Below are 56,033 nucleotides of genomic sequence, written 5' to 3' on the forward strand. Positions count from 1 at the left end.
CCGCCTCGCGCAGCGTCTCGTGCTCCGCCTTGGCGAGGCCGTGGCGGCGGGCCGAGCGGATGAGCCGCTCGGTCTCCCAGACGATGCGCTGCTCGGCTGTGAGCGAGCGGGTCCGATAGCCTCGCCACAGGGCGGCGAGCTGCTCGCGGCGGAGGAAGGCGAACCCCGCCGCAGCGGCCGCCAGCAGGCCGAGCCCCGTCCAGCCGAGCCATCTCGGCAGGAGCGGACCGGCGGCGTCGGTTGGAGCCTCCGTCGGTTGCGGCGCTTCGGAAGGAACCGGCAGGGCGCTCGGCTCCGGAGCTTCCTCGGCCGCGGCCGAGGCGTACGGGAAGGCGAAGCCCGGCGTCGGCTCGAACGGAATCCAGCCATAGCCCTCGAAATAAATCTCCACCCAGGAGTGGGCGTCCGAGTTGCGCACGGTATACGTGTCCTCGCCGCTGGAGTCGACCCTCTCCGCCGCCTCGCGGCCCCCTCGCATCATCGCTTCGGGGTCGATCGTGCCGGAGCCCGGGGCGTAGCCCTTCACCCATCTGGAAGGCAGACCGACGGAACGGGCCAGCACGGCCATCGCGCTCGAGAAGTAGTCGCAGTAGCCTTCCTGGATCTCGAACAGGAACGAATCGACGAAGTCTGCGCTCTTCTTCTTGGTGAGGTCGGGCTCGTTCGTGTACGGATACGTCGTGCTGAGATACGTCTCGATCGCTTTCGCCTTGTCGTAGTCGGACGACGCGCCGGCCGTAATCTCGCGGGCGAGATCGGCGACCCGGCTCGGCGTTTTTGAAGGCACCTGGGTAAAATATGAAGCGATTGAACCTTGCATGGCAGCTGGAGCCAATTTAAGTTCATCCGTCAGCACGACCTGCTCGGAGCGGATCGCATAGCTGGATGGGTAATCGTTTTGAGTTGGATCCGGAATGAGCTTTTCCTGCCCGTAATCATAGAGTATCCGTACGCGAACGCCGTCTTCGCGTTCCGCCAAATGGACCGAAAGCACGGAAGGCGCAGCAAACAGCACCGGGAACTTGTCCTCGCGCAGCATCTTGAACGTCTGGCCAATTTCAACTGTCTCTGCTTTAGTTAGCTCGACCGGATTGCCGATTTCAGTATTCGGCGACAAGTCAATGACCGCATTCAACGACTCGCTGGCCTTCCATCCCTCACCGCTGTAATAATCCTTCGTCTCTCCCCGCCAGTAGCTCTTATGGGTGGACGTCACCTCCATGACCGGCGAGTAGTCGAAGTTGAAGCCGCCGCCGAGCTTGCTGTCGTCCCGGCTGTAGCCGGACTTGGCCGATTTCTTGGAGGAGGCCGGGGCGATGCCCTTGTCGCCGACGAAATTCTGCACCGCCAGCCCTCTCGACTCTTGCCACGCGGTATATGGGTCCTTGAGCAGCGGCGGGATTTCCGGCGCCGCGAGGCCCGCCGCCATGACGAGCGACAGCACGAGCACGATCGGCAGCAGCAGCTGCAGCGGGTAGCGCAGCAGCCGCCGCCAGCTGACCGGATGCCGCTGCTGGAAGCCGGCGTAATGCTCGGCGACCAGCCAGACGAGTCCGGAGAAGACGACGATCGCTACGCTGTCCCACAGATAGATCGGCGTGAACGAGTCGGAGATCGCCAGCACGAGCAGGTTGACCGTCGTGAAGCCGATGATGCGGATCCTCGCCCGGTTCCATGCCGCGAACATCGCATAGACGACCCACACGGCAAGCGCGATCTCCCAAAACGGATGCAGCAGCTCCGCCCCGGCGCGGATCGTCTCGCCGATGCCGGCTTGAGGCGGCTGCGTGCTCCAGTCGACCGGAGCGAGCTGCAGCACGACGACGACGACCGCGAGCAGCTGCGCGGGAAGCCGCAGCAGCCGGCGCACCGGCAGCAGCTCCAGCAGCGCGGAGACAGCCAGCACCACGTACACGATCGTATAGGTTTCTTCCCACCACAGCTCCTCCAGCACCGAGACCGTGCTGCCGATCATGACGGCAGTCAGCAGGCTGGACAGCGCGAGGAACCAGCGCGCCCGCGCCGGCGGCAGCAGCCGCTCCAGACCGCGTGCGCCCTCTTGCCTGCGCATCGGCTCAGCTTCCAGCATCGGCGGCCGCCTCCCTTCCGCTCAGCGCCGCAGGCAGCTCTTCCAGGCTGCGGATCGCGTAGATCGGGCCTGCGGCATAGTCGGCCAAGCCGTCGGCAGGCTGCGCCTGGCCCTCCGCCAGCACCCGGATGCAGCACGGGTTGTGGCCGCGCCGCGCCAGCCAGCCCATCGCCTGCCGGATCTCGTCCAGCGGGGCATCGGTCACGAGCAGCGTCATCGATCCGGCTTCCAGGATCGGGTCCGCCCTCAGCACCGCCTGCGCCAGCCGGTCGGAGCCGTCGCGGCCCGCCTCGGTCAGCAGCTCCATCGCCCGGTGCAGCTGATCGCCGCCGCTGCGCGCCTTGAGCGCGGCCGGGACCGCCGAAGAGCACCACAGCCCCATCGACGTGCCGCGCTTCATGCCGTGCTCGAACAGCGAGGCCGCAGCCGATACGGCCGTCTCGAACCGCTCCGACTCGCCCGCTCCGCCGCGGACGCAGGCGTCAAGCAGCACGATGGTGCGGGGAAGCGCTTCCCGCTCGAATTCCTTGGACTTCCACTGGCCGGTCTTCGCCGTCGCGCCCCAGTGGATGCGCGAGAGGCGATCGCCCGGAATGAACTCGCGGATGCCGTTGATCTGGGTCGTCTCGCGCGAGGAGCGCGGCGCTGCCGAGTGGGAAAAATGCCCCTTGGCTCCCCGGCTGACGCGGTCCCAGCCGGGCACCGCGATCGTACTCGGCCGGACGGAGAATTCTTGCTCCTCGACGAAGCTGCCTTCATGCTCGAGGAATCCGAAGACGTCCTTCGTCGCGCAGAGCGTCGGCAGGAAGCGGTAGACGCCCCGCCGCAGCGGCGGCGTCGCGAAGTCGACCGAGCCGCTGCGGCGCATGCTCGGGACGAAGCTCACCTCGAACGGAATCGTCTCCCCGCCGTTGCGCTCGAGCCTTTCCTGGACGAGCACGTAGGGGACGGGATAATAGCCGGGCAGCCGCAGCTCCATCTCCACGAGCAAGCTGTCGCCCGCCGCCAGCACCCGGCTGTCGGAGCTGCCTGCGGCCGGTCCGGCCGCTGCGGATGCGGAGATCCGGCGCGTGCCGGAGATGCGTCGGATGCCGCTCCAATACCCGAGGATCAAATAGAGGATAAGGCCGTTGAAAATGCAGAACAGCATGACGGCGGTCTTGCCGCCCTGGAACAGCATGTACAGCAGGCTGCTGACGTAGAGCGAGGCCATCAGCCCCCAGCGGCGCCGCGAGCGGACAGGGCGTCGATCCGTGGCTGGCCGTGCCATGCTCATCGCTCCAGCCGGACCGGAGCCTTGGTCCGCTCGACGACATCCTGGACGACCGTCTCGGGACGCACGCCCCTGAGCCTGGCGGACGGCTGCAGCAGCAGCCGGTGGGACAGCACATGCGGCGACAGCTGCTTGACATCGTCGGGGATGACGTATTCGCGCTGCTCGACAAGCGCACGAGCCTTGGCCGCGCGCATGAGCGATACGGCCGCGCGCGGACTGGCGCCGAGCTGCACGCCCTCATGCTCGCGCGTGCCTCGCACGATGCGCACGAGATAATCGGCCACGGCTTCGTCGGCATGAATCCGCTCCGCCTGCTTCTGCAGGTCGATGATATCGGAGATGGACGCGACGCGCTCCAGCGCATCGGCAGGATGGCCGCTCTGACGTCCCAGCACCATCCGCTTCTCGTCCGCCTCGTCCGGATACCCGAGCGACAGCTTCATCATGAAGCGGTCCATCTGCGCCTCGGGCAGCAGATAGGTGCCTTCGAACTCGATCGGGTTCTGGGTGGCGATGAGGATGAACGGGGCCGGAAGCGCATGCGTCTCGCCGTCGACCGTCACGCTGCCTTCCTCCATCGCCTCGAGCAGCGCGGACTGCGTCTTGGTCGTGGCGCGGTTGATCTCGTCGGCCAGCACGAGATGGGACATGATGGGACCAGGACGGAAAATGAACTGTTCTTCGCGGGGATGATAGATGGTGAGGCCGGTAATATCGGTAGGCAGCAGGTCCGGATTGCATTGGATACGCCGGAAATCGCCGCCGATGGAACGGGCAAGAGCTTTGACCAGCTGGGTTTTGCCGGTGCCGGGAACGTCCTCCAGCAGCAGATGGCCGCCGGCCAGAAGCGCGATCAGGACTAGCTCGATCTCCCTCTCCTTGCCGAGGATGACGGATTCCAGGTTGCTGCGGATGGACGAGCATAGCCGCATGTGAGGGGCATAGACTTCCAAGTCGACAACTCCTTCCCGAATTCAACATCGAGTGCGCCAGCGATATGGGACGCTGGTCTTATTAGTTTACAGGAACCGGGATGACTCAACAACAAATCCCAATCCGCGCGAAATGCCAAAAAAAATTGGAGAATCCTCCAATACGGAGGATTCTCCAATCAACGATTCACCGGGCCGAAAGGTTTCATCCTTTCGGACGGACGATCAGCGCCGCGAGGAACGAGAAGATGATGGCGGAGCTGATGCCCGCGCTCGTCACCTTGAAAATGCCGGAAATGACGCCGATCCAGCCGGTGTCATGCAGCTCCGTCAGCGCTCCGTGCACGAGCGCGTTGCCGAAGCTGGTAATCGGCACCGTCACCCCCGCGCCGGCGAACTTGACGAGCGGCTCGTACCAGCCGAACCCGTCGGCGATCGCGCCGAGCACGACGAGCAGCGACATCGTATGCGCCGGAGTCAGCTTGACGATGTCGAACAGCAGCTGCCCGAATACGCAGATCGCTCCGCCTATGACAAACGCCCACAGGTAGATCATGGCTGCACCTCGTTTCTTTCAATGGATACGGCATGAGCGATGCACGGAATGCTCTCTCCCTGCTGGAACGAGAGCGGTGATAGCAGAGCGCCGGTGGCGACGACCAAAATCCGCTTCAGCTCGCCTTTCTCGATCCGCTTGAGCAGATGGCCGTACGTGACGACAGCCGAGCAGGCGCAGCCGCTGCCGCCCGCCTGGACTTTTTGGCGATCGACGTCATACACCATGAGGCCGCAATCGGCGAACACGGTCTGCTCCATCGGCACGCCGCCGCGCTTGAGCAGGTCGGTCGCGATCCGGTGGCCGACCGTCGCCAGGTCGCCGGTGACGATCATGTCGTAATCGCCGGGCGAGCGTCCGGTGTCGGTCAGATGCGCCTGGATCGTATCGACCGCGGCCGGAGCCATCGCCGCCCCCATGTTGAACGGGTCCTTGACCCCGAGATCGACGATGCGGCCGATCGTCGCGCATTCGACGACCGGCCCGCTGCCTGCGGGAGCGACGATCGCCGCGCCGGCTCCCGTAATCGTGTACTGGGCGGTCGGCGGCTTCTGCGAGCCGTATTCCGTCGGATAGCGGAACTGCTTTTCCGCTGTGCAGTTATGGCTGCAGGTTCCCGCGAGCACATGCTTGCCGTTGCCGGAATTGACGATCATCGAGGCGATCGCCAGCGACTCCATCGAGGTGGAGCAGGCGCCGAAGACGCCCAGATACGGCACCCCGAGCGTGCGGGCCGCGAACGTGTTGCTGATGATCTGGTTCATCAGATCGCCGCCGACGTAGAACTCCAGCTCGTCCTTGCCGATGCCCGCTTTTTTGATCGCCAGATCGGAAGCTTGCTCCAGCAGCAGCCGCTCGGCTTTCTCCCAGCTTTTCTGCTGCAGGTCGAGCTCCGGGTGGACCAGGTCGAAGTCGGCCGCAAGCGGCCCGTCTCCCTCGTCCGGTCCGACGACCGTCGCCGTGCCGATGATGACGGGCCGGTTCTCGAACCACCAGGTCTGCTTGCCCTTCTTCATGTCACTGCCCCCCTGTGCCGAGGATCAGATGCGCGATGCCGACGAAAAATGCCGCGACGGTGCCGAAAACGATGACCGATCCCGCCAGCTTGAACATGTTGGCGCCGACGCCGAGGACAAGTCCCTCGCTCCGATGCTCCAGAGCGGCGGAGCACATCGAGTTGGCGAAGCCCGTCACCGGCACGGCCGTTCCTGCTCCCGCCCACTGGGCGATCTTGTCGTAGACGCCGAGGCAAGTCAAAATGACCGACAGCAGAATCATGACCGCAACGGTCGGGTTGGCCGCCTTTTCGGCATCGAAGCCGAACGCGTGCATGAAGAATTCCTGGACGCCTTGGCCGATCAGGCAGATGAACCCGCCGACAAGAAACGCGCGGATGCAGTTGCCGAGCACCGAGCGCGCCGGTTCCCGATTTTTCGCGAACGCCTTGTACTCCTTGGGAGACATCGTCATCTTTTTGTAGTCTCCGCCTTTATCGCTGTTGTCTGGCATGTCGAATCCCCCTGTCTGGCCGCTTGGATCGGCACGCGGTCCGCCGCGGCAATCGGCCCATGGTTTGACGATAGTATGAGCTTAGCCGTCAGGCCTTATCCTTCCGTTCCCGAACGCCTATCCCTCAAAAACCTTCCGCTCGTGAACGAGGACGGCGAAGGGAATCCTACTTCCGCAGGCCGCTACCGGCCCTTCGCCGCTTTACATCTATGCCGAAAAGCCTGCCAACCGTTTACGAAAAGGTCCAGATGCGCTATAGTACGTGTCAGACCGTTTCAAGACCTTACATCTTATGTCACGACAGGCATGTCAGAAAGAAGGGCTTTATCCATGACTACTCTCTCCTCTCCATCCGGACGGCGTCCGGCATGGCTCCTCATCGCGGGCATCCTGCTCATCGCCGCCAACATGCGCGCGGCCATCACCTCGGTCGGTCCGCTGCTCGACCGCATCGCCGCGGACTACCGCCTGAGCAGCGAGATGTCCGGCCTGCTCACCTCGCTGCCGCTGCTCGCCTTCGGCGCGATGTCGCTGCTGGCGCCCCGCCTGGCCGAGAAGCTCGGCTCCGAGCGCTCGCTGCTGTACGGCCTGGCGCTGCTGCTCGCCGGCATGCTGGTGCGGGCGCTGCCCGGAACGGAGGCGCTGTTCGCCGGCACTGCCCTGCTCGGCCTGGCGATCGCCGTCAGCAACGTGCTGCTACCGAGCCTCATCAAGCGCGATTTCCCTGCCCAGATCGGACTGCTGACGGGATCCTACTCCGTGACGATGAGCGTGTTCGCGGCGATCGCCTCCGGCGTGTCGGTGCCGCTCGCGGCGCTTCCCGGCTGGGGCTGGAGCCGCTCGCTGCTGCTTTGGGCACTGCTCGCCGCGCTGGCGTTCGCGGTCTGGCTGCCGATCAGCCTGCGCTCCAAGAGCCATCCTGCCGCCGTGTCTCCGCAATCGCCCGCGCGCATGCTGCGCTCGCCGCTCGCCTGGCGGATCACGCTCTACATGGGCCTGCAGTCGCTCACGTTCTACGCGACGATCACCTGGCTGCCGGTGCTTTTCCATGAGCGCGGCTTCAGCGCCGCCTCGGCGGGCTGGCTACTCATGCTGATGCAGCTCGTCAGCTTGCCAACCTCGTTCTTCGTTCCGGTCTGGGCGAGCCGCATGCGTTCCCAGGTGCCGCTCGTCGCCATCGCGGGCGCTTTGTCGCTGAGCGGCTATGCCGGATTGCTCTGGGGCTCGACATCGCTGTCCCTGCTCTGGATCACGCTGCTGGGACTGAGCCAAGGCGCCACGATTTCGCTGGCGCTGACGTTCTTCGGCCTCCGGACCCGGACGGCGGCAGAGGCCGCCCGGCTGTCGGGCATGGCCCAGTCGATCGGCTATCTGCTCGCCGCGTTCGGTCCGGTGCTGCTCGGCACGCTTCACGACCGGACCGGCTCGTGGAATCCGGTGCTGGCGGTATTGCTGCTCGTATCGCTCGTCGTCGTCGCGCTCGGCCTCGGCGCCGGCCGTCCCGGCACGATCAGCGAGCCGGACGGCGGCAGCGAGCTGCGTTCCCCGGCCGGCAGCGGCAAGCTGACCGGACCGGCACGTTGACGGACCGGCTAGGCATGATGGCGGACCTGTCCGGCAGGAACGGCGCGGCATGTTGACGGATCGGTCCGGCATGAACCGCACGGCATGTTGACGGATCGGTCCGGCATATGGAAAATCCCCGTCCTCGAGGAGGACGGGGATTTTTTGCATGGGGAAGTCTTTGGAGTTGAATTTGACAGCCATCTGCGGATTCACCTAAAAGACGCCTCTGAGTGAATGCTTCCCGCATTAAAAGTGGAGGAGGACCTCTTGGAAATACAGAAGCAGCATGGCGGCTGATTCTAGCGCGATTGAGCGGATTGGCGAGCAGGAGGGACGCAGCGACGGCACATTTTTGCCCTGGATCCGCCTGGGGCGGCCCGATGATTGAGATCCAGGGCACTTTCCTGACTTGGATCCGCCTGGGGCGGCCTGAACCGGTTCAGCCTGGGGCGGGCCGATGGTTGAGATCCAGGGCACTTTTCTGCCCTGGTTCCGCCTGGGGCGGCCCGTTGGTTAAGATCCAGGTCACTTTTCTGACTTGAATTCACGGAGCGGCACGCCAAGGAAGGCAGCCCTCCAAGGTCGGTCGTGGATCCAGGGCACTATTCTGCCTTGGGATTCACGAGAGCGGCGCGACCAGAGGGACAGCTCTCCAGGCTCGCTCATGCAATCTCCGGCGACGACGCTTCCTGACTCCGTTTTGCAAGCTGCGAAGGCGTCCCCCTGCCGCTGGGCCAGCTTGGAGAGCGTGAAGGAACGGATAGCGGCTCGGATTTTTACCGTTCAAAACCAAACCCCTTTCGAAAATCGACCTCAAATCAATCTCAAATCAATTTCAATCCAATCGCACCACGCTCATAAATGTTCGTGTTTTGACCATTAATCTTCGTCATGACCCAAAATACTCTTTAATTTCATTAATATTAACGAATGTTTACAAGAAAACCCGTTGACACATCCGTCTTCATGGGATACCATAACACCTGTCGCCGATAGGCGCGTTCGTATATCCTCGGGGATCGGCCCGAGGGTCTCTACAAGGAACCGTAAATTCCTGGCTACGAACGGGTTGCTCTTTGCCTACCCGTTTGCAGCCGGGAATTTTTGCGTCCAAAAGGAGAATGAAGGTCATGGGAAAATATGATGTCATCGTCGTCGGGGCCGGTCCGGCCGGAATCTTCGCCTGCTACGAGCTCACGCTCAAGGCTCCGCAGCTGAAAGTGCTGCTCGTCGACAAAGGCCACTCGATCGACCGCCGCAGCTGCCCGATTCTCGAAGAGAAGATCCAGCTCTGTCCTCCGCCTGCGGGCAAGAAGGAATTCGCCGGCTGCCTGCCGGCCTGCTCGATTACGGCCGGGTTCGGCGGAGCAGGCGCGTACAGCGACGGCAAGTTCAACATCACGACCGAGTTCGGCGGCTGGCTGACGGACTATCTGCCTCCTTCCCAGGTGCTGGAGCTCATCCGCTACGTGGACGGCATCAATCTCGAGCACGGGGCGACGACCGCGATCACCGATCCGACGACCGATACGATCCGCGACATCGAGCAGCGCGGCTATGCCGCCGGCCTCAAGCTGCTGCGCGCCGAGGTGCGCCATCTGGGCACAGAGCAGAATCTCGCGATCCTGAAGTCGATCTTCGATTATCTGCAGACTCGCGTCGACATGCGCTTCAAGACCGAGGTCGAGGACCTGGTTACCGTCAAGGAGAACGGCGCGCACCGCGTGACCGGCATCGCGATCCGCGAAGGCGAGACGCATGAAGCCGATGTCGTCATGGTCGCCCCCGGCCGCGACGGCTCCGCCTGGCTGACCGAGGTGCTGAAGCGCCGCCGGCTCAAGATGCACAACAACCAGGTCGACGTCGGCGTGCGCGTGGAGACGAGCGACGTCGTCATGCGCGAGATCAACGAGCATCTATACGAGGGCAAATTCATCTACAACACCTCCGTCGGCACGCGCGTGCGCACGTTCTGCAGCAATCCGTCCGGCCATGTCGTCGTCGAGAACCATAGCGGCGTGATGGCGGCCAACGGCCATTCCTACAAGGACCCGGCGCTCGGCTCGTCCAATACGAACTTCGCGCTGCTCGTCTCGCACCGCTTTACCGAGCCGTTCGACAAGCCGAACGAGTACGCGCGGGAAATCTGCCAAAGGGCCAACGACCTGTCGAGCGGCGGCGTCATCGTGCAGAAGTACGGCGACATCCTTCGGGGACGCCGCTCCACCTCGAGCCGCATCCGCGAAGGCTTCCTGGAGCCGACGCTGCATGAGGCGGTGCCGGGCGACCTCGGTCTCGTGCTGCCCTACAACACGATGCGGAGCCTGATCGAGATGGTCGAGGCGCTGGAAAAGGTGACGCCGGGCATCGCGTCCGAGCACACGCTGTTCTACGGCGTCGAAGCGAAGTTCTACTCCGCCCGACCGAAGCTGACGAACGACCTGGAGACGGAGATTGCCGGCTTGTACTGCGGCGGCGACGGAGCCGGAATCACGCGCGGCCTCGCCCAGGCCGGCGCGGCCGGCGTCTGGATCGCGCGCGCCATGCTGCGCCGAAAAACCGGCAGCGCCGCCGGAACGGAAGCGGCTGTGCCGGCGCTCTGATCGGACTCTTTTTCCCGAGACGGCTGCCAGCTGTTGCGGCCCCCACAGCCGCTTTCAGCGAAAGCATCCAAAAACATGCAGGACGAAGCCGAATGCCGGCTCGTCCTTTTTTGCCGTTCGGGGTAAAAGAAGAAAAGGAGCTGATGTGCCATGCGAACGGTCCGACTCTCGCGGGAAACTGTCCTATGGAATCTCAAGCGGTTGGACTCCGCCTTGCCGTTGCAGGCATGCCTCAACGGAGCCCGTTCTCCCGGCAGCCACCCGGCCTTGCCGCTGTCGCCGGAAGAGCTCGCCGCAGACGCCGCCGAGGCGATCCGGGCGGGCGCCTCCTCCCTCCATCTCCATCCGCGCGGCGCCGATGGAAAAGAGACGCTGGCCGCGGCGGCGGTCGCAGACGCGCTGGCGGCCGTCCGCCGGGCGGCGCCGGACGGTCCGGCCGGCGTATCGACGGGAGCGTGGATCGTCCCCGACATTCGGGAAAGGCTCGCCTGCATCGCTTCATGTACCGTCCTGCCCGACTTCGTGTCGGTGAACTGGCATGAGGAGGGCGCCGAGCTCGTCGCCGCGGCTTGCCTGGAGCGCGGCATCGGCATCGAAGCCGGCTTGTTCCATCCCGCTGCGCTGCAGGCATGGGCCACATGGAGAGGCGCTGCTTCCTGCCTCCGCGCGCTCGTGGAGCTGCCGGACGGCCTCGACGAGGACGCGACGGCTGCGAAGGCCAAGCGGATGCTCGCTGATCTGGATCAGACCGGACTCGGAGTGCCCGTGCTGCTGCACGGCGAGGGCAGCTCCTGCTGGCCGGCGCTTCGCCTCGCCGCCTCGCGCGGACTCGGCACGAGGATCGGCCTCGAGGATACGCTCCGGCTGCCGGACGGCTCCCCCGCTTCCGGCAATCGCGAGCTTGTGGCCGTCGGGGCGGCTTTTTACCGCTGAGGAGCGCCAAAAAAGCCGTCCCCGTAATGCCGGGGACGGCTTTTGGTTGATGCGGTTTAGAAAGCAGCGACGATCGCGCCTTTGTACGTCTCGTCGATGAAGGCCTTCACTTCTTCGCTATTGAGCGCCTTGGCGAGCTTCTGGATCGCCTCGGAGTCCTTGTTGTCCGGACGGGCGACGAGGATGTTGGCGTATGGGGAATCCTTGCTCTCGATGAAGAGGGCGTCCGCTGTCGGGTTCAGGTCGGCTTCGAGCGCATAGTTCGTGTTGATGACGGCCAGATCGACTTCGCCGAGCACGCGCGGCAGCGTAGCGGCTTCCAGCTCCTTGAACTCGAGATTCTTGGTGTTTTCCGTCACGTCCTTCACCGTAGCGGCGATGCCGACGCCATCCTTGAGTTTGATGAGGCCGTTCTCGGCCAGCAGCGCCAGCGCGCGGCCGCCGTTCGTCGCGTCGTTCGGGATGGCGACGGTCGCGCCGTCCTTCAGCTCGTCGACGGACTTGATCTTGTCGGAGTAAGCGCCCATCGGCTCGACATGCACGTTCACGACCTTCACGAGGTCATAGCCGCGCTCCTTGTTCTGATCGTCCAGGTAAGGCACATGCTGGAAGAAGTTGGCGTCCAGCTGCTTCTCATACAATTGCACGTTCGGCTGCACGTAGTCGGTGAACTCCTTCACGACGAGGTCGACACCTTCCTTGGCCAGCTGATCCTTGATGTGATTGAGGATCTCGGCATGCGGGACCGCAGTCGCTCCGACCGTAATCGTAACCGGCTCGGCAGCGGCGCCTCCGCTGTTCGCGGCGTTGTCCGCCGGAGCATTGTTGCCTTCGTTCTTGGCGCCGCAAGCGGCGAGCGATACGGCCAGCGCCGCGACGGTGATTCCTTTGAGCCATTTGTTCATGGTTAACCCTCCTGTAGGTTCTCTCTATTTTCTAAAGAATGGATCGCTTAGGTTCACTTGCGGCTGATCTTGCGCACGAGCCAGTCGCCTAGCATCTGCAGCAGCTGGACCAGGAGGATCAGCACGACGACCGCGACGATCATGACCTCGGTCTGGTACCTCTGGTAGCCGTAGCGGATCGCCAGGTCTCCGAGACCGCCGCCGCCGACGACGCCCGCCATCGCGGTGTACGAGACGAGCGTGATCGCCGTCACCGTGACGGCCGCCAGCAGGCCGGGACGGGATTCGCGCAGCAGCACGCGCCGCACGATGTCCCACTTGGACGCGCCCATCGCCTGGGCCGCTTCGATGATGCCGCGGTCGATCTCGCGCAGCGCCGTCTCGACGAGCCGGCCGAAAAACGGCGCGGCGCCGATAACAAGCGGCGGAATCGTGCCCGCGACGCCGATCGTCGTGCCCGCGATCTCCTTGGTGAGCGGCATGACGGCGATCATCAGGATGATGAACGGCACGGAGCGCAAAATATTGACGACGAAGGAGAGGAAGGAGTAGATCACCGGTAGGTAGAGCAGCTGCCGGCTGGACGTCAGATAGAGCAGGACCCCGATAACAAGGCCGAGCGCGATCGTGAACACGAGCGACAGGCCGAGCATCGACAGGGTGTCCTGCGTCGCCGTCCAGATCTCGGCCGGATCGATGCGGCTCCAGTCCATGCCGTTCGAGCGGAGCGCCGGGATGAAGCCGGTCATGGCAGCACCTCCACGTCGATGCCGCTGCTTTTCAGCGAGGCGATCGCTCCGTCGATGTCCGCCGGACTGCCGCTCAGCTCGACGAGCAGCTGGCCGTACGGCGTATGCTTCATCCGCGACACCGTCCCTTGCAGGATGGCGCACTGGACCGCGCTGCCCTTGACCGCCTCGAACAGCACCGGCTCGTACGTCTCCTCGCCGACGAAGTGCAGCCTCGCCAGCTTGGATCCGGCACGCCGGGGAAGCGCGGCGCCGCCCTCGAGCTCGGACAGCTCGTCCGCGAACTGCTTGGTCACGCCATGCGAAGGACGCAGGAACACGTCCAGCACCGGCCCTGCCTCGACGATGCGCCCGGCGTCCATGACCGCGACGCGGTCGCAGATCGAACGGATGACCTGCATCTCATGGGTAATGAGGATGATCGTCAGGCCGAGCTGCTCGTTGATGCGGAGCAGCAGCGAGAGGATCGAGCTGGTCGTCTGCGGATCGAGCGCCGAGGTCGCCTCGTCGCACAGCAGCACGGCCGGCTCGGCCGCGAGAGCCCGCGCGATGCCGACACGCTGCTTCTGCCCCCCGGACAGCTGCGACGGATACTTGTCTCCATGCGCCTGCAGCCCGACGAGCTCCAGCAGCTCGTCCACGCGCGCCGCCTGCTCGATGCGGCTCTGGCCCGCCAGCACGAGCGGGAACGCGATGTTCTCCCGCACGGTGGCGCTCGTCAGCAGGTTGAAATGCTGGAAGATCATGCCGATCCGCCGGCGCTCCGCCTGCAGCTGGCGCTGGCCGAGCGCCGTCAGATTCCGGCCGCCGAACAGCACCGTGCCGGAGCTCGGACGCTCCAGCAGGTTCATGCAGCGGATCAGCGAGCTCTTGCCCGCGCCGGAATGGCCGATGATCCCGAAGATTTCCCCCGGCTCCACCTTGAGCGAGACGTCCTTGACGGCTTCGACTGCTCCACCTCGTCCTGAATAGGACTTGGTCACATGCTGCAACTCAATCAGGCTAATCCCTCCTGGACAACACCGCCCGTCAATATTCCTACAAAACCAAGTGATTTAAGTGGTATTATAGAGTCTGACCTATTATTTGTCTATAGCGGCTTGCATGAATTTTAGATTGCGAAAGGAGCAGCCAAAGCATACCCCAGATTATCAAACAACTTATTTTAAAGGTACCCGAAAATAGTGTCAATGCACCTCTTCACCGCGCGGATGCACCAAAAGAGAAGCTTGCGCAGGTGGCGGCTTCTCCTCAATGATAGAATCAGTCCGGATTCGTCCTGAAAGAGGTGTCCCTTGATCTACTTCATTAAAGCCGTCTACAGCTTCCTGCTGCCGCCCGGCCTGTTCGTGCTGCTGCTCGGCGCCGCCTCCTGGCGCATGCTCCGGCGCGACCGCCGCTGGGCGGCGCTCCCGCTCGCGGCGCTGCTGCTGCTCTACGCGCTCTCCTCCCCCTGGGTGGCCGACGGGCTGGCGCGCAGCCTCGAGCAGCGCTATCCCCAGCCTGCGGCAGGCGAAACGGAGGGAGACGTCATCGTCGTGCTCGGAGCCGGCGCCGTGCCGGACACGCCGGATGTCGGCGGCCGGGGCAACATGTCCGCCACCGCCGAGGCGCGGCTGCTCGCCGCGGTCCGCCTGTCGCGCGCGACCGGGCTGCAGGTGCTGTTCAGCGGCGGCCAGGTGTACCCGGACAGCGGCAAAGAGGCCGACATCGCCGGCCGCCAGCTGCGGGAGCTCGGCTTCCCCCCGGACCGCATCCTGCTGGAGAACCGTTCCCTCAATACGGAGCAGAACGCGCAGCTGACGCGCCGCCTCCTGGACGAGCGCGGCCTGAGCCGGCCCGTGCTGCTGACGAGCGCCCTGCACCTGCCCCGGGCCCTGGAGCAGTTCCGCAAGGCCGGCCTCGATCCGCTCCCCTATCCGGTCGACTACGCCGCTCCGATCCGGCCTCGCTGGTACTGGAGCAAGCTCCTGCCCTCCGCTCCAGCGCTCGCGCTCAGCCAGGCGGCGCTCAAGGAGCATCTCGGCCTGGCCGCCTTGAAGCTCGGTCTGTGAAGGCTTCGCTTCCGGGAACAATTCCCTCTTCGGCGCAACTTTTCCAGCCGGGGCGCGTTCTTAGTTACGGGAGTCTTACGGGGAATCACACTGCATGCAGGATGCGCGAAAAGGAGTCGTTCACGTTCATGAAATGGTTAAAAAGCTTGGCCCTGCTCAGCCTGGCCGCCGCGCCGCTCTACGGAGCCGCCGGTCAAGCCAGCGCCGAGGCCGGAATCAACACGATCACGCTGACCAAAGGCAGCAAGCAGATGGACAAGGACGGCGCGGCGATCACGGCGGTGCAGCCGCTGACGATCAAGAACAGCGTCAGCTACGTCGCGTTCAGCACGCTCGCCCAGCTGTACGGCTACAAGACGTCCTACGACGCCAAGACCAAGGAATCGATCGCCAAGACGCCGAGCGGCGAGATCCGGTTCCGGATGAACACGAAGGATATCTGGGTCGACGGCACCAAATGGACCGGCGAGGCGGCGAGCTACTCCGAAAAAGGCTCGCTCATGATCCCGATCCGCACCTGGGCCAAGATCAGCGGCAGCGGCATCAGCTTCAGCGGCAAGCAGATCCTGCTCCGGTGGACGGAGCAGCAGGCTCCGACTGCCGGATTCCAGGTGCAGCCCGCCGTCCTCTACGCCGGCGCTCCGGTGACCTATATCGACCAGTACGCCTCTCCTTCCGGGGCGCCGCTGCTGAATGAAGAATGGACGGGGCGCCAGGACGTCTTCGCCGAGGCTGGGACGTATACGGTGACGCGGCGCGTTCAGGATGCGAACGGGACCTGGAGCGAGCCGTTCAGCGTCACGGTGCAGGTGATCGGGGTCAACCAGCCGCCGGTGGCCGACTTCACGACCGACAAGACGTCTTACCGTCAAGGCGAGAAAATCTCGTACACGGATCTGAGCTCCGACGACAACAGCTCCATCAATCCCGCCAAGACGAAATGGACGGGCAAGCAGGACGCCTTCTTCTCGGCCGGAGACCATACGGTCACGCTGACCGTCACCGATGCGCAGGGACTGACCTCGACCGTCAGCAAGACGATCTCGGTTACGGATGAGGTGCTTTACACGGCGGAGGAATTCGGCCTCCTGTTCGCCCAGCCGGGCGAGAAGATCCGCGTCGACGGCGATCAGGTGTCGGCGATTCCGACGCTCAGCTACGACTTCGACTCCGAGCCGTCCAAGATGATCCGCAGCAACAGCCCGGAGACCTGGACCAAGGAAGGCATCGTCTTCGACGACCAGTTCGACGGCAAGGTGCGGCTGCTGTTCCACAACAAGAACAGCATGTCCGGCAACGTGCGCATGTACCTGGCCGTCACCAACGAGGGCTACCAGACGGCGCGCTTCGGCGTCGGCGCGATCGGCACCGGCGGTCCCGACCCGTCCGAGATCCGTACCGGCAAGCTGTCGACGATCCGCTATCTGACGGCAATCAACGCGAATGGTCCGGAGACGTACTCGGACATCAAGCCGGGCGAGACGAAGCTGGTCTTGAATGAAATCTCGCAAAGCGCGATCAAGCCGGGCATGGTGTACTCCGCCTACGCGGACGTCACCGCCGACCGCACGCTGCGCTTCCGCGTCATCGTCGTGCAGGACGGCCGCGAGCCGATCGCCGCGCTCGACCAGCTCTCGCTGCTGCCGGCCGACGGCAACCATACGCGCGGCTCGTTCAACAACACGACGCGCGACATCCACATCGACGGCGTGCTCGGCGAAGGAGGCAAGGCGGAGCGCGTCGTGCTCGGCGACAACAAGCTCGATCCGTACCTGGACGGCTACGACAACTCCGACGGCTCGCTGCAGCTGAACCGAGGCAATTTCGGCGTGCTGTACAAGATGACGGTCACGCTGGCTCCGCGCACGGTCATCTATCTCAATCCGCGCGGCGGCCTGTATGCGGGAGCGTTCATCGTGAACGGGCAGATCGTGCCGGTGACGAACAACGAGCAGCTCAAGAACTCCAGCGAGGCGGCCGTGCTGCACCGCTCCGGCGACAGCACGGAGACAGTCGAGCTCAAGTACTTGATCGCTTCCGGCAGTTACCTGCCGATCACGATGGTGTTCCAGCCGACGCCTCCGCTCAAGAGCTAGGCAGCCGGAAGGAGCCAGAGCCGTGACGATGAAATGGCGGGATGAGTACGAGCCGGAGCAGCCGGAGGACAGCCGGCCGAATAGATGGAAAGCGTGGCTCCGCGACGGAATCCTGGCAGCGCTGCTGCTGGCCGTCTGCGTGCAGGCGGCGATGTACTTCTCGACCCGCGTCTTCGAGCTGGACGGCATCCGCTACAAGCTGGAGTCGGCGGTAGGCGAGACGAGGCGGTACGCGCCGGTGACCAGCCGCGAGGCCGGAGCGGTCATCGCGGCCGGCTCGGACACGGAGAGGGTCGTGACGGCTGGCGGCTATCAGTTCCGGATCGAGGAGCAGGTCGACAAGGCGGGCAAGCCGCCTGCCATGGCCGACGCGGTGTTCCGAATCGCCTATCCCGGAGGCGAGATGTTCTGGGTCGAGCTTGCGCAAGGCCTTCTGCTGGCCTATGACGCCAAAGGAGAGTTCTATGCCGGCGCGGCGGCCTATTCGAACGGAGCTCCCGCCGGCGGCGGCACGCCCGCAGACCGGTTCCATCCTGCGGGCGTACTGGCGGCAGCCTATCCGGATTTCCAGGAAAGGCGCGGCCAGCCGATCCAGTTCGCACTCGCCGTGCTGCTGCTCGTTCTTGGCTGGGCTCTGCTGCGCTTCGAGCGGGTGGGAGCAGCCTTCTACTGGCTCTCCCTCGACTGGTTTCGCCGGAGCGATCCCGAGCCTGAGGAAGGCGAAATAGGGGCTTACAAGCTATCCGGCATCGCCTTGCTGGTCGGAGGCGCCCTGCTGGGATTGTCCTCGCTCTAGTCCGGGCCAACATACGCATGCCAAAAACCCCCTCCCTTCGGAAGCGATCCGAAGGGAGGGGGTTTTCGCGCGAGCTGCTTTTTATGCGTTCTTTGAGCGTGCCGGAAGCAAACGGATGCCAGAGACTTGCCGAAGAAGGCTGTCCAGCCGCTCGCCGATGCCGGCGGCCGCTTGCCGGCCTACGGCGCTCGCAGCGCCTGCTCCTTGCCTCCGATCGTCTGCTCGTAGCGGGCGATCTTGTCGTCGAGGCGCCGGAGCGTGCTCGTCATGTCGTCGATCTTGTCCGCCAGTCGGGCGCGCTGCTCGACGAGCAGCGCCTTGCGCGCATCCAGCGTGCCGTCTCCCTGCTGGAACAGCGCCAGATACTCGATCAGCATCTCCACCGGCAGGCCGGCTTTCTGCCGCATGCACTTGACGAAGTCGATCCATTTCAAGTCTTCTTCCCCATAATCGCGAATCCCGCTGGCGTTCCGGCCCACCGGAGGAATGAGTCCGATGCGTTCGTAATAGCGGAGCGTATCCTGCGACAGCCCGAACCGCTCGCTGACTTCCGATATGGTCATCGGCATCACTGCGGACCGACGACCGGATGCGGGACGTACGGCTCTTCAAGCGCCGCAGCCTCTTGCGGCGTCAGCTGGACCGACAGCGCGGCCATGGCCGCTTCGAGATGGGCGGCCTTCGTCGCGCCGACGATCGGAGCGGATACCGGCGACTGCTGCAGCAGCCAGGCGAGAGCGACCTGGGCGCGAGGAACACCCCGCTGCTCGGCGATGGCCGCGAGCCGCTCGACGATGAGCCGATCGGCATCGGCCATGCGGTCGTATTTCGACTTCTGCACCTGGTCCGTCTCCGAGCGGTGCGTCGTCTCGCTCCAGTCGCGCGTCAGCCGTCCTCCCGCGAGCGGGCTGTAGGGGATGACGCCGATGCCCTCCTCCCGGCAGAGCGGGAGCATCTCGCGCTCTTCCTCGCGATAGATGAGGTTGTAATGGTTCTGCATCGTGACGAACTTCGTCCATCCGCGCTTATCGGCCACATGCAGCGCCTTCTGGAACTGCCAGGCGAACATGGCGGAAGCGCCGATGTACCGCGCCTTGCCTGCCTTGACGACGTCATGCAGAGCCTCCATCGTCTCCTCGATCGGCGTGTCGTAGTCCCAGCGGTGGATCTGGTACAAGTCCACGTAATCCGTTCCGAGCCGGCTCAGGCTCTTGTCGATCTCGCTCAGGATCGCCTTGCGGGAGAGGCCCGCCCCGTTCGGACCTTCGTGCATGCGGAAATGAACCTTCGTCGCGATGACGACCTCATCCCGGTTCGCGTAGTCCCGCAGCGCGCGCCCGAGGTATTCCTCGCTCGTGCCGGCCGAGTAGACGTTCGCCGTATCAAAGAAATTGATGCCGAGCTCCAGCGCCTGACGGATCACTTCCCGGCTCCGCTCCTCGTCCAGCACCCACGGATGCACCCAGCGCGACGCGTCGCCGAAGCCCATGCAGCCCAGGCAAATCCGCGAGACGTCCAATCCGGTCTTCCCCAGCTTGACGTAGTCCATTTTTTTGCAGCGCTCCCTTGGCTTTTATCGTGTCATGCCTAACCAGAGTCTACCGCCTGGAGCCCACTCCAAGTCAAGCCTTGGCGTCTCAAAGCGCTTCGCTTTTTTATTGAAGCGAAAAAAGCCGTCCCGCCGGGGATGGCGGAAACGGCCGCGAAGCATGCGTTAAGCCGTGGATCAGACCGATGCGGGCTGATCCTGGTTCTGATTCAGATACACCGTCTTCCCCGTACGGGCCGACTCGTAGATCGCCTCGAGAATCTCGGTGACGACGAGCGCCTGCTCCGGCAGCACGACCGGGTCTTTGTCCTGCAGGATCGCGTCGATCCAGGCCGCGCACTCGACGTCGATGTCGCGCGCGCTGCTGCCGCTGTAGAACGCGACGCCGCCGGCGTTCAGGTCGATCTCCTTGACGAACAGGCGGCTGTTCTCCTCGCCGTTGATGCGCAGGCCGCCCTTCATGTCGGCTCCGCCCTCCGTGCCGCTGAGCGAGCATTTGGCCTCGTCGATGTCCAGCGTGTTGAGCGCCCAGCTCGCCTCGAGCGTGATCGTCGCGCCGTTCTCCATCTTGATGAAGCCCATCGCGGAGTCCTCGACCGTGAACTTCGCCGGATCCCAAGGTCCCCAGGCGTTGGCGGCGTTCTCCTTGGAGCCGAGCTTGTGGTACACCGAGCCCGTCACGGACACCGGCTTGTAATTGTCCATCATCCACAGCGTCAGGTCGAGCGCATGCGTGCCGATGTCGATGAGCGGTCCTCCGCCTTGCTTCTCCTCGTCGAGGAAGACGCCCCAGGTCGGCACCGCGCGGCGGCGGATCGCGTGGGCGCGGGCATAGTAGATGTCGCCGAGCTCGCCCGCCTCGCACACTTTCTTGAGATGCTGGCTATCGCCGCGGAAGCGGTTGTTGTAGCCGATCGTCAGCTTCTTGCCGGTGCGCTTCGCGGCGTCCAGCATCGCGCGGGCTTCCGCCGCCGTCTTGGCCATCGGCTTTTCGCACATGACATGCTTGCCCGCCTCGAGCGAGGCGATCGAGATCGACGCATGGGAATCGTTCGGCGTGCAGACGTGGATGACGTCGAGGCTTCCGTCCTTCAGCAGCTCGCGGTAGTCGGCATAGACGCCGGCCCCCTCGATGCCGTATTTCTCCGCAGCGTCGCGGGCTTTGTCCACCTCGATATCGCAAAAAGCGGCGAGCACGACGTGCTTGTTCTGGCTGAGCGCAGGCAGATGCTTGCCGTTCGCGATGCCGCCGCAGCCGATGATGCCGATTCGGAGCGTTTGGGTCATGTCGGTGTTCCTCCCGATTGGATAGTCTCGGACTTCGCGTCCCTGCTCCTACTGTAGCACACGGCCTCATGCGCCGGGACTAGCGGAATCGGACATCGGGGGTGCGTAATCGCGACATGTTGGGCACCCTCAAGCTTGCGGCCTGCGGGCGGAGACGAGCATCTGCACGCCGAACCGGTCCGTCACGATGCCGTAGGCAGGGCTGAAATGGACCGGCTGAAGGGGCAGCGCCACCTGCCCGCCGTCCGCCAGCAGGTCGAACAAGATGCGGGCTTGCTCCGCGTCGGACGTCTCGACGCAAAGCGAAACCTTGCTGCCGTGCGACGCCGCCATGCCCGGCTCGACGTCGGCGACGAACAGCGTCGACTCGCCTGCCTGGAGCACCGAATGGGCGACAAGCCGCTGCCGCTCGGCCGGCAATTCCTTGCCGGAGCCGTCCGGAGCCTCCCCGTAGGTCTGCTTGAACACCAGCTTCGCTCCCAGCGCCTTTCCATAAAACTCGATCGCTTCTTCCGCCTGTCCGTCCACATATAGGAACGGGGTCCAGGTCATCGTCATCGAATCCATCTCCCTTCACGTCTCAGCGGCGAATGCGGGATCGATCCGCTGGACTTGAACCCTATCGTACCGGATAATGGTGTCAGATTCTGTCATCATTGGGAAAAAGGAGGAATCCGGCATGAACAAGGCTCAGCGTCTCGTAGAGCTGATGATGACGGTGAACCGCAGGCGCAAATTTACGGCGGGGGAGCTCGCGCAGCAGTTCGGCGTCTCGAAGCGCACGATCTTGAGGGACCTGCAGGAGCTGGGCGAGATCGGCGTGCCCCTCTATTCGGAGGCGGGACCGCATGGCGGCTACCAGGTCGTCCGGGAACGGATGCTGCCGGCGATCGCGTTCACGCTGGAAGAAGCGACGGCCCTCTTTTTCGCAAGCCACGCGCTCCGGCATTATGCCTCCCTTCCGTTCGAGGAAGCGGCCGCTTCCGCCCTCGGCAAGTTCTATCTCTGTCTCCCCGGCGAAGTCCGCGAGCGCATCGATCGGATGAAGGACCGGTTCGACCTCGTCATCCCCGAGCGGCTGGCTGAGGCTCCGCTGCTGCCGCGCCTGCTGGAGGCGGCGGTCGGCCAGGAAACGCTGCTCATCACGTACACGTCCGAGGAACGCGGAACCGAGCGGCTCATCCAACCCGTGGGCATTTATGCCGACCGGGGGTTCTGGTATTGCCCGGCCTATTGCTTCCTGAGGGGCGGATACCGGCTGTTCCGCTGCGATCGGATCCTGTCCGCCGAAGCGGCGGAGCGGCCGGATGACGCGGCGGAACTCCGGGACGTGCATCTGGGCAATTGGGAGGCCAGGAGGCGAACGCCAAAAGCCTCGCTTCTCGTAGAAGCGAGGCTTAGCGAGCAAGGCGTCATCCGCTGCCAGGCGGAGCGGCACCTCGCACCGCTGATTCGGCGGAGCCCGGACGGCGGCGGGCAGCTGCAAGGGCATGTGGCGGCGAGCGAGCTGGACTATATGGCCGGCTTGCTCGCCGGACTTGGCCTGGACGCGAGCGTGCAAGGCCCGCCCGAGCTCATTGGCCTCGTCCGTCGGCGGCTAACGGACTGGCTCGATCATTATGGCGGCATTGAGAAGGGAGCGGAAGATCCGGCCTGACGAGCGGAAAGCAACCTTCCCGACGGGAGGATAAAAGCAATTCGTCTCCTGACGCACGGCCGGCCATGCCGCTGACGGGCCGGTTCAGCGGCGCAGCGCTTCCGGACGGACTGGCCCCGTCAGGAGCATGGGAACCGTCAGCGGCGCCGTCCGAATCAGCCGAGCGACCGGACCGCGGGACGCTCCGGCAGCGGCAGCTCCAGCGTCATCCTGGCCCCGCCGGCAGAGGAGCGCTCCGCGCGCAGCGAGCCGCCATGCGCCTCGGCGAGCTGGCGCGCGATCGCGAGGCCGAGGCCGCTGCCCGAGCCTGCGCCCTGCGGGAACGCGAACGGACTCGCGGGCTGCCTCGCGCGATAGAAGCGCTCGAACACATGCGGCAGGTCCTCCTCGGGAATGCCGCAGCCTTCATCCTCGACGATCAGCGCGAGCATGCGCTTGCCGCGGGCAGCCCGCAGCACGACGCCGCCGCCGGGCGGCGTATGCTTGACCGCATTGTCGAGCAGATTGTGCAGGATCTGCCCGACTCGCACCGCATCCGCTATGATCGTCCAGCCCTCCGGGACGGGCTCCAGCCGCAGCTGAATGCCGGCTGCCGCGCAGCGGGCCTCGAAGCCGGCCGCGGCTTCTGCAAGCAGACGGCCAGCGGCATGAAGCGACGGTTCCAGACGGAACTCCGGCCGTCCGTAATCATTCAGCTTCTCCAGCTCTTCGACCAGACGGCTCAAGCGCCGCACTTCCGCGCAGCTGGCGGCCAGCCGCTCCGGCGTCGCCTCCCAGACGCCGTCCTCCATCGCGCGGAGGGCGGCGCCGAGCGTGGCGAGCGGCGTGCGCAGCTCATGCGCGATGTTCTCGCTCATGCGGCGCCGCAGCTGCTCCTGCTGCTGCAGCCGGGCGGCCAGACCGTTCATCGAAGCGGCCAGCTCCGCCAGCTCGGCCGGTCCTTCCGCATGGACGCGCGCGGAATATGCGCCCCGCTCCATGTCGGCGGCGGCCTCCTTCATCCGCACGAGCGGACGCGCCAGCCTTCCCGCGGCGAAATACGCGATCCCGGCGGCGATCAGCACCGAGCCGAGCAGCGTCCAAAGGACCGACTCGGCGATCGCCCGCTCCAGATGGCCGCTCAGCGACGGCTCCGCCGCATGAGGCGCAAGCTGCATCTCCCGCTCGTACATGCCCACATGCACATGCAGCCCGGCCAGCACCGTGCCTGCGAACAGCAGCAGCACGAGCGCCGCGAAGGCGAGCAGCAGCAGCGTCAGCCGGCCATGCAGGCCGTCTTGGCGGAACAGCCGCGAGCGGCTCCGCCCTCCCTTCTTCCCGCCGGCTTCCCGGCCGCCGGTCACGGCGCACCTCCGAAGCGATAGCCGCGGCCGTATACCGTCTCGATGAACGGCGGCTCGCCCGCCGGCAGCTCCAGCTTCTGGCGGATATTCTTGACATGCTGGTCGATCGTGCGGGCGTCTCCCTCGTAATTCGGCCCGAGCGCAAGCTCCGCCAGCTCCTCGCGGGCGTACACGCGCGACGGACGCCGGGCAAGCGTCTGCAGCAGCCGCTGCTCCGCCGGCGTCAACGCTACCGTCCTTCCGGCGCATCGCGCCTCGCCCGACACCGTATCGAGCTCCAGCAGCCCGCCTCGGAAGCTGAGCCGCTCCGCCAGCAGCGCTCCCGGATCGGCTCGCCTCAGAATCGCGCGGATGCGGGCGACGATCTCAAGCGGATCGAACGGCTTGAGGACATAGTCGTCCGCGCCGAGAGCCAGTCCCTGCAGCCGGCTTTCGCGCGAAGACTTGGCCGTCAGCATCAGCACGGGCACCGGACTGAAGCGGCGGATGTCCCGGCATACGTCCTCGCCGCTGCCGTCCGGCAGCATCAAATCGAGCACGACGAGATCGATCTGCCCCTCGCGGACATGACGAAGAGCCTCCGCGCCGCTCGCGGCCTCGGAGGTCTCGTATCCTTCGCGCCGCAGATAGGAGGCTAGCGCCTCCCGGATGAGCGGCTCATCATCGACGATCAGGACCGTCGCCATCAAACGACGTCGTAGCCCTGCTCCTCGATCGCTTCCTTGATGGATTGGAGCGAGAGCTTCGCCTCGTCATATTCGACCGTCACCTTGCCCGCGGACAGATCGACCTTGGCCGCGCCGCCGGCTTCCTTGACCGCGGACTCGACCGAATTCACGCAATGGCCGCACGACATGCCTTTCACTTGCAGCGTTTCCGTTTTCATGAACAGCATCTCCTTCATGCTCGATTCCGAGCGGATAGTGGGTGTTTTCTTCTCCCCCAATATACCCCATGGGGGTATATATGTCAATGATAGCGAACGCCCTTATGCCAGACAGGCCTCTTCCATTTCCAGTCATAATGAGGCCGATTTTACATAACCTACATCGTCAGGGAAGATACAATCAGAAAAAGGAGTGAAATGATGAAAAAACGTATGGTTTATTCCATGGTTCTGCTCTTCTCCATCTTTCTTATGGGCATTACCATCAGCAGCTCGGCCGCTCCATCGACGTATGTCCACGGCATTTTTTCGCAAAAGCCCTTGTATGTCCTGGATGGAACGACAGGAAATATGCTTACTGCAACAAGCGGCAATGCGATTGCAAGCTGGACGGAAAACCCGCTGGCATCGGGAAACCAGGCTTTTTTCAACGCGATATCCGAGGTCGGGCCGGACCGGTTCGAGTTCCGCCTTGTCAGTCTTGGTTCGACCACAGCGGATCAGATCTTTGGCAAATTTGATATTTACAAGAATAATGTGAAGGTCGCCTCCGCCATTCCCGGCACGGTATACGGCTTGAGCCAGCCGGTCGGCAGCTATTTCAAGTTTTACAGCAGCACCAACACCTGGCACGTATCCGGCTACATTACGGACCGTCTCGATTACTGACATCCGGCTGGATCGACCCGCACCGGAAGCAGCGTTCTCTCCTCCCCGTTTGAAACAGGACATCCTCGAGGATGTCCTGTTTCTTTGTTGTAGATGATTTTAATAGCAGCCTATTCACAATAGTTGTGCGACCTACCCTGCTCAAGGCCAAGATGAGGCTTCAGCGGAGCAAGGCGCTGCTTTTTTTTGCCCAAGACGCTCCGCTGCCCGAGCGCGCCAGTCCCTAGGCTCCGGATGTTTAGCCAATCATTGTGCAGAACTTATCAGTATCCTATTTACAATAGTGTGCGACATACACTATAATCATTTCCAGGAGCTGATGATATGGCAGATGGGAATGAAACGGTAGCGGGCCTGCTCAGCGAGCTGCGCCGAGGCACGGTCGTCATGGGCGTGCTCAGCCAGCTGGCCGAGCCGCAGTATGGCTACTCGCTGGTGTCGTTATTGGAGGAAAAGGGAATCGCGGTCGAGCCGGGCACCTTGTACCCGCTGCTGCGAAGGCTCGAGAAGCAGGAGCTGCTGGAGAGCCGCTGGGATACGAACGAATCCCGCCCTCGCAAGTACTACCTGCTCAGCGAGCTCGGGAAGCAAGTATTCGCGGAGCTGAAGCAGGAGTGGCGTAAGCTGGTAGCCAGCATGCAAGACATGATGAATGAATCCGAAGGGGGAGATCGGCATGGAGATCGTTGATCGTTATATTCATGCGGTGACGGTGCGTCTGCCTGAGGCGCAAAGAAAGGACATCAAGCGGGAACTGCAAAGCTTGATCGAAGACATGCTGGAGGAGCGCAGGCCGGATGGACCGCCGACCGGCGAAGACGCGGAGAGCGTGCTGCTGGAGCTGGGCCATCCGAGCGAGCTGGCCGCGAAGTATCGCGGGTACGAGCGTTATTTGATCGGACCGGCGCTGATCGATGCCTACTGGACGACGCTCAAGATCGTGATGGCCGCGATCGCCCTCGGCTTGGCCGCTTCCCTGGCTATCGAGTCGTTCCAGTCTGATTCCGGCACGCTGGACAGCGCCCTGTCCTTCCTCGCCTCGCTCGTCTCGAGCATAGCTCAAGGCTTTCTCTGGGTCACCTTGATCTTCGTCTGCATCGAGCGCAGCCAACGGAGCAGAACGGCCGGGAGCGGGACCGCGAAGAAGGCATGGAAGCCTTCCGAGCTGCCGACCATTCCTGAGGCTGACCAGAAGTTCAAGAAGAGCGGACCGGTGTTCGGCATCTTCTTTACCGTCGCCGCCATCATGTTCGCCCTCTTCTCGCCCGATCTGATCGGCGCATGGAGAATCCACGACGGCACCGCCACGAGCGTTCCTTTCTTTGATCGCGATGTGCTCGGCCATTATGCGCCGCTTCTGTGCGGGCTGGCCGCGATCGCCATCCTCAAGGACAGCGTGCGGCTGATCGCGCAGCGAAGATCGGGCCGGCTGCTCGGCTTCCATATCGCGATGACGATCCTCATCACGACGCTGGCATGCCTCATGCTTGCCGACGACGCCCTCTGGAATCCGACGTTCATTCAGGACCTGGCCGCCGCGAGCCCCCTGCCTTCCGACGGCGAAGGCTTCAATACGATGGTGTCGGTCTGGCCCCGCCTGAACGGACTGCTCGTGAACGTTCTCCTCGTCTATGCCTTGGTCGACATCGTGCTGGAATTCATGGCATGGTACCGCAGCAAAACCCCCGTTTCTCCAAAGCTGAAGCAAAAGCCGCTCCTGTGAGCGGCTTTTTTCTTGCAACTTGGACATGTCATAGACTTCCAAAAGGTGGTACTATTTGTCTACCGCTTTGTCTTATTTTAGAGGAGGTCACGCCTGCATGAAAAAGCTCGTTGTCCTTCTGTTCGTGCTTTCCTTGCTGCTGGCAAGCAGCTGCTCGCTGCGAGAGCCTGATTTCATCGGCTACATCTACAAGTACGACAAGGAGAACAAACAAACCGTCCTTGTCGCCGCGAACAGCGAGGAGAATCCGATCGTCCTGCTCCGGAAAGGAATCACCCGGCTGAGAATCGGAACGAAAGTAGAGGTGTTTTACGAGGAAGATGCCGTCAATTCGTCCTTTCCCCTCCGGGCTCCGGCAAACCTGTACGAGATCGATGTTCCTGCGGCTGACAAAAAGGCGATCGAGCGGCTCTTCACGTTCATGCACGTAAAGCACGAGCGGAATTTCTACCCGTCCATCCTCTCCATAGCCGAGCAGGAATCCTTGTGGGAAGTGACCGTGGGCGAGTATTCGATGAACGCGGAAGGAAGCGACCGGTTCGACACGATGCTGTACAAGCTCGACAAGAGCGACGAAGGAAACATCGATTCTGCCCCTCTTGATTCGTAGTCAACTCAAGTCTTCCCTCTCATACAAAGACGGCTCGACGCCTTGCAGGAACGGCGTCCCTTCTCCTGCCGCATACAGCTGCAGGCGGTGCATGGCGCGCGTGCACGCCGTATAGAACAGCTTTCGCTCGCTTTCCCGATGATAGGTCCGCGAGGAAGCGTCGTAGATCAGCACGGCGTCGAACTCGACGCCTTTGGCCAGATAGGCCGGGATGACCTGCGTTCCGTTCTCGAACGTCGGCGTCTCCTTGGTCACGAGCCGCAGCGGCGGGCAGCCCTGCGCGGTCAGGAGCTCATGCGCCTCGCGGCTTTCGGCAGCGGTCTTCGTGATGACGGCGATCGAGGCGAAGCCATCCGCTTGCAGCGCGGCAATATCCTCGGCCATGCGAGCCGCCAGGCTCCGGCTGTCGGCCGCCTGGATCAGCAGCGGCTTGTGTCCGCTCCGGGCGAAGGGCACGATCTCCCTCGCGCTCGGCAGCAGCGCTTTGGTGAATTCGACGATCTCGCGCGTGGACCGATAGCTGCGGACGAGGCGGATCAGCCTCGTGTCCGGCTCGCCGTACAGCCGCATCAGCGGAGAGTCCTCGCCGTCGAGTTCCGTCGCTTGGGTGAAGATCGCCTGGCCGAAGTCGCCCAGCACGGTCATGCGGGCGCGGGGAAACAGCTTGCGCAAGTATTCATATTGAACCATCGAGTAATCCTGGCCCTCATCGACGAACACATGCCGCACTTGCGTATTCGTCCGCATGCCCTCCACCAGCTCCCTCAAATAAAGGAACGGCGTCGCATCCTCGCTGAACAGCTCCCCTCGCGCCAGCTTCTCCCGAGTCTGGCTGCAGATGTCCGGCCAAAGCTCCGGCACGTCCTCCTGCCCGGCTAGAGCCGCATAAGCCTCCTCCGAAGCGAACAGCTGCGCGTACAGGTCGACCTTGTCGACGAACTGCATCCGCTTCACGCTTCGCCTCAGCGGCTCGAACTGCTCTTGGACGATGGCGCCGGCCAGCAGCTCCTCTTCCCTCTCCGCATAGTCGAAATCTCCTTCGTCCCGGCGCCGCTTGTTCTGCACGATCTCCTGGATGCGCTCGTACTGCTCGGCGAAGTCGAACACGCCCCTTTCCTTATGCAGCTCCCGGTGTACGGCGTCGTAGCGGTCGTTGTCGAGATAGTCGAGCTCCTCGCTCACCCAGCGCGCGCCGCGCTCTTTGCGCTCCAGCACGGCCAGCTCCTTGAGCAGCCATTCTTGGAGCATGGCGACGCGATTGGCCAAGCGGATCGAAGGATCATATCCGTAAAACCGCTCCGTCATCCGGCTGGCCGAAATGAGCTCGCGCTCCCTGAACCGGATGCCGCTGAAGCGCATGCCGGCCTGACCCAGTCCGTCGGCATAATGACGCAGCGCCTGCAGGAACGCTCCCGACGCCTTGTACCGGATGCCTGCCACCCGCGCCTCATGCTCGCGCGAGCCGGCTTCCTTCAGGACATATTCGATGGCATCGAACGGATCCTCGAGATGCAGCATCGAGCCGAGGCCATGCTCCAGGTATTCCTGGAACGTCGTCTGCTGCATGTTCTCTTCGCCGAGCTCGGGAAGCACGGTCGAGACGTAGCTGTTGAACATCGGGTTGGGCGAAAACAGGACGATCTGGTCCGCCTTCAGCCGATCCCGGTTTTTGTAGAGCAGATAGGCCACCCGCTGAAGGGCCGCGGACGTCTTGCCGCTGCCTGCCGCCCCCTGCACGAGGAGCATGCGGCTCGTGTCGTCGCGGATGATGGCGTTCTGCTCCTTCTGGATCGTCGCGACGATGCTCTTCATCTGCGAGTCCGCGCCCTGTCCGAGCGCCTGCTGCAGCAGCTCGTCGCCGATCGTCAGGCTCGTGTCGAATACGTTCAGCAGCCGGCCTTGGCGGATCTGATACTGGCGCTTCAGCTCCATGACGCCCGGTACCGTCCCGTCCGGCGTGTCGTAGGCCGCGGGGCCGGGAGAATGGTCGTAGTACAGGCTCGCGATCGGCGTGCGCCAGTCGTAGACGAGGAAGTCCATTCCTTTCGCGTCGACGAAGGAGGAGACGCCGATATAGACCGGCTCGGCGGCGCTCAGGCCTTGCTCGCGGAAGTCGATGCGTCCGAAGTACGGAGAGGGCAGCAGCCGGGTCATGCTTTTCCATTGCTGCAGCCGCAGGCGGTGGCTGCGCTCCCGTTCCGAGAGCAGCGCCTCCTGCTGCCGGATGCTGTAGAACGTTTCCTCGAAGTCCTCGTCCGTGGCCGTGTTGACCGTCACTTCTTCCCAAAAGCGCCTGCGGAGGTCTCCCGCTTGCCCATGCAGGCCGGCAACCTCCGGCTCCAGCTCGGCGATCCTCTCCCGCAGCTTATCGGCTACTCGTTCCAGCCATGCCCGCTCCTCGTTCCAGTCGCGCTCGTTCCGCATATTCCGTACCGACTCCTCCCGTTTTCCTCTGAAAAAGGCATTTGACATCCAGCCGCATCCCATGGTAATATTGAATTAAAGGTAAGATGCATTATCTATGACCTAAAATAGAAAAAGTAGCGACTGGTTTTTTGATGATACCATAGCTTCGTTTTGCGCGCAATGCCGCGCATCAATAAAACGCCCCCCGATCCTTGGATCAGGGGGCGTTTGGATTTCTAACGGCAAAAGGTCTGGAAGTTCGCCTTGCCCTCCAACACCTCTCTCAGCAAAGCTTTCGAAGCTTTCATTTGTTTTTCCATTTTCTGAATATGGATGATCTTATCCCTGACCAGCTCTTCCTTTTCTTCGGTGGAGCTTTCGCTGATAAGCAAGGACAATTCCTTGATCGTAAACCCCAAGGCAAGCAGCATTTTCAAATCCTGCAAATAAGCCACCACGTCCTCGCGATACACGCGGTAATTATGCTCATCTCTCGAGATGAACGGCTCCGGAATCAACTCGTTGCGTTCGTAGAATCTCAGGGTGGATATGGGCAGCCCCGTCAACCGGGACACTTCATTCGCTTTCATCGCGCCATCCCTACTTCCCATCAAAATAATCGCTTGCTATAAACAAAGGTTCATCGTTCATCCTAGGATAACCAGAGACATCGAGGATGTCAAAACCACTGGTCGATCCAAAGGAGAGATTCCATGCTGGAGCAAATTCGAAACAACGACTTCGTCGACATTATTTCCGGCCGCCGGTCCGTACGATGGTATGAGGAAGAGGTCAAAATTGCGCAGGAAGAGCTGCGCGAGATCATTCAAGAAGCCAGCTTGGCTCCTTCTTCCGCCAATATACAGCCCTGGCGCGTTATCGTCGTAGCTTCCCCGGAAGGAAAGCAGAAGCTTCGTCCTCTGGTCCAGTTCAACACGCGGCAAAATGATACCTCTGCGGCGATGCTCGTTATCTTGGGCGATACCCAGAGCGAACGATACGTGGAAGAGATTTACGATGCGGCTGTGGAACAAGGCAAAATGCCCAAGGAAGTGCGCGACAAGCAAGTCTCTCAAATCCAGAGCATGTTTCCTCATCTCTCCCAGGAACAAAAGATCGAAATCGCCAAGATCGATGCAAGCCTGTTCGCCATGCAGCTGATGCTGGTCGCGCGAGCCCACGGCTACGACACCAACCCGATGGCAGGCTTTGAACGCGATCAGGTCGTTGGCGCGTTCGACCTGGATGCCGAACGGTACGTGCCGGTCATGATCCTCTCCATCGGGAAGGCGAAAGAGGAGGGCCATGAATCGGTGCGCTTGCCCAGCGAGCGTATCACGTTCTGGCGTTGACGGAACGATCGAAAAAAGCCAAAGGCACCCCGTACCGGTGCCTTTGGCTTTTGCCTGGAAAGGAGTGGAGCCGGCGTGGCCGACGGACGAAAAGCCGGCTCCCTACTCCGCCGTCATCCGGTTGCGCAGCGTGCCGAGCTTCTCGATCGCAATCTCCACGACATCGCCCGGCTGCAGGTACACCCGCCGCTCCGGAGGCAGGCCGAGCACGACGCCCTCCGGCGTGCCGGTGAGGATGATGTCGCCCGGCGACAGCGTCATATGCCGCGAGATGTAGCTGACGATCTCGTCGCAGCGGAAGATCATGTCCGACGTGCTCGACGACTGGCGCGTCTCTCCGTTCACGACGGCCGAGATCGCCAGCGCGTTCGGGTCGCCGACCTCGTCGGCCGTGACCAGGTACGGGCCGAGCGGGCTGAACTTGTCGCAGGTCTTGCCGAGCAGCCACTGCGGCGTGCGCATCTGCAGGTCGCGGGCCGACAGGTCGTTGACGCAGCAATACCCGTACACATGGTCCAGAGCCTGCTCGCGCCCGACGTTCTTGGCGGTGCGGCCGATGACGACGACGAGCTCCGCCTCGTAGTCGACCTCCGAGCTGACGCGCGGCAGCGGGATGTCCTCGCCGTGGGCAGCCAGCGTATTGTTGAACTTGTTGAACAGGATCGGATAGGCCGGGATCGCCGCGTTCGTCTCCTCCGCATGCTTGCGGTAGTTGAGGCCCACGCAGATGATCTTGCCCGGAGCCGTCACGCACGGTCCGAGCTGCAGCGCGTCCTCGTCCAGCCACAGCTCCGCGTCGCCGTCCGCCTGGGCAGCCAGCGCCTCCAGCGTCCGCCGCGCTTCGTCTCCGCCCTCGATCGCGGCCCCGATCGTCATCGGCACCTGCCGCCCCTCGCCTCTTGTCGCGGCAGCAGCCGTCACGTCCAGCACTCCCTGCTCCGTACGCATGCCGAGCGCCAGCCGTCCTTCCCTGTGAAATGTCAGCAGCTTCATGATGGCCGATTCCCCTTTCGCTTGCTTCGCTTGCTTTCTCTTGCCTTCGCTCGCCGTCTAGGCGTTCTTGCCGAATACGACGCCCCCGTCCAAATAAAGCGGCGAGCCCATCATGAACTTCGACTCGTCGGAGGCGAGGAACAGCGCGCCCTCGGCGACGTCCTCCGGCCGGCCGAGATCGCCGCTCAGCTGGCGGCTGCGGATGCCGGCCAAGCCTTCCTCCAGGTCCTCGTACGATTCGCGCAAATACTTCTCCACGAACGGCGTCAGGATCGTGCCCGGCAGCAGCGCGTTCACGCGGATGCCGTACGGCGCGTAGTCGACCTGCATCGACTTGGTAAGCGCAAGGATGGCGCCTTTGGTCGCGGCGTAGGAAGCCCGGCGGGCGAGGCCGATCTCGGCGATGCACGAGCTCATGTTGATGATGACGCCGCCGCGCCGCTCCATCATCGACGGCAGCGCCGCCCGGCTCGGCAGGTATGTGCCGCGGATGTTCACGTTGATGACGCGATCCCAGGCGTCCGGCTCCACCTCGTGCAGCGCGCCGACGCCGCTGATGCCCGCGTTGTTGAAGAGCACGTCGATGCGGCCGTGCCGCGCGAGCGTCTGCTGCGCCATCGCCTCCGCCGAGGCGGGATCGGTGACGTCGCAGCCGACGGCGGATGCCTGGCCGCCCGCCTCGGCGATCAGGGCGACCGTTTCTTCGGCCGCCTCCACGTTGATGTCCGCGACGACGACGGCCGCCCCCTCCGAGGCGAAGCGCAGGGCGGAGCAGCGCCCGATGCCCGAGCCCGCTCCGGTTATGAGCGCGATCTTGTCCTTCAGTCTCATCGTCCGTTTCCTCCTTGTATAGCGCCTCCAGCGCATTTTTCCCGCTCGGCGGCCTTGCGTTCCCGCTCATGCGGCGGCAGGCCCGGATGAGCCCAAGTGAACCCCGCCTGCCCGCATGCAGCCTAGCGTGAAGCCCGCCCCCGCCAGCCGGACGCCACGCCGAGGCCATACCAGCGCGCCGCATTGCCGCCGAACGCATCCCGCCGCTGCGCCTCGCTCCACGAAGCCGGCAGCAGCGTGCGCGCCAGCTCGGCGACCTCGCCGTACTCCGCCGCCGGCAGGCAGACCGGCCAGTCGCTGCCGAACAGGACGCGCTCCGGACCGAACCGCTCCAACGCTTCCTCCGCATGGGGCCGAACCGTCTCCGGGCTCCAGCCCGCGCCCGCTTCCGTAACGAGGCCGGACAGCTTGCAGGCGGTGCGCGGCCGCGCGGCCAGCTCGCGCAGGCCGTCGCTCCAGACGCGCCGACGGCTTCCGGCCGCCATGTCCGGCTTGCCGATGTGGTCGAGCACGGCGCGCAGCTCGGGCACCTGCTCCAGCGCTCGCGCGGCTGCCGCCATCTGCGGCGGCCGCACGAGCACGTCGAGCGTCAGTCCGCGCTCGCTCGCGGCGCGCAGCCCGCGGATGACGCGCGGACGCTCGATCCAGCGGTCGTCGGCCAGATCCTGCAGCATCGGCCGGATGCCGAGCAGATAGGGCGATGCCAGGAGCCTATCCAGCGTCTCCTCGACGCGCTCCTCTTCCAGATCGACCCAGCCGACCGCGCCGGCGAGCGTAGCCTCCCTTTCGCACAGGTCCAGCAGATATTCCGTCTCGGCCAACGTCGGCGCGGCCTGCACGACGATCGAGCGGAAGAAGCCCTCCCGAGCGAGCAGCGGAGCCAGCTCATCCGGCCCATAGTCGCGGTACAGCGGCCCCAGCTCCGGCGTCAGCCAGCCGTAGTCGCCGCGCGACAGCTTCCAATAATGCTGATGCGCGTCGATGTTCACGTCCGCACCACGCCTTTCGTCAGGATGAGGTTGCCGTACGGGGCCGGCTCGCTCGTCGCGACGACGGCATAAGCCCGGCCCGCCCGCTCGTAAAAGGCGAACCGCTCCAGCTCGGCGATGCCGACCTCGCGCCGTTCATGGAGACGCAGCAGCTCCCGGTACCGCTCCCAGACAGCAGGCGCCGGCGGATCGCCGGGTACGGCCGCCATGACGGCGGCCGGCTGCGGCACGTACGTGTCCACCGGCAGCAGCGTCAGGATCGCCTCCAGCAGCTCCGGGATGCCGTGGCCGTCCGCCCGGATGAGCCGCGCGGCCGTCGACGCCGCCGGAAAGTTGGCGTCGGCGAGCACGAGCTCGTCGCCGTGGCCCATCGCCCGCAGCGCGGCGAGCAGCTCCGGCGAGAGCAGCGGCGAGATTCCCTTCAGCATGCCGCCTCCTCCTCTTCCTCCGCCGCGATCTCGCGCAGCGCGACCGGTCGGTCCTCGCTCATCGAGCGGTACGCCGCGAAGACGAGCTGCATCGTCTCGAGGTTGTCGCGCACGGAATGCTCCGGCTCGCGGTCCTCCTCGATCGCCCGCAGCAGCTCGCCCATCGTGCCGAGGAAGGCGTCGGGGAACCATTTGCCGTGCAGCGTCGGAACGAACCAATAATCGGGATGGAGGAGCCGCGAGTGGAACCGAAGCGTGTCCTCCCGTCCGACCGGATAGTCGTACAGCGAGCCGTTCGTGCCCTGGACGATGCCCTCCGTGCCCTCGAACCGGTACGTCGCGTGCCAGTCCTCCTCGCCGGCGATATGGTTGTGGTTGTCGTGGATGAGCGCGCGCCGCTCGCCGGGATAGCGCAGCGACAGCATCGTGCGCGTCTCGCCGACAGTGCGCTGGCCGGGGAAGCGGGCTCCGTCGGCGTAGATCGAGTCCGGCGTGCCGAACAGGAAGCGGATGCTGTCGAGGTAATGGATGCTGTGGTACATGACCTCCAGCGTCGGCATCTCCCGCAGCCAGCTCCACGCGGCGAAATCCTGGCGGACGTCGACCGAGATCGTCGCCTGCAGCGGCTCTCCGAGCCAGCCTCGGCTCAGGATCGCATGGCTGGCGCGGATGCCGGGCGACCAGCGCATCTGCTGGTTGACCGCGCCGCGCACGCCATGCTCCCGGCAAGCCCGCTCGATGGCCGCCGCCTCGCGGTAGCTTTCGGCGAGCGGCTTCTGGCAGAGCATGTGCTTGCCGGCGCGGGCCGCCTGCAGCGCGATCGCCGGCTGCGCCTTGGCGGGCACGGCGATGTCGACGACGCGCACGGCGGGATCGGCGAGCAGCGCCTCGAGCGAGCGATACACGCGGGGCAGGCCGAAGGCGGCAGCGAGCGCGGCGGCTCGCTCCTCCTCGAGATCGTAGATGCCGACGACGTTCAAGCCGCCTTGGCGGTAGGCGGGCAGATGGCAGGAGCCGACGATTTCGCCGGCTCCGATGATGGCGATGCCGGCAGAGCGGTCTTGCGGGAGCTTGGGCTTGTAGTCGAGCTCCAGATAGTCGATGGCGTTCATAGCTCCTCCTTTACAGGCTCGGGCCGATGCGGTTGATGGAAAATTCCTGATGCCCGAGTATCTCCGCCTTCGTGAGCTTTCCTGCCGCGACCTCGACGATCTCCTGCCAGATCCTCTCGCCGGCCGCCTCCACGTCGAGCGACCCGTCCAGCATCGGGCTGACGTCGACGTCCATATTGTCCTCCATGAGCGAGAACGTCCTATCGTTGCCGGTAATCTTGACGACCGGGACGACGGCCGCGCCCGTCGGCGTGCCGCGGCCGGTCGTGAAGCAGACGATATGCGCGCCCGCCGCCGCCATGCCGGAGACGCATTCGATGTCGTTGCCGGGAGAGTCCATGAAATAGAGCCCGCCCTCCGGCAGCCGCTCGGCATACTCGGTCACGCCGAGAATCGGGGACGTGCCGCATTTGCTGATGCAGCCGAGCGATTTCTCCTCGATCGTCGACAGTCCGCCGGCGATGTTGCCCGGGCTCGGATTGCCGCCGCGCATGTCGGCGCCCATCCGCTCCACCTCGCGCTCGAAGCGGCCGACGATCGCGTACAGCCGCTCCCGGACCGCCGGGTCCGGACAGCGCTCGGCGAGCACATGCTCGGCGCCGATGATTTCCGTCGTCTCGCCGATGACGACCGTGCCGCCTGCCCGGACGAGCGCATCGGCTGCGGCGCCTAGAGCCGGGTTGGACGCGAGCCCCGAGGTCGCGTCCGAGCCGCCGCATTTGACGCCGACCTTCAGCTTGGACAGCGGCACCGGCACCTGCGGCTGGCGCATGAGGTCCGACTGCAGCTGCCGCGCCAGCTTCGCGCCGTGCTCGATCGCCTTCACCGATCCGCCGACGCTCTGGATGTCGAACCATTCGACAGGTTTACCGGTAACGCGGATCGCATCGGCCAGCTGCTGCGGGTCGACGACCTCGCAGCCGAGGCTGACGATGAGCACCGCGCCGACGTTCGGGTTGGCCCCCGTCCCCGCCAGCACGGCGAACGTGCGGTCCTTGTCCGCGCCGATCTGGCTGCAGCCGTGCGGATGCGGCACGGCGACCGCCCCCGGCACGAGCTGCGCGATGCGGCTGCACACTTGATTCGAGCAGATGACGGTCGGGATGATAAGCAGATGATTGCGGATGCCGATATCGCCGTTCGCCCGCTCGTACGCCAGGATCGTCGAGGCTGACTGCTCTCCCGCCGGCGCTGCTCCTGCCTGTGCCTCGCCTGCTGTCTTTGCCGCTTGCGCTCCCTCGCCTGCTTCGCTCATGCTTCTCCTCCTCCCGGTCTGCCCGAGGCGGCCTGGTCGCCGCGCCCGCGGATGCCCTCGATGTTGTGCACGTGCACATGGCATCCCGGCTCGATCGGGACGACGGCGCGGCCGATCACCTCGCCGTACTTGCGCACCTCTCCGCCCGCGCTCACCGCCGAGATCGCGATCTTGTGGCCGAACGCGACCGGCTCCGTCAGGACGACGCTCCCCTCTCGCCCGCCGGCCTTGTACCGGATCGTCTCTCCGGCCGCCGCATCCCGCAGCGCGGTCGCGACATGATCGCGGACATCCATGACGATCGCGTCCGCTCCCGCTTCGAACGCATGCTCCATGTCCTCGCCTCCTCCTAGCGCATGGCGGACGACGCAGGTCGGCCCGCCATGCCTTCCCTATTTGAGTTATCGGTAACTCAAATGTAAGCGACTTCATGCTTGCTGTCAATAGACCGCATTCGCTACAATGAGGGCAGCCTGGTCTTTGGAAACGGAGGAGCTTCATGGTCACCATCTACGACATCGCCCGCGCGGCCGGCGTCTCCGCCATGACCGTATCACGGGTCATCAACGAGACGGGCCGTGTCGGCGAAGCGACGAGAAAGCGGGTGCGGCAGGTGATGGAGGAGCTGCAGTACGTGCCGAACTCCAACGCCCGCAGCCTCGTCCTGCAGAAAACGAACATCCTCTCCCTGCTCATCGCGGACATCACCAACCCGTTCTATACGACGCTGGCGCGGGGAGCGGAGGATACGGCCAAACGGCTCGGCTACCGGCTGCTGCTCGGCAACAGCGACGAGGATTACGGCAAGGAAAAGGACTACGTGGACATGATCCTGTCCACGCGGGTCGACGGCGTGCTGTTCGCCCCGGCGGGAGACGGATCCGCCCCGCATCTGCGGCTGCTGGAGCAGCACCGCATTCCTTACGTGCTGCTCGACCGGGACGTGCCCGGCATCCAGGCGGACCGCATCCTCGGCGAGAGCCGCGACGGCGCGCGCCGGCTCGTCGAGCATCTGATCGCGCTCGGCCATGAGCGCATCGCGCTCGTGAACGGCTCCGAGGACGTCTCGACCGCACGCGAGCGCCATGCCGGCTACCGCGACGCGCTCAAGCTGAACGACCTCCCGTACGACGAGGCGCTCGTCCGCCATCTCGACTATTCGGACGGCTTCAATCCGAGCGATCTCGATCCGCTGCTCGCGCTGGCCTCCCCGCCGACGGCGATCTTCGCCGCCAACAACTTCCTCGCCCTCGGCGTCATCCAGTCGCTGCGCGAGCGCGGCCTGGCGGTGCCGGACGATCTGTCGGTCGTCTGCTTCGACGACCTCGGCTTCGCCAGCGTGCTGAGCCCGTTCCTGACGGTGGCGGCGCAGCCGGCCTATCAGTTCGGCGCGCTCGGCCTGGAGCGGCTCGTCGACCGGATCGAGAACGGCGACGGCAGCGGCCCGCGCACGCTCATCCTGCCGGCGGAGCTGATCGTGCGCTCGTCGAGCCGGATGCGGGGGCGCTGATTGTAGAAGGGGGAACGGAAACGCTCCGCATGCGGAAACGCTTCATGTAGGAGAAGAGCAGAACCTCCCCACGTGCAGGCGTGTTGTGAAAATGGAACCGACCTGCTTCACGCTTAAAGGTATGACAAAGGGCTGCTCCCATGATCCGCTTCACGGATGATGGGAGCAGCCCCTTGTACGTTTGGGCTCTCCTTCCAGCGCGTTCTCGGGTGCTGAACGCCCGATTATCCCGCTCCAGCGGCTGAATGGCGCTTGTCCGTTTCGTTCGAATGGATGAGACGCCCATAGAGGCCCAATCGCGTCTCTATGTTTCGTTAAAGTCCTCGTCCAAGCAAAATCTCCTGCCGCTAGTCGAAAAACTCCATATGCGGCTTGGTCTCGCGATAATAGGCCATCCGGTCGGCCAGCGTGCCGGTATGGAATTCGAACTTGTGTCCGTCCGGGTCGGCGAAGTAGACCGAACGCCGGTCCCGCTCGTCCCGCTCCCGCCCCGGCAGGATATCCGCGCCGATGCGCCGCAGCCGGGACAACGCCTCGTCGAAGTCCTCCTCGTTCACAGAGAAGGCCATATGGGTGTACGACAGCCGGATCTCCTCGCGCGGAAGACCCTTTTCTTCGTTCAGAGCCAGCCACAGTCCGTCGAGATCGAAATAGGCGGTCGTCCGCCCGCGCACGAGCAGCCTCGCGCCGAGCGCCTCCCGATAAAACGAGATCGACCGCTCCAGCGACGAGACGCTGAACAGCAGATGATTGATGCCTTGCAGCTTCATGATCGCAGCCTCCTTCTGGCCGAAAACAACGAGCCCGCCTAGGCAGGCCGCTTCGGCGCTTTTTCTATTTCTGTGGCATGGAGCATCAAGCCCCGCTTCCACTCAGCAGCCAGGGAGCCGGATGAACGCCGCCACCGCCTGCCCGAAGTCGCAAAAAGCCCCGGCAGCCTGGCTGCCGGGACCTCGCCTGTGATTCTTATTCCTCGCCGGCGACGTCCTCGCCGTCATCCTCGCCGATCAACTTGCTGTAGTCCTCTCCGGTCACGACGCGGCGGGCGGTGACGTACCGCTTGGCGTAGTAGGATTCGCTCAGCTTCGTGTAGCGCACGCCCTTGTTGGAGGAGTGGGCGAACTTGCCGTCGCCGACGTAAATGCCGGCATGCGAGATGCCGCGGCCGCTCGTATTGAAGAACACGAGATCGCCGGGACGAAGGTCGTCCTTGTCCACCTTCGAGCCGATCTGAGCCTGCGACTTGGACGTGCGGGGCAGCTTGACGTCGAACTGGTTGAAAATGTGACGGATGAAGCCGGAGCAGTCGAAGCCGGCCGTCGTCGTGCCCCCGTACTTGTAAGGCGTGCCGATGACTTTCTTGATCGCGCTGTCGAGATCCGGCGTATTCGCGAACGCGCTGGTGCTGAACGTCAGAAGCATGAACAGGCTGAGCATGGATAAGATGACTTTCTTCACGAGTTGCTTCTCCCTTCGGATGCCTACGAAGTTAGCTGTGGGTTCGGTTGAAGGTTCCCTAGAATCCTCTCTTGCAAGATTCATTCACCCGGTATGGTTCCCCCGTTTTTCTCCTCGAAAATTCGGCACGATGATTCATAAATTTTGGTAAAGGTTAATATTCGTAGTTTCGTGTCGAATCCCTGCCTAGGAATTATTAGAAGTCCCTCATCAAATCCCTTACTTTTCTCATAAATCGGAATAGGCCCTTTCTCCCATATCATCGAATCGCGTCGATTTCCCTCTCGTTCTTCCTACCTAGAGGAAGAAATGGATATTTCCCCCTCCGACTCTGTGAAAATATCCTTTTTGCAGTATGTATTTAATAGGATAATAATGGCACCTTCCGATCGAAAGGAGGCCAGCCGCCGAAGCCGTCTTCTTGCCTTCATCTCTCATCCAAAAAGGAGGACTCTCATGTCCGCAACTTCCCGCTTCAACAAGCCCCGCTTCACGGCGCTGCGCGCGCTGCTGCTCGCCGCGTTCCTGATCGTCTCGATTCTGCCGGGCTCGTTCGCCGTACGGACCGCCAATGCGGCGGATGCCTGTACCGGCGTCGCCGCCTGGTCGGCCTCCGCCGTCTACACGGCCGGCCAGAAGGCCGTGTACGCCAGCACGCTGTACGAGGCCAAGTGGTGGACGACGAACGAACGTCCGGACCAGGCCGGCCAATGGGGCGCCTGGAAATCGCTCGGCGCCTGCTCGTCCACGCCGACGCCGACTCCGACGCCCGGCGTTCCGAGCGGCAAGATTACCGGCGCTTACGTTGCCGACTGGCATTTTCCCAATGTGAGCACGGTGCCGGCCCAGAAGCTGACGCATGTGTTCTACGCCTTCGCTGATGCGGTCAATAACGGCGTGAGCGGAGGAGACGCCTCCAAGCTCGCTCAGCTGACGACGCTCCGGAGCAAAAATCCGAACCTGAAGGTGCTCGTCTCCGTCGGGGGCTGGGACCGCTCGCAGGGCTTCGCCAGCGCCGCTTCCACCGACGCCAACCGGACGGCCTTCGCCAACAGCGCCCTCTCGTACATCCGCGCCAACAAGCTGGACGGCATCGATATCGACTGGGAATATCCGACCGCAAGCGACAAGCAGAATTATACGCTGTTCATTCAGAAGCTCCGTTCCGTGCTGGACGCCGGCAGCGCGGCGGACGGCCGGGGCGCCAACAAGTATCAGCTGACCGCCGCCGTAGGCGCTTCGGACTACGGGCTCGGCAACATCGACATCGCTGCCGTGCACCCGTCGTTCGACTTCCTGAACGTCATGACCTACGACATGCAGGCCGGCTCGGGCACGCATCATACCGCCCTTTACAATTCCTCCCGCGCGAACTACAGCGTCGACAGCGCGGTCAAGCTGCTCAAGAGCAAGGGGCTGCCGACGTCCAAGCTGGTCATCGGAGGAGCTTTCTACTCCCACGGCACGGCCGACTACACGTACGACCAGCTGAAGGCGAGCTATATCAACAAGAACGGCTGGACGCGCCAATGGGACGACACGGCCAAGGCTCCTTATTTGACGAACAGCAGCGGCGGCTTCCTGACCTATGACGATACGCAGTCGCTGACGGAGAAGGTCAAGTATCTCAAGGCGAACAGCCTGGCCGGCATCATGTTCTGGGAGTACGGGCAGAACATGGACGGCGAGCTGCTGAACGCGATCGACGCCGCTCTCAAATCCTAGCCGATCGGCAGGCAAGCATGGCCTCGCTCCCTCGCCAGGGAGCGGAGCCTTGCCGGTTCGCCCCGAGCGGCTGCAACGCAAAAAAGGTGGAAGGATTGCCGGCCGAGCCGGTTTTCCTTCCACCTTTTTCAACGTTCCTCGGTCAGATAACTGCCGAAGGAGTGCCGGATGACATCTCCGCGGCTGATGATGCCGACGAGCACGCCCCCGCGGTGCACGGGCACCTTCTTGATCTGCTTGCGGCCGAGCAGGCCCGCGATATGCGCGACGTCCTCGTCCTGGCTGACCGCCACGACCTTCTTGCGCGACAGCTCCATGACGTTGCGTCCAAGCAGACGGCGCGTGCGGTCGTCGTACTCGCCTTCGTTCATGCTCATCACGGCGGAGAAGTAGAACGCATCGAGGACGAAGTCCTCCCGGTGGCCGATGTAGCGCATGATGTCGCCGTCGCTGATATAGCCGACGATCTCGTTGCGTTCGTTGACGACCGGCAAGCCGCTGATCCTGTACTTGATGAACTTCTCGATGACGTCCCTCAGCGTATCCGTCTCCTTGACCTTGTGGACCTGGCGGATCATGATCTCATGCGCCTTCATCCCCTGCACCCCCCGGGCTCTCGAACCGTCCTCCTGCATGTGGTTGCATCATGCATCTATATAATTGTATTATACAACTATATCGAAACCTGTCAATGCAGGGTATGCCTGCCGACAGGTCAAGGAGACGGCGAATGACGCCCGCTTTCAGGAGGGCGGCGCCGCCTCCCCGTCAGGAGGAGAGACGATGGACCACCACGCAGTCGAAACGATCGAAATGGAGCTGTCCCACCTGATTCGGCGGCTCATCTCGGAGACGACTTACCGCAAGAGCGGCGACAGCCTGGATCGGGCGGCCTATCTGCTGCTCGACCATATCGCCGGAAGCGGCTGGGCGTCGGTCAAGACGCTCGCCGAGGAATTCCGGCTGGACAGCTCCACGATCAGCCGTCAGACGGCCGCGCTCGAGAAGAAAGGCTATCTTGCGCGCATGCCGGTGGAAAGCGACCGCCGGGCGTACACGCTGGAGCTGACCGAGCTCGGACGCCAGGAGCTGGAGAAGAACAAGCAGATGCGGACCGAGCGCATCGGCGAGCTGCTGGCAGGCTGGACGGCGCAGGACGTCGAGCAGTTCAGCCGGCTGCTGCAGAAGTTCGGCGAGTCCGTGTCGGAAGGCTAGACCGGCGGGGACAAAATGGATCGGATCGGGCAGGCCGGCAGCTCATCCCGCCTGGACGCGCTGCAGGCGCAGCGCGTTCAGCACGACCGAGACGGAGCTGAGCGCCATCGCCGCGCCGGCGACCCATGGCTCCAGCAGGCCGGCGGCCGCGATCGGGATGCCGAGCGAGTTGTAGCCGAGCGCCCAGAACAGGTTCTGGCGAATGTTGGCCATCGTCTTGCGGCTCATGCGGATCGCCTCGGGGATGCTGCGCAGGTCGCCGCGCATGAGCGTCACGTCGGCCGCTTCCAGCGCGACGTCCGAGCCGGTGCCGACCGCCATGCCGATGTCGGCCGTGGCGAGCGCAGGCGCGTCGTTGATGCCGTCGCCGACCATCGCCACGACGCGGCCTTCGCGCTGCAGGCGGCTTACCTCGTCCGCCTTGCCCTCCGGCAGCACCTCGGCGAGCACTTCGCCGATGCCTGCCTGGGCGGCGATCGCCTCGGCGGTGCGGCGGTTGTCGCCCGTCAGCAGGATGACGCGCAGGCCCATCTCCTTCAGCTTCGCCACGGCTTCGGCCGAGCTCGGCTTGATCGTGTCGGCGACGGCGATCAGACCCGCGTAGCGGCCGTCGACCGCGACGAGCATCGCCGTTTTGCCTTCCCGCTCCAACGCCTCCATCTGGGGATAGGCGGCAGCGGCGTCCACCGCTTCCCGCTCCATGAGGCGCCGGGTGCCGACGAGCACGCGGCGACCTTCGACGTCGGCCTGGATGCCGTAGCCCGGAATCGCTTCGAAGGACGTCGGCTCCGGCAGCTCCGGCAAGTCGCGGCGTATGCCGGCGACGATCGCCTCGGCCAGCGGATGCTCGGAGGCGAGCTCCGCCGCTCCGGTCAGGCGCAGCAGCTCGCCGCGCTCGATGGCCGGCAGGACATCGGTCAGCACCGGCTTGCCCTCGGTGACCGTGCCGGTCTTGTCGAGCACGATCGTATCGGCTTTATGCGTCTGCTCCAGATGCTCTCCGCCCTTGAACAGGATGCCGAGCTCCGCGGCGCGGCCTGATCCCGCCATGATCGAGGTGGGAGTCGCCAGGCCGAGCGCGCACGGGCAGGCGATGACCAGGACGGCGATCGCGATCTCCAGCGCATGGGCAAAATCGCCCGGAGCGATCAGGAAGTACCAGACCAGTCCCGCCGCAAGCGCGGCCGCGACGACGATCGGCACGAAGATGCCGGAAATGCGGTCGGCGACGCGCTGGATCGGCGCCTTGGACCCTTGCGCCTGCTCGACGATGCGGACGATCTGCGCCAGCGTGGAGTCGCCTGCGGCCCGCGTCGAGCGGACGAGCAGCGCCCCGTTCTTGTTCATCGTGGCGCCGGTGACCGCATCGCCGGCTTGCTTGGAGACGGGCAGGCTTTCCCCCGTCAGCATCGACTCGTCGACGCTGCTGCTGCCGTCCTCGACGAGACCGTCCACGGGAATCTTGTCGCCGGGCCGGACGCGGACGAGATCGCCGACCTGCACTTCTTCGAGCGGCACCGCGATGTCCCGGCCGTCCCGCAGCACGGTAGCCGTCTTCGCCTGCAGGCCCATGAGCGACTTGATCGCCTCGGAGGTGCGGCCCTTGGCCAGCGCCTCGAGCAGCTTGCCGGTCACGACGAGCGTGATGAGCACGGCGCTCGTCTCATAGTAGAGCGACGGTCCGCCGTGATGCGCGCCGCTGCCCGCCAGCTGCCACTCGATCGTCAGATACAGGCTGTAGAAGTATGCGGCCGACGTGCCGAGCGCGATGAGCACATCCATGTTCGCCCCGCCGCTGCGCAGCGCGTTGAACGCGCCCCGGTAAAAAGGCGCCCCGATTACGAATTGCACCGGCGTAGCCAGGGCAAGCTGCAGCCATGGATTCATGAGCAGCGCCGGAACCGGCAGCCACGACAAGAAGGCGAAATGCGCCGCCATCGTGTACAGCAGCGGCAGCGAGAGCAGCGCCGAGGCGGCGAGGCGCAGCGCCTGACTTTTCCTCTCCTTGCGCTTGCGGGCTTCCGCTCCCCCGGCCTCCTGCTCGATCGGCAGCGCCTTGTAGCCGAGCTTCGCCACTTTCTGCTGCATGTCGCCCAGGCTGACCTCGCCTGGAGCGTATTCGACGCGAGCTGTCTCCATCGCGAAGTTCACCGTCGCCGAGGCGACGCCCGGCATGCGGGAGAGGCCTTTTTCGATGCGGGCGGCGCAAGCGGCGCAAGTCATTCCTTCCAGCCGCAGCTGAACGGTATCGTTCGCCGTGCCGTAGCCCAGCTTTTTCACTTTGTCCTCCAACGCGACTCGGTCGACCTTGCCCGGATCGTAGACGACGCTCGCCTGCTCCGTCGCGAAATTGACGCTGGCCGCCGAGACGCCGTCTATTTTGGCCAGCCCCTTCTCGATGCGCGTCGCGCAGGCGGCGCAAGTCATGCCGGTTACCTGAAGAACGGATTTATGTTCGCCCGACGGGGCGGCGGTTGCTTCGGATCGAGCCATCTTGTTTCGCCTCCAAATAGGTTAGCTTTGACTCCAATATACCCCCTCCCCCTATATTGGTCAAGAAAAAAATGTCCTTCCTTCGCCCTTTTTTTGTAGGATGGCCTCCTGGGTTTGCGGGTATTCGGCTGCCGCATGGATATGCGATGCTTGTCCGCTGCCTGGATTGGGGGTAGGTTTCCCCCGGCGCCGACCGGCGGCAGGAAAAGGAAGCCCCGGCAGCGAAATGGGCTGGCAACGGAAAGGTGGATCGTCTCCATGCCTGAAACAGTAACCGCATATGTCTTGGATACCGGCGTCGACCCGAGCTTGGCGGACGAGTTCCCTCATGTCCGCCTCCAGCCCGGCTTCAACCTGAGCCGGCACGGCTCCCCGGACGACAGCTCCGACCCGCATGGTCACGGCACGGCCGTCGCGCGCACGCTGCTCGCAGCGTGCCGAACGGCAACGGTCCGGCTGGTGCCGATCCGGCTGCTCGATCGGCGCGGCGCGCTCTGGGAGCGGAGCCGGGTCGCCGACGCGCTGGAGCGCATCCTCCGCGAGCTGCCGGAGGGACCGGCGGTCGTCTGCGCCGCCTTCGGCGACGGCCGGCATCTGCTGCCGGACGAGCCGGACGGCGAGCCGGCGGCGGCGGAGCGGATTCGCGAGCTGCGCCGGCGAGGCGTCGCCTTCGTCGCTGCGGCCGGCAACTTCTATGCCGCCGCGCGGCAGCAGCGCCGCTGGGGGATGTGCTGGCCGGCCAGCTGTCCGGACGCGGTAAGCGTCGGGGCGGCCGTTTTCGTGCCGGAGGAAGGGCGGCAGCGCGAGGGAGATGGAGCAAGCCGAGACAAGACGGAACGGATTGCGTCGGCGGACGGTGAGGCTTCGGCTCTGAGCGAGGGAGCTTTGGCTCCGAGGGAAGCAGCTTCGGGGCTAAGCGAGGGAGCTGCTGCTAGGAGCGAGGCGGATTCGATTCTGAGCAAGGCGGCGTCGGGGCCAAGCGAGGGAGCTGCTGCTAGGAGCGAGGCGGATTCGATTCTGAGCAAGGCGGCGTCGGGGCCAAGCGAGAGAGCTGCTGCTACGAGAGAGGCAGCTTCGGGGCTAAGCGAGGGAGCTCCGGCTTCAAGCAAGGATGCTTCGGCTTTAAACAAGGATGCTTCGGCTTTAAGCGAGGCAGCGTCGATTCTAAGCAAGGGGGATTCCGCTCCAAGCGAGACGGCTTCGTCTGGCCGTTGGCTGCTAGAGCCGAACAGCCAGCGAGTGCCGTCCGCATCGGCCTGCGGCGGCACGACCTTGTTCGCGCCTGCGCATCCGCCGGGGCATACAAGCGGCGCCGCAGCCTTCGCGGCCGGCCGGCTGGCGGCCGTCTGCAGCCGCTACCCCGGCATCAACGTGGACGAGCAGCTCGTTCTGCTGTTGAGCGGTGCCGCCTCCGTTCCCGATGGCGAAGACGGGGCGCGTTGGCCGCTGTTGCTTTGAGGACATGAACTTCAATCGGAGAGCGTTCGGCCTTCAGACAGAGATGGGGGATTTACTTGCCGCGAAAGGGGCGAATTCAATGGTTTTTTTGGGATTAATGCTGATTGGCTTTGGCATCACAACTTGGTTTTATCCAGAAAAAACATGGAAATTCACAATTGGATGGACGACAGACGACGGAACCGAGCCATCCGACTCGTACATCCTATATTTAAAAACCCTGTCGGTTATCTTCATCTTCATCGGGTCCATGGGAACGGCGGTTTCCTTCTTTGGGTAATGAGGTTTGATCGACTGAATCTTCCCATCTTCCCTCGCAACCTTCGCTGCCTAAAGCTCCCATCTGCCGATGAAGCAACTCTAACGAAACTCAGAGACGCTATTCGGCTAAAAACAGCCTTCCATATGTTCTAACGAAACTCACGATCGCTATTGTGCCGGATTAGCCGCAAAATTGGCGTTTCAGCCTCCAATAGCGCTCCTCCGTTTCGTTACATTTTCAATCGTGCCCTTTTGAGACGAATAGCGTTCGTGAGTTTCGTTAGCGCTCGCAGCCCAGGCACCGACGCCATGCCGGCTCGTCGAGCTCATGCCAACCTAACTTTTGCTACAGCCACCACTCCCATTGTCTCTCACCGCCCCTCTTCTTCTCACTCCCCTGCTGCCCGACTCCTTTGCCTTGAAAACAAAGCTTCCATGAAAGCAAAAACGAAGCGGAATGGCTCCGCTTCGTTTCGTGAGATGGCTTCGTTGCTTCAAACGGTCTCGTTCCTTCAAACGGCTTCGTTGCTTCAGACAAACTCGTTGCTTCAAACGGCTTCGTTGCTTCAGACAAACTCGTTCCTTCAGACAAACTCGTTCCTTCAGACAAACTCGTTCCTTCAGACAAACTCGTTCTTTAGACAAACTCGTTCCTTCAGACACACTCGTTCCTTCAGACAAACTCGTTGCTTCAGACGACTTGTTTGTTTCAACCGGCTCCGCTTCGTATCGCCTAATCGCTTCGTTTCGCCGGCTCCGCTCCGCTTCGTGTCGTCGTCCAGCCCGATACGGCCCTCTAGTCCGCTCCTCTCCCGTCCTCCGCCCCGTCGCTCTTCCGATGTCTTCCTCAAAAAGCCGGCTGATCGTTCCTTTGGACCGCGATCACGTATCCGATGTCCACCAGCATCGCGGCGGCCTTTTCCGCCGTGCTGATGCCGAGCAGGATCGTCTTCGTCTCCGGCTCGTCGTCGAGCACCGCCGCCGAGGCCAGCATCGAGCCGGTATAGTCGAAGAAATTGTCGACCCACAGCAACGACTCCGCGGTCTGCATGCCGCGTACGGCCGGATTTTCCGACTTGCGCTCCTCGTCGATCAGGATGCCGAAGGCCGCCGTGCGCAGCACGGTGCGGACCCCCGTGCAGACGAGATCGAGGGCCGCATTCGCCTTCGCGAGCTTTTGGAATGCGGCCGACTCGAGATCGCTGTACTTGTCCGTCAGCGAAGCGAGCGCCGGCACGAGCGCCTTGGCCGACATGAACGAGGAGATCGCGAGGTTCGTGTCGTCGATCGCCTCCACCGCGTCCCCGCGGTTCGTGCGCCGGCTCATCGCCTCGACCGCCGTGCCGATGCCTTGGACCGCTACGCCGAAAAACATCGCGGGCTTGGACGGCTTGGCATCGTCGCTCGCCTGCTGGGCCCAGGCATAGGCCGCGGCTCCCGCCTTGAGGAAGGCTCCGATCAGCCCGCCGATCCAGCTGAACCGGTTCAGCGCCGAGAAGCCGGACTGCGCCGTGACGTTGCCGAAGGCAAGCGGCACGACCTCGCCTTTTGCGAGCGGCGCTTCGCCGACGATCAGCTTGTAGCCGATCGTCGCCGGCACGGAGAGCAGCAGCAGCATGCCGTCGATCAGCGAGAAGGAGGCATCGACATGCGTGCCCGGCGCGACGAGCTCGACGAGCTTTTCCACGAACGGGAACCGGACTTGGGCGAACAAGGCGTCGCGCAGCGCCCCCATCAGCGCGTCCATCAGGTCGAGCGAGCGCAGCACGAGAGCTTGCAGCCCTTCGAGCAGCCCCTCCGCCGCATCGGCCGCCACGGCCGCCGCCGCATCGCGGAACGTCTCCAGCGACAGGCCCGACCGTCCCGGCAGCTTGCCGCCGAACAGCGCCGACAGGTCCGCCTCGACCCGGCTCCAGGTGTCGATCAGCGCCTGCGCCTCGTCGGACACCAGCCCTTCGATGAACGTCTCCAGCGCCTGGATCATCTCTGCCGCCGGATCGGGTCCGTCGATGTGCACGATCTCGCCGACCGCGTCGTCGAGCTTGCGGCGCACCCAGCTGACGACGCTGTTGCCGGTGATGGCGTCGATGAACTCGCGCACCGGCGATGCGGCCCCCTCCAGCTTGTCCTGGAGGCTCTCGCCCGGTGCCGGCGGGCTGGGCTGGAACGCCGCTCCCCCCTCCGGCCGCCAGCTGTCAAGCGCCAGCATCGCCGAGCGGAATCCGCTCTCCACAGTCGGCTTGAGCGCGGCGACCCGGCTGCGCACATAGCCGAGCGCGTCGTCGACCGCCTCCTTCATGGCGTCGCGGACGATCAGCACGTCTTCCCAGCTGAACAGGAACTTGAGGAACTGCCATACCTTGTCGAGCCCCGTCTCCACCTGCTGCCACAGCCAGCGGAAGAAGCCCGCCGCCTCCTCGAGGCAGCTCAGCGCGAACCGCTTGATCTTGCCGCCGAGCTCGCAGACGAAGTGCAGCGCGTCCTCCGCCTTGTGCAGCACGAACGTCCACGCTTCCTCGGCCCGATGCGCCAGTCCCTCGAAAAAGTCCGCCACCGTATGGCCGAGCTGGACGAAAAAGCTCTCCGCGCTCTCCGCCGCCTGCACGAGGCGGCCGATGACGCTGTCGTCCGCGGCCCGCACGCCGCCGCGGCCGTCGGCGACGATGCCCCAGCGGTAGCCGTCCGGCACGGACGAGGCGGCGATCGCCGAGCGGTACGGGTCTCCGGCCGCGCTGCGCCGGATCGTCCAGGAGCTGCCGCTCGGACCGGCGGCGAGCTGCGCGCCTTGGCGCAGCGCGTCGGCGACGGCGTCGGCCTGATCCGCGCCCGATCCGGAGCGCCAGGCATCCGGCAGCAGCGGCTGCTCGCCGCCGGGCATCGCCACCGTCGCCGAGCGCAGCTCCGCTCCGGTCAGGCCGGCGAACCGCTCCAGCGCGGCCGCCGCCGGCTGCAGGTCAAGATGGCCGTCCAGCCCGTCGACCGTCAGCCGGTAGGACGGCGGTGCAAGCGACTGGACGCGGCTGTACAGAGCGATGCCGCCATCCAGGCCGGTGACGGCCTGCGCCGACGCTCCCGGTCCGATGAACGCCGGCCGGCTGCCGAGCAGGATGTTCGTCGGGGCGGACGCCTCGACCTGCACGGCGACGCCCGGACGCGGCTCGCCCGTCGAAGGCTCGACGACGCGCAGCGTGACGGCGTAGCAGGCAGAGGCGATCATCGCGGCCGGGTCCTGCACGCGCAGCTCCGTTTCCTGCCAGCTGCGGCCGTCCGCCGCCTGGGCGATCAGTCCCGCTCCGCCGCCGGCGTACACCGCCAGCACGGAGGAGCGCAGGCTGCCGTCGCCCATCGCCGGAGCCATTTCCAGCACGCCGGTCCGCACGAGCAGCGGCGCCAGCCAGCCGCCGCCTGCGTCCTGGGCGGCCGTCAGCAGGCCTCCGTCCTGAAGGAGGCACCAGACGCTCGTCGCCTTGCCGCCTGCGGAGGGACGGTCGGCCAGGCACAGATCAGCCAGCGCCGGCGCGGCCTCGGGGGCGACGACGGCCGTGACGGCAGCCTGCTCGGCGTTGTCCTGCTCGTCCGCCGTGAGCAGGCTGACGCCGCTGCCGCCGACGTACAGGTCGGTGCCGTCCGTTCCGGTCAGTCCGGTCTCCAGCAGGCGGGCTCCCGCCGGGCAAGGCAGCGGCACGACGGGCGGCACGGTCGCCGCATGACCGGAGTCGTCATAGTCGGGAAACGGACGGAACGCCAGCGAGTCGGTGCCGCTGCCCGTGCCGAGCACGTACAAGCCCGGTCCGTAGGTCGGGTGCACCCCCGCCTCGAAGTCATAGATTTCATCCAGCGTCGTCGCCGGATTGAACACGAGCGCGTCGGCGAAGCTCGCCGCTCCGCCGCTCCGGAGCAGATAGAGCAGGTCGCCCGCTCCGCCGTGTCCCGCCAGCACAGCCGTCCAGCTGCCGTCGCCCTCGTCCAGCACGCGGATCGCCTCGACGCGCCGCCCTTCCCTCGTCCCGCCGTCGGTCCAGGCGAGCGTCTCCCAGGCGGTGGCGGCGCTGCTCAGGCCGAATGCCGTCCAGATCCGGCTCGCGCCCGTACCGCCAGGCTCCTCCGTCGCGACTGTCAGCGCGATCCGGTCGTCCTCCGTCCAGGCCGCGCCGATCGCCTGCACCCGCGGCGCTCCGCTCCCGGTGCGGCCCGGCGTCAGCTCGACGCTTTGCCAGCCGTCCGGCGACTCGAGGTCGCGCCGCGCCAGGAACAGCTCGCCGTCCGTGCCGATGCTCAGCAGCATCGGCAGCACGGCGCCGCCGCGATGATCCGGCAGCGAAAGAACCCGCCGCTGGTACCGCCCGACCTCCGCCGGATCGGCCAGCGCCTCCGGTCCGAATACGCGCGCCTGCTCATAGTGGTCGATGATATCCGAGCTGACCGTGAAGCTCCAGTCCGCGCCCGAGGCGTCCTTCGCCGAGAACGCCTCCACGCGGGGCTGCTTGTCTGCCATATCCATCCCTCTCCCTTCTAGGTCGCGCCTCAAGGCGCCTTGTAGATCGCGTCCAGCAGCAGGTCGCCCGTCTCGCCGGAGAACCGGAAGTTCTGGAAGGCGAACGCGCCTCCGCCGGGCGGTACGAAGCTGTGCTGCGACAGGTCGAGCTCAAGCTTCGAGAATGCCTGCCGGAGGCCGCTTTCCAGCTCCCCGACGATGTCGCTGGCGGAGCGGGTCATGATTTCCAGCAGCGTGCCGCCCGTAATGCCGAGCAGCTTCGGTATTTCCGAGAACGCCTCCTCGACCTTGCCGAAGCCGCTCGCTTCGTTTCGGGTCGTATGGAAATCGCCGAACGAATAGTCGAACTGCGGATCGAGGCGGAACGCGCTCGTGCCTCCCGGCGTCGACAGGGCGACGCTGCCCGTGATCGGGGCTTCTCCAGCCGCGTCGAGCTTGGCCGTCTCCATGCCGGCAGGGCCGAGCGTGTGCTCTCTGTAGATGAAGGAGCAGTAGACGCGGCCGGTGACGTCCATCGACGCGCTTCCCGGACGGATCGCCACGTTCAGCTCGAAGCCTTTGGTCAGGTCGATGATGTGGTCGATGATGTCGCGGCTGCGGTTCGACTGGCTCTCCTCGCGTTGGAAGCGTCGGTTCAAGCCGTCCGCCTGCGGCTGCAGGCCGCCGAGCGCCTTGGCGAACTGGGGCATGAGGTAGTTGTCCACGAATACTTCCTTGCGGATCGCGAGCAGTCCGGAGACGAGCCCCTTGGAGCCGTCCAGCATCGCGGGATCGATCCAGCGGTCCTGGAGCGCGACGCGCGCGCCGTCCCGGTCGGCCGGCAGCGGACGGCCGGCGAGCGCGCCCAGGTAGCTGAGCGTGCTCGCGGCGGGCGCTTCCGGCACTGCATGCACGTCGAATACGAAGTCGGTCAGCGCGAATGTCGGAAGCTGCTGCTGGCCCGCGTTGCGGCGCACGACCGTACCGAGCAGGAAGTCGTCCGAATCGCCCGACTGCAGCAGGCCGCCGAGCAGCGACAGCGCCTTCACGCGCGCCGCTTGCGGCACGTCCGGCGGGATGTTCACGTCGTGGTTGTCGGCCATCAGCAGGTTCGCGTTCGTCAGCTCCAGGAACAGATACTCGATGGAGAACACGTCATCCGGCAAGCCGGCCTGCTGCATGGCCGAGCCGATCAAGTTCTGCGCCGTCTGGGCGCCGGCCGGGTCGATCGCGCGCAGCGCTTCGAGATCGACCGGCTTTTTGTCCAGGTCGGTGAGGAAGGACACGCTCCAGTTGTCGATCGGCGCCACGGCGGCCTCGTCGTTGTCCTCATCGTAATAGGTGACGGTGCCGCTCTGCAGCGTCAGCGTCACTTTCACCTGCGCCAGCTTGGCGTCCGGCACGTTCAAGTCGACGCGCAGCGGGGCCAGCGTCGCCGTCAGGCCGTACGGCGACGGGGTGCCGTCCTTCTTGAGCGGATACAACTTCAGCGTCTCGTCGAGCTGGCGCCGTCTTTTCCAGGCTTTCCAGGCGTAGCCGAGCTGGCTGTCGAGGCTCGTCTGAGCGAGCGCCAGGCACAGGTCGAAGTCGGTCAGGGCGTTGCGGCTGTCGGTCATCGTTTTTTGCACTCCTTTAATTGGAAATGGGGGATGCGCGAAAGGGAAGGAAGGGGCGGCTCGGTTCAATCGCCCGCCGTCTGCGTGCGGTCGACGGTCTTGCTGGCGAGATAGCCCGCGTGGCTGATGCCGAGCACGGCGAGAAAGCCTTGCCCCAGCGTCGGCAGCTGCCCGAGCTCCTCCGCCGGGACGGTGCCGAACAGCTGGAGCAGCAGCACGCTGTAGGCGGCTGCGCCGACGAGGGTGAAAAAGAACAGCTGCAGCTTGGCCAGATCCACGTAGCCCGCCGTCTTGAGCTCCTCGCCCTGGAACAGGTCGTTCCACGCCGCATCCTGGAACCGCGGCTTGGCGAGCAGGATGCCGTCCCCGGCCGCCACCTGCTCCGGATCGAGCTTGGCCGCCGCGGCCGGGTCCGGCTGCTTGTCCTGCTTCTGCGCATGGATGACGGGAGCGGCGACGAGCGAGGTGACGCTGATGCCCATGAGCGCCCACAGCTGCCAGTCCATGTCGATCTGCAGCGCCGCCGTCGGGTCCGCCAGGCCGTAGGCGCGCAGCGAGGCCGCCGTATAGTAGGCGGACAGCAGCAGCACCGTCCAGATGACGGTCTGGAAGCGGGACAGGCTCATGACGTTGCGTTCATTGACGAGCAGCCCGCGATACCGGCCGGTCAGCCGCTTGCTGACGAGCGCGCACAGCAGCGCCAGCAGCAGTCCGTGTCCGGCCCAGAGCGCTCCTTGGCCCTCGCTGAGCGACTCCTTCAGCTCGGCGAGCCGCTCGGAATCGAGCGGGCCGGCGGGGGAGGCGGCCGGTGGGGAGACGGCCGGCGGAGAGACGGTTAGCGGGGAGACGGGCGGGGAAGACGGGGGCGGATCAACGGTGACGGTAGTGGAGGCTGCCAGGGTGCCCGGCGGGGAGGACGGGGCGGCTGCCAGGATGCCCGGCGGGGAAGCCAGGGCGGCTCCCAGGGTGCCCGTCAAGGGGGCCAGGGCGGCTGCCAGGGTGCCCATCGGGGAGGCCAGGGCGGCTCCCAGGGTGCCGGCTCCTGCAAGGTCGGCGCCGACACGCTCGACGGCCTGAATCATGCCGGAGTCGAGCGTGCTTGCCGTCGAATCCGCTCCGATGGACGCTGCGCTTGCCTCGCTTCCAAAATCGGATGCACTCGTTCCTTGGGGGGAGCCGAGCAGCCGGGCGACGGCGGTTTTGGCCGCCTGCCGATCCTTCAGCTCATCGGCCGTCACGGGAGGCCCGTCGGTCCGGCCGCGATCGAGCTCGGCGATGAGCATCCGCGTCTGCGTCTTGGTGAGGTTGTACGCCGTGACGAGCGGCGGCAGCAGCGCCAGCGCGAGCACGAGCAGCGTGATCGCCGCCGGCAGCGCCGCGCCGCGGATCGGCCGCGGCGGCTTGCGAAGCGTCGGCTCCATCGGCCGTTACCCGTTCGGCGAGGCGATGCGGAAGCCGCCGCCGTCGCCGCTCGATTCGTTCGTATCGACCGATATGCCGCAAACGGTCGTGCTTTGCAGCTGCCGCAGGCTCCAGCCGGCGAACGCCTCGTGACCTCGCCAGCCTCGCGATTCCGCCAGCCAGGCGTAGGCGACCTGCGGGTGCTCGGCACGGATGCGGCCGCAGGTGAGGCCGGAGCCGTAGATGCCGACCGCGTATGGCTTGCCGCCTTTGCGGGCCGCTTCCGCCCCTTCCGCTTGCACCGACTCGATGACGCCTCTGATGTAGTCGCGCACCGGACCGTTCAGGTCCGCATCCGACGCGTCATAGTCGACCGTGAAGTAGATGGGCGTGCCTCCCGGCTGGCCGATGGCCTTGCGGGCGTAGGCCGCCGCGTCGGCGCCGTCCCTTCTTCCCGCTTCGGCGCTGAAATAAGACGCGCTTGTCGGAAAGCCGTTCTCCCACACGGCGACGATGTAAAGCCCCTCCGTGCTCAGGGCGGCAGCCTCCTCCCTCGTCAAATTTTTCTGCGGCCGGTTGCGGTTGTAGTAGCGCCCGACAAACTCGTACCCCGCTTCGCGAATCGCCTTCGCCAGCGAGTGGCAGTTGACTGCCGTGTCGATTCCTTTCGCCATCGTTCTGTCTCCTCGTATAGTATGTTTTGAAAGCTTTTGAAGGCTAGCTTCCAGCCCCCGAGGGAGCTGGAAAACGCCTTCCAAATTCCCAGTGCTTCGTTCTTTGAAAATTGAAATGGGACTGGACTTTCCGGCATGCCTCTGGACAATGGAACGTAGGGTCCATTCGGGGAAATTCTTTTGTCTCCTGTAGCATCGTCTACATCCAAAGTCTGTTTCTCCGGTACGCGTCTGAGCTTCTGACCCGCTGGCCGTTCCCTTCGACACCCCATGCCCGGCTTAGCAAACCGGGGCAGCTCATGGACCGAAGCGTGTTCTTATAGGCGAGGGTGATTGATCTGCGTGTGCGCCGGAGGCATCCCGGAGCGTCCATTCCCTGAATCCCCTATAGAGAGGAGGAATTCTATTTTGAAGCTGTTTGTCGGTATTGACGTCAGTTCGCAAGAACTGGAAGCGTGTTTCATGAATTCGGATGGCGACAAGCTCGAGACGCTCACCGTAAAAAACAATCTCGAAGGCGCATCCTATCTGCGTGATCGTATTGTTGCTGCAGCGGACAAGCACGTGTCATCCGAGATCCATATTGGTCTGGAA

General features: G+C 64.4%; 51 protein-coding genes and 2 riboswitches (2 of these 53 only partly in view). Of the genes, 18 read left to right on the forward strand and 33 right to left on the reverse strand.

All coding sequences use genetic code 11. The features are described from left to right. From HGI30_RS14515 to spoVAC, 6 genes are all read right to left on the reverse strand, one after another. Nucleotides 1-2,089, reverse strand: the 5' portion of a protein-coding gene (locus HGI30_RS14515; protein ID WP_168908210.1) for a DUF4129 domain-containing transglutaminase family protein. 167 nt of this gene lie to the left of the window's left edge; 2,089 of the gene's 2,256 nt are visible here — the first part of the coding sequence; its start codon is at nt 2,087-2,089; its stop codon lies beyond the left edge, outside the window. Further along, complete coding sequence (locus HGI30_RS14520; protein WP_168908211.1) at nt 2,076-3,359, reverse strand: DUF58 domain-containing protein; 1,284 nt, start codon at nt 3,357-3,359, stop codon at nt 2,076-2,078. The genes HGI30_RS14515 and HGI30_RS14520 overlap by 14 nt, the downstream gene beginning before the upstream one ends. A 2-nt stretch (nt 3,360-3,361) precedes the next feature. After that, a complete protein-coding gene (locus tag HGI30_RS14525; protein WP_407944991.1) occupies nt 3,362-4,318 on the reverse strand; it encodes an AAA family ATPase in 957 nt (318 codons plus the stop codon). 184 nt (nt 4,319-4,502) lie between these two features. Further along, nucleotides 4,503-4,853, reverse strand: coding sequence for a stage V sporulation protein AE (gene spoVAE / locus HGI30_RS14530; protein WP_168908212.1), 351 nt, complete (start codon nt 4,851-4,853; stop codon nt 4,503-4,505). Continuing rightward, nucleotides 4,850-5,869, reverse strand: a complete 1,020-nt coding sequence (gene spoVAD / locus HGI30_RS14535; protein WP_168908213.1) for a stage V sporulation protein AD — start codon at nt 5,867-5,869, stop codon at nt 4,850-4,852. The genes spoVAE and spoVAD overlap by 4 nt, the downstream gene beginning before the upstream one ends. 1 nt (nt 5,870) lies before the next feature. Beyond that, a complete protein-coding gene (gene spoVAC, locus HGI30_RS14540) occupies nt 5,871-6,362 on the reverse strand; it encodes a stage V sporulation protein AC (protein ID WP_206109924.1) in 492 nt (163 codons plus the stop codon). Between the two features lie 330 nt (nt 6,363-6,692). On the opposite strand from spoVAC, the gene HGI30_RS14545 reads away from it, so the two are divergent. The 3 genes from HGI30_RS14545 (at nt 6,693) to HGI30_RS14555 (ending at nt 11,464) form a co-directional block, all read left to right on the forward strand. Beyond that, nucleotides 6,693-7,946, forward strand: coding sequence for a CynX/NimT family MFS transporter (locus tag HGI30_RS14545; RefSeq protein WP_235680136.1), 1,254 nt, complete (start codon nt 6,693-6,695; stop codon nt 7,944-7,946). 964 nt (nt 7,947-8,910) lie between these two features. Next, nucleotides 8,911-9,009: riboswitch (purine riboswitch) on the forward strand. 49 nt (nt 9,010-9,058) lie between these two features. Next, a complete protein-coding gene (locus HGI30_RS14550; RefSeq protein WP_168908215.1) occupies nt 9,059-10,531 on the forward strand; it encodes an NAD(P)/FAD-dependent oxidoreductase in 1,473 nt (490 codons plus the stop codon). 150 nt (nt 10,532-10,681) lie between these two features. Continuing rightward, complete coding sequence (locus HGI30_RS14555; protein ID WP_168908216.1) at nt 10,682-11,464, forward strand: 3-keto-5-aminohexanoate cleavage protein; 783 nt, start codon at nt 10,682-10,684, stop codon at nt 11,462-11,464. A gap of 56 nt (nt 11,465-11,520) precedes the next feature. Here HGI30_RS14555 and HGI30_RS14560 read toward each other — a convergent pair whose 3' ends face one another. Genes HGI30_RS14560 through HGI30_RS14570 form a run of 3 tightly spaced genes read right to left on the reverse strand, consistent with a single transcriptional unit; the run spans nt 11,521 to nt 14,119 of the window. Continuing rightward, nucleotides 11,521-12,369, reverse strand: a complete 849-nt coding sequence (locus HGI30_RS14560; protein WP_168908217.1) for a MetQ/NlpA family ABC transporter substrate-binding protein — start codon at nt 12,367-12,369, stop codon at nt 11,521-11,523. 53 nt (nt 12,370-12,422) lie between these two features. Continuing rightward, complete coding sequence (locus HGI30_RS14565; protein ID WP_168909901.1) at nt 12,423-13,082, reverse strand: methionine ABC transporter permease; 660 nt, start codon at nt 13,080-13,082, stop codon at nt 12,423-12,425. A 32-nt stretch (nt 13,083-13,114) separates the two neighbouring features. Further along, on the reverse strand, nt 13,115-14,119 hold the full coding sequence (locus HGI30_RS14570; RefSeq protein WP_168909902.1) for a methionine ABC transporter ATP-binding protein: 1,005 nt from the start codon (nt 14,117-14,119) through the stop codon (nt 13,115-13,117). Nucleotides 14,120-14,413: 294 nt separating this feature from the next. Here HGI30_RS14570 and HGI30_RS14575 point away from each other — a divergent pair, with 294 nt between their 5' ends. From HGI30_RS14575 to HGI30_RS14585, 3 genes are all read left to right on the forward strand, one after another. Continuing rightward, the gene (locus HGI30_RS14575) at nt 14,414-15,172 is read left to right on the forward strand and encodes a YdcF family protein (RefSeq protein WP_168908218.1); all 759 of its coding nucleotides are present in this window, start codon (nt 14,414-14,416) and stop codon (nt 15,170-15,172) included. 128 nt (nt 15,173-15,300) lie between these two features. Beyond that, the gene (locus tag HGI30_RS14580) at nt 15,301-17,268 is read left to right on the forward strand and encodes a stalk domain-containing protein (protein WP_168908219.1); all 1,968 of its coding nucleotides are present in this window, start codon (nt 15,301-15,303) and stop codon (nt 17,266-17,268) included. 22 nt (nt 17,269-17,290) lie between these two features. Beyond that, nucleotides 17,291-18,064, forward strand: a complete 774-nt coding sequence (locus tag HGI30_RS14585; protein WP_168908220.1) for a hypothetical protein — start codon at nt 17,291-17,293, stop codon at nt 18,062-18,064. 179 nt (nt 18,065-18,243) lie between these two features. Here the strand turns inward: HGI30_RS14585 and HGI30_RS14590 are convergent, their stop codons facing one another. The 4 genes from HGI30_RS14590 to HGI30_RS14605 form a co-directional block, all read right to left on the reverse strand. After that, nucleotides 18,244-18,627: a MerR family transcriptional regulator gene (locus HGI30_RS14590; protein ID WP_168908221.1), complete on the reverse strand. Its 384-nt coding sequence runs from the start codon at nt 18,625-18,627 to the stop codon at nt 18,244-18,246. Between the two features lie 5 nt (nt 18,628-18,632). Next, nucleotides 18,633-19,613 carry an aldo/keto reductase gene (locus HGI30_RS14595; RefSeq protein ID WP_168908222.1) on the reverse strand — a complete coding sequence of 327 codons (981 nt, stop codon included), beginning with the start codon at nt 19,611-19,613 and terminating at the stop codon, nt 18,633-18,635. A 177-nt stretch (nt 19,614-19,790) separates the two neighbouring features. Continuing rightward, nucleotides 19,791-20,900: a Gfo/Idh/MocA family protein gene (locus HGI30_RS14600; protein WP_168908223.1), complete on the reverse strand. Its 1,110-nt coding sequence runs from the start codon at nt 20,898-20,900 to the stop codon at nt 19,791-19,793. Nucleotides 20,901-21,029: 129 nt separating this feature from the next. Beyond that, nucleotides 21,030-21,458 (reverse strand): VOC family protein, encoded by a 429-nt coding sequence (locus tag HGI30_RS14605; RefSeq protein WP_168908224.1) that lies wholly within the window; start codon nt 21,456-21,458, stop codon nt 21,030-21,032. A 121-nt stretch (nt 21,459-21,579) separates the two neighbouring features. Here HGI30_RS14605 and HGI30_RS14610 point away from each other — a divergent pair, with 121 nt between their 5' ends. Then, on the forward strand, nt 21,580-22,557 hold the full coding sequence (locus HGI30_RS14610; RefSeq protein WP_168908225.1) for a helix-turn-helix transcriptional regulator: 978 nt from the start codon (nt 21,580-21,582) through the stop codon (nt 22,555-22,557). A 155-nt stretch (nt 22,558-22,712) separates the two neighbouring features. Here the strand turns inward: HGI30_RS14610 and HGI30_RS14615 are convergent, their stop codons facing one another. From HGI30_RS14615 to copZ, 3 genes are read right to left on the reverse strand one after another with little or no spacing between them, the layout of a single operon-like run. Further along, a complete protein-coding gene (locus HGI30_RS14615; RefSeq protein ID WP_168908226.1) occupies nt 22,713-23,900 on the reverse strand; it encodes a HAMP domain-containing sensor histidine kinase in 1,188 nt (395 codons plus the stop codon). Next, nucleotides 23,897-24,586 carry a response regulator transcription factor gene (locus HGI30_RS14620; protein ID WP_168908227.1) on the reverse strand — a complete coding sequence of 230 codons (690 nt, stop codon included), beginning with the start codon at nt 24,584-24,586 and terminating at the stop codon, nt 23,897-23,899. Before HGI30_RS14620 ends, HGI30_RS14615 begins: the two co-directional genes overlap by 4 nt. After that, on the reverse strand, nt 24,586-24,786 hold the full coding sequence (gene copZ / locus HGI30_RS14625) for a copper chaperone CopZ (protein WP_168908228.1): 201 nt from the start codon (nt 24,784-24,786) through the stop codon (nt 24,586-24,588). Before copZ ends, HGI30_RS14620 begins: the two co-directional genes overlap by 1 nt. Before the next feature lie 198 nt (nt 24,787-24,984). Here copZ and HGI30_RS14630 point away from each other — a divergent pair, with 198 nt between their 5' ends. From HGI30_RS14630 to HGI30_RS14645, 4 genes are all read left to right on the forward strand, one after another. Further along, nucleotides 24,985-25,455, forward strand: a complete 471-nt coding sequence (locus HGI30_RS14630; RefSeq protein ID WP_235680137.1) for a hypothetical protein — start codon at nt 24,985-24,987, stop codon at nt 25,453-25,455. Nucleotides 25,456-25,779: 324 nt separating this feature from the next. Further along, nucleotides 25,780-26,145: a PadR family transcriptional regulator gene (locus tag HGI30_RS14635; RefSeq protein ID WP_168908229.1), complete on the forward strand. Its 366-nt coding sequence runs from the start codon at nt 25,780-25,782 to the stop codon at nt 26,143-26,145. Continuing rightward, nucleotides 26,132-27,178 (forward strand): HAAS signaling domain-containing protein, encoded by a 1,047-nt coding sequence (locus HGI30_RS14640; protein ID WP_168908230.1) that lies wholly within the window; start codon nt 26,132-26,134, stop codon nt 27,176-27,178. Before HGI30_RS14635 ends, HGI30_RS14640 begins: the two co-directional genes overlap by 14 nt. 97 nt (nt 27,179-27,275) lie before the next feature. After that, on the forward strand, nt 27,276-27,788 hold the full coding sequence (locus HGI30_RS14645) for a hypothetical protein (protein ID WP_168908231.1): 513 nt from the start codon (nt 27,276-27,278) through the stop codon (nt 27,786-27,788). Here HGI30_RS14645 and helD read toward each other — a convergent pair whose 3' ends face one another. Both helD and HGI30_RS14655 read right to left on the reverse strand, forming a co-directional pair. Next, a complete protein-coding gene (gene helD / locus HGI30_RS14650; protein WP_168908232.1) occupies nt 27,789-30,212 on the reverse strand; it encodes an RNA polymerase recycling motor HelD in 2,424 nt (807 codons plus the stop codon). Between the two features lie 218 nt (nt 30,213-30,430). Then, complete coding sequence (locus HGI30_RS14655) at nt 30,431-30,784, reverse strand: helix-turn-helix domain-containing protein (protein WP_168908233.1); 354 nt, start codon at nt 30,782-30,784, stop codon at nt 30,431-30,433. Between the two features lie 123 nt (nt 30,785-30,907). On the opposite strand from HGI30_RS14655, the gene HGI30_RS14660 reads away from it, so the two are divergent. After that, entirely contained in the window at nt 30,908-31,546 is a 639-nt protein-coding gene (locus HGI30_RS14660; RefSeq protein WP_168908234.1) for a nitroreductase family protein, read from the forward strand. 102 nt (nt 31,547-31,648) lie between these two features. Here the strand turns inward: HGI30_RS14660 and HGI30_RS14665 are convergent, their stop codons facing one another. From HGI30_RS14665 to HGI30_RS14695, 7 genes are all read right to left on the reverse strand, one after another. Continuing rightward, nucleotides 31,649-32,539: a fumarylacetoacetate hydrolase family protein gene (locus HGI30_RS14665; protein ID WP_168908235.1), complete on the reverse strand. Its 891-nt coding sequence runs from the start codon at nt 32,537-32,539 to the stop codon at nt 31,649-31,651. A 57-nt stretch (nt 32,540-32,596) separates the two neighbouring features. After that, on the reverse strand, nt 32,597-33,370 hold the full coding sequence (locus HGI30_RS14670; RefSeq protein WP_168908236.1) for an SDR family NAD(P)-dependent oxidoreductase: 774 nt from the start codon (nt 33,368-33,370) through the stop codon (nt 32,597-32,599). 122 nt (nt 33,371-33,492) lie between these two features. Then, on the reverse strand, nt 33,493-34,359 hold the full coding sequence (locus tag HGI30_RS14675) for an amidohydrolase family protein (RefSeq protein ID WP_206109927.1): 867 nt from the start codon (nt 34,357-34,359) through the stop codon (nt 33,493-33,495). Beyond that, a complete protein-coding gene (fucU, locus tag HGI30_RS14680) occupies nt 34,356-34,787 on the reverse strand; it encodes an L-fucose mutarotase (RefSeq protein ID WP_168908237.1) in 432 nt (143 codons plus the stop codon). Before fucU ends, HGI30_RS14675 begins: the two co-directional genes overlap by 4 nt. Beyond that, entirely contained in the window at nt 34,781-35,899 is a 1,119-nt protein-coding gene (locus tag HGI30_RS14685) for a Gfo/Idh/MocA family protein (protein WP_235680138.1), read from the reverse strand. The genes fucU and HGI30_RS14685 overlap by 7 nt, the downstream gene beginning before the upstream one ends. 10 nt (nt 35,900-35,909) lie before the next feature. Then, the gene (locus tag HGI30_RS14690) at nt 35,910-37,154 is read right to left on the reverse strand and encodes a UxaA family hydrolase (RefSeq protein ID WP_168908238.1); all 1,245 of its coding nucleotides are present in this window, start codon (nt 37,152-37,154) and stop codon (nt 35,910-35,912) included. Continuing rightward, on the reverse strand, nt 37,151-37,489 hold the full coding sequence (locus HGI30_RS14695; RefSeq protein ID WP_168908239.1) for a UxaA family hydrolase: 339 nt from the start codon (nt 37,487-37,489) through the stop codon (nt 37,151-37,153). The genes HGI30_RS14690 and HGI30_RS14695 overlap by 4 nt, the downstream gene beginning before the upstream one ends. 164 nt (nt 37,490-37,653) lie before the next feature. Here HGI30_RS14695 and HGI30_RS14700 point away from each other — a divergent pair, with 164 nt between their 5' ends. Beyond that, a complete protein-coding gene (locus HGI30_RS14700; protein WP_168908240.1) occupies nt 37,654-38,664 on the forward strand; it encodes a LacI family DNA-binding transcriptional regulator in 1,011 nt (336 codons plus the stop codon). 347 nt (nt 38,665-39,011) lie between these two features. Here the strand turns inward: HGI30_RS14700 and fosB are convergent, their stop codons facing one another. Together fosB and HGI30_RS14710 are read right to left on the reverse strand one after the other, a co-directional pair. Beyond that, the gene (fosB, locus tag HGI30_RS14705; RefSeq protein ID WP_168908241.1) at nt 39,012-39,434 is read right to left on the reverse strand and encodes a metallothiol transferase FosB; all 423 of its coding nucleotides are present in this window, start codon (nt 39,432-39,434) and stop codon (nt 39,012-39,014) included. A gap of 196 nt (nt 39,435-39,630) precedes the next feature. Next, a complete protein-coding gene (locus tag HGI30_RS14710; RefSeq protein WP_168908242.1) occupies nt 39,631-40,122 on the reverse strand; it encodes a C40 family peptidase in 492 nt (163 codons plus the stop codon). A 4-nt stretch (nt 40,123-40,126) separates the two neighbouring features. After that, nucleotides 40,127-40,260, reverse strand: a riboswitch (cyclic di-AMP (ydaO/yuaA leader). 318 nt (nt 40,261-40,578) lie between these two features. Here HGI30_RS14710 and HGI30_RS14715 point away from each other — a divergent pair. After that, nucleotides 40,579-41,847, forward strand: a complete 1,269-nt coding sequence (locus HGI30_RS14715) for a glycosyl hydrolase family 18 protein (RefSeq protein ID WP_168908243.1) — start codon at nt 40,579-40,581, stop codon at nt 41,845-41,847. 128 nt (nt 41,848-41,975) lie between these two features. Here HGI30_RS14715 and HGI30_RS14720 read toward each other — a convergent pair whose 3' ends face one another. Next, on the reverse strand, nt 41,976-42,443 hold the full coding sequence (locus HGI30_RS14720) for a CBS domain-containing protein (RefSeq protein ID WP_168908244.1): 468 nt from the start codon (nt 42,441-42,443) through the stop codon (nt 41,976-41,978). A gap of 187 nt (nt 42,444-42,630) precedes the next feature. Here HGI30_RS14720 and HGI30_RS14725 point away from each other — a divergent pair, with 187 nt between their 5' ends. Beyond that, nucleotides 42,631-43,062, forward strand: a complete 432-nt coding sequence (locus HGI30_RS14725) for a MarR family winged helix-turn-helix transcriptional regulator (RefSeq protein WP_168908245.1) — start codon at nt 42,631-42,633, stop codon at nt 43,060-43,062. Nucleotides 43,063-43,104: 42 nt separating this feature from the next. On the opposite strand, the gene HGI30_RS14730 is transcribed toward HGI30_RS14725, so the two are convergent. Further along, nucleotides 43,105-45,555: a heavy metal translocating P-type ATPase gene (locus tag HGI30_RS14730; RefSeq protein ID WP_168908246.1), complete on the reverse strand. Its 2,451-nt coding sequence runs from the start codon at nt 45,553-45,555 to the stop codon at nt 43,105-43,107. Between the two features lie 258 nt (nt 45,556-45,813). Here HGI30_RS14730 and HGI30_RS14735 point away from each other — a divergent pair, with 258 nt between their 5' ends. Both HGI30_RS14735 and HGI30_RS23640 read left to right on the forward strand, forming a co-directional pair. Beyond that, nucleotides 45,814-47,013, forward strand: coding sequence for a S8 family serine peptidase (locus HGI30_RS14735; protein ID WP_168908247.1), 1,200 nt, complete (start codon nt 45,814-45,816; stop codon nt 47,011-47,013). 79 nt (nt 47,014-47,092) lie between these two features. Next, on the forward strand, nt 47,093-47,293 hold the full coding sequence (locus HGI30_RS23640) for a DUF6199 family natural product biosynthesis protein (RefSeq protein ID WP_407945043.1): 201 nt from the start codon (nt 47,093-47,095) through the stop codon (nt 47,291-47,293). 828 nt (nt 47,294-48,121) lie between these two features. Here HGI30_RS23640 and HGI30_RS14740 read toward each other — a convergent pair. The 4 genes from HGI30_RS14740 to HGI30_RS14755 all read right to left on the reverse strand — a co-directional run bounded on the left by HGI30_RS14740 (nt 48,122) and on the right by HGI30_RS14755 (nt 55,439). Further along, a complete protein-coding gene (locus HGI30_RS14740; protein WP_168908248.1) occupies nt 48,122-51,769 on the reverse strand; it encodes a hypothetical protein in 3,648 nt (1,215 codons plus the stop codon). Nucleotides 51,770-51,798: 29 nt separating this feature from the next. Next, nucleotides 51,799-53,364: a hypothetical protein gene (locus HGI30_RS14745; RefSeq protein WP_168908249.1), complete on the reverse strand. Its 1,566-nt coding sequence runs from the start codon at nt 53,362-53,364 to the stop codon at nt 51,799-51,801. A 65-nt stretch (nt 53,365-53,429) separates the two neighbouring features. Continuing rightward, a complete protein-coding gene (locus HGI30_RS14750; protein ID WP_168908250.1) occupies nt 53,430-54,785 on the reverse strand; it encodes a hypothetical protein in 1,356 nt (451 codons plus the stop codon). A gap of 6 nt (nt 54,786-54,791) precedes the next feature. Continuing rightward, a complete protein-coding gene (locus HGI30_RS14755) occupies nt 54,792-55,439 on the reverse strand; it encodes a DUF1906 domain-containing protein (RefSeq protein ID WP_168908251.1) in 648 nt (215 codons plus the stop codon). 408 nt (nt 55,440-55,847) lie between these two features. Here HGI30_RS14755 and HGI30_RS14760 point away from each other — a divergent pair, with 408 nt between their 5' ends. After that, nucleotides 55,848-56,033: the 5' portion of an IS110 family RNA-guided transposase gene (locus HGI30_RS14760; RefSeq protein WP_168907279.1), read on the forward strand. It continues 1,059 nt past the right edge of the window; only the first 186 of its 1,245 coding nucleotides appear in the window; its start codon is at nt 55,848-55,850; the stop codon falls past the right edge of the window.

This window comes from Paenibacillus albicereus, from assembly GCF_012676905.1.
GTDB lineage: Bacteria > Bacillota > Bacilli > Paenibacillales > Paenibacillaceae > Paenibacillus_O > Paenibacillus_O albicereus.

What these genes read in the sequence shown, in the direction of transcription:
- HGI30_RS14520 (WP_168908211.1), bottom strand. Translation starts at nt 3,359, where the DNA reads ATGGCACGGCCAGCCACGGATCGACGCCCTGTCCGCTCGCGGCGCCGC.
- spoVAE (WP_168908212.1), bottom strand. Translation starts at nt 4,853, where the DNA reads ATGATCTACCTGTGGGCGTTTGTCATAGGCGGAGCGATCTGCGTATTC.
- spoVAD (WP_168908213.1), bottom strand. Translation starts at nt 5,869, where the DNA reads ATGAAGAAGGGCAAGCAGACCTGGTGGTTCGAGAACCGGCCCGTCATC.
- spoVAC (WP_206109924.1), bottom strand. Translation starts at nt 6,362, where the DNA reads ATGCCAGACAACAGCGATAAAGGCGGAGACTACAAAAAGATGACGATG.
- HGI30_RS14545 (WP_235680136.1), top strand. Translation starts at nt 6,693, where the DNA reads ATGACTACTCTCTCCTCTCCATCCGGACGGCGTCCGGCATGGCTCCTC.
- HGI30_RS14550 (WP_168908215.1), top strand. Translation starts at nt 9,059, where the DNA reads ATGGGAAAATATGATGTCATCGTCGTCGGGGCCGGTCCGGCCGGAATC.
- HGI30_RS14555 (WP_168908216.1), top strand. Translation starts at nt 10,682, where the DNA reads ATGCGAACGGTCCGACTCTCGCGGGAAACTGTCCTATGGAATCTCAAG.
- HGI30_RS14560 (WP_168908217.1), bottom strand. Translation starts at nt 12,369, where the DNA reads ATGAACAAATGGCTCAAAGGAATCACCGTCGCGGCGCTGGCCGTATCG.
- HGI30_RS14565 (WP_168909901.1), bottom strand. Translation starts at nt 13,082, where the DNA reads ATGGACTGGAGCCGCATCGATCCGGCCGAGATCTGGACGGCGACGCAG.
- HGI30_RS14580 (WP_168908219.1), top strand. Translation starts at nt 15,301, where the DNA reads ATGAAATGGTTAAAAAGCTTGGCCCTGCTCAGCCTGGCCGCCGCGCCG.
- HGI30_RS14590 (WP_168908221.1), bottom strand. Translation starts at nt 18,627, where the DNA reads ATGACCATATCGGAAGTCAGCGAGCGGTTCGGGCTGTCGCAGGATACG.
- HGI30_RS14595 (WP_168908222.1), bottom strand. Translation starts at nt 19,613, where the DNA reads ATGGACTACGTCAAGCTGGGGAAGACCGGATTGGACGTCTCGCGGATT.
- HGI30_RS14600 (WP_168908223.1), bottom strand. Translation starts at nt 20,900, where the DNA reads ATGACCCAAACGCTCCGAATCGGCATCATCGGCTGCGGCGGCATCGCG.
- HGI30_RS14605 (WP_168908224.1), bottom strand. Translation starts at nt 21,458, where the DNA reads ATGACGATGACCTGGACCCCGTTCCTATATGTGGACGGACAGGCGGAA.
- HGI30_RS14610 (WP_168908225.1), top strand. Translation starts at nt 21,580, where the DNA reads ATGAACAAGGCTCAGCGTCTCGTAGAGCTGATGATGACGGTGAACCGC.
- HGI30_RS14620 (WP_168908227.1), bottom strand. Translation starts at nt 24,586, where the DNA reads ATGGCGACGGTCCTGATCGTCGATGATGAGCCGCTCATCCGGGAGGCG.
- copZ (WP_168908228.1), bottom strand. Translation starts at nt 24,786, where the DNA reads ATGAAAACGGAAACGCTGCAAGTGAAAGGCATGTCGTGCGGCCATTGC.
- HGI30_RS14630 (WP_235680137.1), top strand. Translation starts at nt 24,985, where the DNA reads ATGATGAAAAAACGTATGGTTTATTCCATGGTTCTGCTCTTCTCCATC.
- HGI30_RS14635 (WP_168908229.1), top strand. Translation starts at nt 25,780, where the DNA reads ATGGCAGATGGGAATGAAACGGTAGCGGGCCTGCTCAGCGAGCTGCGC.
- HGI30_RS14640 (WP_168908230.1), top strand. Translation starts at nt 26,132, where the DNA reads ATGGAGATCGTTGATCGTTATATTCATGCGGTGACGGTGCGTCTGCCT.
- HGI30_RS14645 (WP_168908231.1), top strand. Translation starts at nt 27,276, where the DNA reads ATGAAAAAGCTCGTTGTCCTTCTGTTCGTGCTTTCCTTGCTGCTGGCA.
- helD (WP_168908232.1), bottom strand. Translation starts at nt 30,212, where the DNA reads ATGCGGAACGAGCGCGACTGGAACGAGGAGCGGGCATGGCTGGAACGA.
- HGI30_RS14655 (WP_168908233.1), bottom strand. Translation starts at nt 30,784, where the DNA reads ATGAAAGCGAATGAAGTGTCCCGGTTGACGGGGCTGCCCATATCCACC.
- HGI30_RS14660 (WP_168908234.1), top strand. Translation starts at nt 30,908, where the DNA reads ATGCTGGAGCAAATTCGAAACAACGACTTCGTCGACATTATTTCCGGC.
- HGI30_RS14665 (WP_168908235.1), bottom strand. Translation starts at nt 32,539, where the DNA reads ATGAAGCTGCTGACATTTCACAGGGAAGGACGGCTGGCGCTCGGCATG.
- HGI30_RS14670 (WP_168908236.1), bottom strand. Translation starts at nt 33,370, where the DNA reads ATGAGACTGAAGGACAAGATCGCGCTCATAACCGGAGCGGGCTCGGGC.
- fucU (WP_168908237.1), bottom strand. Translation starts at nt 34,787, where the DNA reads ATGCTGAAGGGAATCTCGCCGCTGCTCTCGCCGGAGCTGCTCGCCGCG.
- HGI30_RS14685 (WP_235680138.1), bottom strand. Translation starts at nt 35,899, where the DNA reads ATGAACGCCATCGACTATCTGGAGCTCGACTACAAGCCCAAGCTCCCG.
- HGI30_RS14690 (WP_168908238.1), bottom strand. Translation starts at nt 37,154, where the DNA reads ATGAGCGAAGCAGGCGAGGGAGCGCAAGCGGCAAAGACAGCAGGCGAG.
- HGI30_RS14695 (WP_168908239.1), bottom strand. Translation starts at nt 37,489, where the DNA reads ATGGAGCATGCGTTCGAAGCGGGAGCGGACGCGATCGTCATGGATGTC.
- HGI30_RS14700 (WP_168908240.1), top strand. Translation starts at nt 37,654, where the DNA reads ATGGTCACCATCTACGACATCGCCCGCGCGGCCGGCGTCTCCGCCATG.
- fosB (WP_168908241.1), bottom strand. Translation starts at nt 39,434, where the DNA reads ATGAAGCTGCAAGGCATCAATCATCTGCTGTTCAGCGTCTCGTCGCTG.
- HGI30_RS14715 (WP_168908243.1), top strand. Translation starts at nt 40,579, where the DNA reads ATGTCCGCAACTTCCCGCTTCAACAAGCCCCGCTTCACGGCGCTGCGC.
- HGI30_RS14720 (WP_168908244.1), bottom strand. Translation starts at nt 42,443, where the DNA reads ATGAAGGCGCATGAGATCATGATCCGCCAGGTCCACAAGGTCAAGGAG.
- HGI30_RS14725 (WP_168908245.1), top strand. Translation starts at nt 42,631, where the DNA reads ATGGACCACCACGCAGTCGAAACGATCGAAATGGAGCTGTCCCACCTG.
- HGI30_RS14730 (WP_168908246.1), bottom strand. Translation starts at nt 45,555, where the DNA reads ATGGCTCGATCCGAAGCAACCGCCGCCCCGTCGGGCGAACATAAATCC.
- HGI30_RS14735 (WP_168908247.1), top strand. Translation starts at nt 45,814, where the DNA reads ATGCCTGAAACAGTAACCGCATATGTCTTGGATACCGGCGTCGACCCG.
- HGI30_RS23640 (WP_407945043.1), top strand. Translation starts at nt 47,093, where the DNA reads ATGGTTTTTTTGGGATTAATGCTGATTGGCTTTGGCATCACAACTTGG.
- HGI30_RS14740 (WP_168908248.1), bottom strand. Translation starts at nt 51,769, where the DNA reads ATGGCAGACAAGCAGCCCCGCGTGGAGGCGTTCTCGGCGAAGGACGCC.
- HGI30_RS14745 (WP_168908249.1), bottom strand. Translation starts at nt 53,364, where the DNA reads ATGACCGACAGCCGCAACGCCCTGACCGACTTCGACCTGTGCCTGGCG.
- HGI30_RS14750 (WP_168908250.1), bottom strand. Translation starts at nt 54,785, where the DNA reads ATGGAGCCGACGCTTCGCAAGCCGCCGCGGCCGATCCGCGGCGCGGCG.
- HGI30_RS14755 (WP_168908251.1), bottom strand. Translation starts at nt 55,439, where the DNA reads ATGGCGAAAGGAATCGACACGGCAGTCAACTGCCACTCGCTGGCGAAG.